Raw genomic sequence first — 43,566 nt, forward strand, 5'->3', positions numbered from 1 at the left:
GCTGGGCGAGGTTGAGAAACGACAGCACGCCGGCGACGTGGACGCAGTTGCCGATGGCGGCGCCGATGATCTTGGACATGATGGCGAATCCCTGCCAGGCCTCACGCCTGGTCGTGGGTAGGGGGCGCCCCGGAAACGGTAGGCAGCCCCTCCAGCACCAGCTCCCGGATCTGCTTCAGGCTCAGCCCGGCCAGCCCCAGCCGTTCCACCGTCCGCCCCTCGGCCCAGTAGTCACACCCGTTGAGCAGGCCTGCGAGATGGATGGCCGCGTCAATGGTCGGGGTCTCGACCCCCAGCATGTCGCCCAGGGAGGCGATCGGCACCAGGCTCATGGGGACGTCCTCGTTGAGGTAGCGGTGGTCGAGGCGGTAAGGTCCCTTGATGCCGTAGTAGCCGGGATTGGCGCGCATCGCCTGGTGCAGGGTCTTGCCCGCCGCGTCATAAGCCAGGTACAGCCACTGGCGCGCGGTGATCGCGTTGAAGCCCATGGCGGCGGCGACCCCGACCCGCTCGGCGTCAAGCGCCTCCAGCACCCGCGATACCGATTCCGTCACCCCGTCTATGTAGTACTCGAAGTCGCCGTGGGTGCTCTCGATGCGCGCGGCGTTGAGCACCGTCACCGTCGGATGAAACACGGCGCCGATATTGTCGAGGCTGGTCTTGATGACGTTGTCGCCGGGCGCGAACTGGGGAAACGCCGGGCGCAGCGCCTGGACCACCTCCGGCGTGCGATAGGCCGGGAGCGCGGCGACGGGAATGCTGTTCTTGACGCGTAAGATCTGCACCTGCGCCGGGTTGACGCAGCGGCTGGCGTAGATGAAGGTCTGCGCCTCGGCGACGACGACATCGGCGGTAACCCCGCGCCGGCGCAGGATGTGGGAGAACTCCAGCGCGCCGCCGGTGCGCCCCGGATTGAGGACGACGATGTGGCCGTTGCGCAGGTGGGAGGCGCAGGCCTCGGCCATGAAGCGATGGCCGGTGGCCGGCACCGCTACCATCAGTACGTCGCTGTCCGGCAACGCCTCGGCGATGTCGGTGGTCACGCAGTGGAGGCGAGCCGTGCCGTGGGGCACGACGTCGCCCTCGGTGCGCAGCAGCTCGATGCCGCCCATGAGCTTGATCGGCAGCAGCCGCTCTTCGCTGCGGTTGAAGAGGTTGGTCTGGAAGCCCATCAGCGCCAGGTGGGCGGCCATGGCGGTGCCGCCGTGGCCCGCGCCCAGCACGCAGAAGCGCGGGCGCGCTCCAGCTTCGTTCGTAACCGGCTCTTTCGCCATGCGTTCCTCCGGTCGCACTATTGGCCGCCTTGCGGCCAATGTCCTGCCCGCACCGCCAGCGGCGGCGTCGCCCCGGCGGGACAAACGGCGCGGAGCGGTTGGTTCGTCCGGCGGGCCCGAGCGGAAGTGCGATCCTCGACCCCGTCGGCGCTGCGGCGCGCCGTGGCCGGCGTCTGGCGCCGACGACAAACTCGGAGCCCGGGGGTGGCTTTGACAGCCGCGCCGCGGCCGTGGTTAAATGGATCGGAGGCGGCTTCAACAGTGTCCGGCGGCATCGAATCCTCCCCGCGTCTGCGCCGGCTCGCCCTGAGGGCGGGCCTGCCCGTGGCCGTCGGCCTATCGCTGTTCGCCTGCTATTGGCTCACCCTCGCCCCTACCATCACCGAAGGCGACTCCGGCGAACTCGTCACCGCCGTGCATACGATGGGGATCGCGCACCCCACGGGCTATCCTCTGTATCTGATCGTCGGCAAGCTGTTCGACCTGCTGCCGCTGGGCGAGCCGGCGCGCAGGGTCGCGTTGCTGAGCGCGGCGTCGGCCGCAGCCAGCGGCGGCCTGGTATGCTGGGTTCTGATCAGCATTACCTGCAGCGGCCCAGCGGGGCTGCTCGGCGGGCTGCTGGCGGGCTTGAACTGGTGGGTGTGGCAGCAGGCCAACCAGCCGGAGGTATACGCGTTTAACCTGCTGATGGTGTGGCTGGTGATCACGATGTTCGTCCGCTGGTCGGAAGACCCGACACCGCGCCGCCTCAACGTGTTGGCATTCTTCTGCGGCCTGGCGCTGACCCACCACCGCTCTGCGATCTTCTTTGCCGCGCCCCTGCTACTGTGGGCCGTCGTCAACGCGCGCCCGCTGCACGCGCGCGCGTTGCTGCGCGCCGCCGGCTACGGCGCCTTGCCGTTACTGCTTTACCTGTGGCTGCCCTTGCGCTCGGCGACGCACCCATTTCTAAACTGGGGCAACACCAGCGCCAGCCTGCGCTACTTCTGGGATCACATCAGCGCCAGCCTCTATTACCGCTACGTCTTCGCCGAGCCGCCGGACCAGGCGCTGACGTACACCCGCCTGCAGTTCGTGCGCATGTGGGTGCAGTTTCGCTGGGCCGGTCTCCTCCTCACCGCGGTGGGCGTGGTCGGCCTGCTGCGGTCACCGCGCCAGCGGCCATTGGCGGTCGGCCTCATCGCAGGCTTTGCCTTGATCGGCACGTGGGCGGCGTTCTACGCCGTTCCGGACAAGGACGTCTTCTACATGCCGAGCGCGGTGGTGGTGAGCGCGTGGTGCGGGGCGGGGGCGGCGTTTGTGCTGCGAGCGGCGGGCAAGCTCAAGATCAGCCCCGCGGTCCAACGCCTGGTGCCGATTGCGGGGGCGGCGGTTGCGCTTGCGTTGCCGCTCGACATACTGATGACCTGCTGGAGATCGGCGGACCGCAGCCAGCAGTACAGGGTCCTGGATGCGGCCACGATAAGCTTTGCGGGCATCCCCGGCGACGCGGTGCTGCTGCTCAGCGGCGATGAGCCCAAGAGCGGCGCTCTCTACTACTACCACGTCCTAGGTCATCGCCCGCAGCCGCAGTTGTTGGGCGCGGAGATGATCGTCTATCCGTGGTATGAGCCGCTGCTGTCCGACCCCGGCCTCCGCGCAGTGGTAGCCGACGCGCGACTCATCGCCCCCCAGCAGCGGCTGCCGTGGCTGGCTCGGAGCATCCGCAGCAGTGTGGATCCCCGTCGCTCCCTGTACACCAATATTCCGCTCGATGAAGTGCCCCCAGGCTATGTGCTGCTTACGGACGCACTGATTCAGCGCGTGGTGCTGCCTCCGGGAATCCCTCAGGCAGCGGACGGCCCCGGCGCGCGCCCGCTGCTGGAGTTCCCCGGCGGCGCCGGGAGCCTGGTGAGCGTTGCCACGCCGACGGAGGCCGCGCGCGGAGAGCCGTTCACGGTCACCGCGGCTGTGCGCTGGAAAGCAGCCGCGCGCCCGCAAGGCGACCTGCAGTTCCTATTTGTCCACTCCGACCTCGCGCAGCAGGTAGCGACAAGCGGCCCCGACGCCGCGCCTGAGCGGTCGCAGATGCGGCGAGCGGTGCCCGTGCTGTTCGCAGCGACGATGCCGCCGAGCAAGCCAGGCCGGCATTATGAGCAGAGCTTCAACGCCCTGGTCCCGCGCCGCAACGTGGCCGGGCGCTATCAGGTATTCGTCCGGTTGCAGCAGGGCAATAACCATACGCCGTTTGTATCGGCGGGAAGCATCTCCGTGCGCTGAGCTTGCGGCGGGAGTTGCGCGCTGCGCCGCCGGATACCCGCCGCCAGGGCGGGCGGATGCTACGTCGGCCAGGCGCACAGAAAGCCTCGGTTGATTGGCGCGATCCCAATTCTTCGGTCATACCCGTGGGGGGGCAGAGGGGGGCTGCGCGGTTGACAGGGGCGCAGGGCGCTGCTATAATCCGACGTGATGGAGCACGGCCCGGGCCGTGCTCTTAGTTTCCCAGCTAAGGAGTTCTCATCTTGCCGGTGACGGTTGATCTGGAGAAGCTCAAAGCGGCGTGCAATCTGCAGGAATTTCTCGCCTTCGAGCGCGAGGCCGTACAGGCCGTGGAACGCGAGGCGTATGAGCGCCGCCGCAATACAGAGGACGAGAAGCGGGCTAAGGAAAAGCGTGCGCGCAAGAAGCGGCTCAAGGCCGCCTCTCGCGCCTCGTCCTGAGGCCGGCGCGCACCCGGCCGGGCTGGAGCCTTCGTGCGGCTCGCCATCGCGCAAGCGACGTCAGCCGCACGGGCCGGCAAGGGCAGCAGTGGACGAAGAGACCTTCGAGGAGCTGCGCGCGCTGATGCGCCTGGCGCGGGAGCATCGTCTGTCCGAGCTCACCGTCGAGAGCCCGCAGGGCAAGGTGCGCGTGGGGCGCGGGCAACGGCGCCCGGCCGTCGTCCGGCGCCCGCGGGAGGCGCCCCCCGGCGGGGCTCGGGCAGCCGACATCTGCGCGCCGCTGCTGGGAGTGTTCTATCGCGCCCCCGCACCCGATGCCCCTGCCTACGTCGAGGTCGGCGACTGGATCGAGCCCGGGCAGACGGTGGGCCTGATCGAGGCGATGAAGGTCTTCAACGAGATCAACAGCGAAATCGAGGGACGGGTCGTCGCCATCACGGCCGGCGCCGGGGAGCTGGTGCAAGCGGGGCAGGTGCTGATGATGGTCGAGCTGGCGGAGTAACGTTTGGCGGGGCCAGGTCATGAGTCGGGATGTGATCAGAATCGGCATCTTGGGGTTCGGCAACGTGGGGGCCGGGGCCTACCAGGTGCTGGCGGAGAACGCCGACGCCATCGCGCTCAAGGTCGGCTCGCGCCTGGAGGTGACGGGCGTCGCCGACGTGGACTGGCAGCGGCCGCGGCCGGTAGAGGTGCCGGCGGATAAGCGCACCACCGACGCCCGCGCGCTCATCAGCGATCCCGCCATTGACATCATCGTCGAGACCATCGGCGGCACCGAGCCCGCGCGCGACTTCGTCCTGTCCGCCCTGCGCGCGGGCAAGTGCGTCGTTACCTCCAACAAGGAACTCATCGCCAAGCACGGCCGCGAGATCCTCGAGCAGGCGGATGCGCGCGGCCTCGACATCTACTTCGAGGGCGCGGTCGGCGGCGGCATCCCCATCATTCAACCCCTCAAGCAAGCCCTCGCTGCCAACCGTATCTACAGCATCATCGGCATCGTCAACGGCACCACCAATTACATCTTGACGCGCATGGCGGACGGCGATCAGGACTTCGCGCATGCCCTCGCCGAGGCGCAGCAGCGCGGCTACGCCGAGCCCGATCCCACCGACGACATCGAAGGCAACGACGCCGCCTACAAGCTCGCCATTCTCGCCTCCATCGCCTTCAACAGCCGCGCGGCGCTGGACCATATCTACCGCGAGGGCATCTCGCGCATCGCCCCCGCCGACATGCTCTATGCCCGCGAGCTCGGCTATGTGGTCAAGCTCCTGGCCATCGGCCGGGATCGCGGCGACGCGCTGGAGCTGCGTGTCCATCCCGCTTTTCTGCCGCAAACCCACCCCCTGGCGGCGGTGAGCGATGTCTTCAACGCCGTCTTCGTCGAGGGCAGCGCGGTGGGTCGCCTCATGTTCTACGGGCGCGGCGCCGGCGCCCGCCCCACGGGATCGGCGGTGGTCGGCGACATCATTGATATCGCCCGCAACCTCAACCGCGGCGCCACCGGCCGCGTCTCCTGCACCTGTTTCGAGGAGCGCCCGCTGCGGCCCATGGACGAGGTCGTGACCAAGCACTACGTGCGGATGACGGTGGCCGACCGGCCGGGGGTGCTGGCCAAGATCGCGACCGTCTTCGGCGAGGAGAGGGTCAGCCTGGCGTCGGTGGTACAGAAGGGGGCGCCGGCCGACAGCGCCGAAATCGTGTGGGTCACCCACGAGTCGGTCGAGCGCGCGGTGCGGCGCTCGCTGGAGCGCATCCGCGCCCTGCCCGAGGTCGTCGAAGTCTGCAACTGGGTGCGGGTGGAGGAGGAATAGGCGGTGGCCTACCAGGGGGTCATCGAACGGTATCGCGGGCTGCTGCCGGTCAGTCCCGCAACCCCGGTGGTGACGCTGCTCGAAGGTGACACGCCGCTCATCGAGGCCCCGCGCCTGGCGCAAGGGATCGGTCTGCGCCCACAGCTCTACCTCAAGTACGAGGGCCTCAATCCCACCGGTTCGTTCAAGGACCGGGGGATGACGGTGGCGATCTCGAAGGCGCTGGAGCAGGGATCGCGCGCCGTAATCTGCGCCTCCACCGGCAACACCGCCGCCAGCGCCGCGGCCTATGCGGCGCGGTCGGGGCTGCGGTGCGTGGTGGCGATTCCCAAGGGCGCCATCGCCATGGGCAAGCTCGCGCAGAGCATGATCCAGGGGGCGCAGGTGCTGGCCCTGGAGGGGAATTTCGACGACTGTCTGAAGGTGGTGCTGGAGATCACCGAGCGCTACCCGATAACCCTGGTCAATTCCCTCAACCCCCATCGCATCGAGGGGCAGAAGACCGGAGCCTTCGAGATCTGCGACACCCTCGGCGACGCGCCCGAGTATCACGCGCTGCCGGTGGGCAATGCCGGCAATATCACCGCCTACTGGAGGGGCTACCGGCAGTACCGCGAGCTGGATCGCGCTTCGCGTCTGCCCAAGCTGCTGGGGTTCCAGGCCGAAGGCGCCGCGCCCATCGTGCGCGGGTATCCCATCGAGCACCCCGAGACCATCGCCACCGCCATCCGCATCGGCAGCCCGGCCAGTTGGCGGGCCGCCGAGGAGGCGCGCGACCAGTCCGGCGGCGTGATAGACATGGTCAGCGACGACGAAATCCTGGACGCCTACCGGATGCTCGCCAACCTCGAAGGCATATTCGTCGAGCCCGCCTCCGCGGCGTCGGTGGCGGGGGTGCGCAAGCTGGCGGGACGGGGGTACTTTGACGACGCGCCCGCCGACGCTCGCGTCGTGTGCGTGCTGACGGGGCATGGGCTGAAGGACCCCGACCGCGCCATTGCCGTGGCCGAGGAGCCGCGGCACATATCCGCGTCGGTGGAGGCGGTGACCGAGGCCATTGGCCTGGCGGCGCCGGTGGCGGCGTGAATTGCAGGGGCAAGGCATGCCTTGCCCCTACGGGGACTACATGACAACACAGGCCCTGCTCTATACCAACCTGCCCGGCGTGCCGCTGCACAGCCGCGGCAAGGTGCGCGACATCTATGACCTGGGCGAGCACCTGCTGATCGTTGCCACCGATCGCATCTCCGCCTTCGACGTGGTGATGCCCAACGGCATCCCCGACAAGGGCAAGATCCTGACCGCGCTATCCCTGTTCTGGTTCGACCTGCTGCGCGACATCACGCCCAACCACCTGGTGGAGACCGATGTGGCGCGCTTCCCCGAGCCGCTGCCGCGTTACCGCGACCAGCTCGCCGGGCGCAGCATGTTGGTGGTCAAGGCGCAAGTGCTGCCCATCGAGTGCGTGGTGCGGGGGTACCTGGCCGGTGGCGGGTGGAAGGAATACGCAGCGAAAGGCAGCGCCAGCGGCATCGAACTGCCGCCGGGGCTGCAGGAATCCGCACCATTGCCGACGCCCATTTGCACCCCGGCGACCAAGGCTGCCTCGGGCCACGACGAGAACATCACCCCCGCCCAAGCCGCGGACGTGGTGGGCGAAGAACTGTTTCACCGGGTGCGCGAGCGCAGCCTCGCCATTTACCAGTTCGCCGCCGACTACGCGCGCGAGCGGGGCATCATCGTCGCCGACACCAAGTTCGAGTTCGGGCTGGGCGCTGGGGGCGCGCGCGCTGAGGGCCGCGCGGAATCCATCGCGACCTCTGAAGAGGTCGCGCCCAGTCTGCTGCTGATTGACGAGGCGCTCACGCCCGATTCCTCGCGCTTCTGGGACCTGGCGGACTACCGTCCCGGTCAGAGCCAGGACAGCTTCGACAAGCAGTACGTGCGCGATTACCTGGAGACCCTGGACTGGAACAAGGAGCCGCCCGCCCCCGAGCTGCCGCCGCAGGTCGTCGCGCGCACCCGCGAGAAATATCTCGAGGCGTACCGGCGATTGGTGGGGCGGGAGCTGGACCTGTCAAGGTAGGGGCCGGGTTCCATCCCGGCCTCCACGCCGGGCTCCCGTATAGAGACCATGAGATACATCCTCCTTATCCCCGACGGGGCGGCCGACGAGCCGCTGGATGACCTCGACGGTCGCACGCCGCTGGAGGCCGCAAGCACGCCGCACATGGATGCGCTCGCGGCCGCCGGGCAGGTCGGCCTGGCGCAGACCATCCCGCCCGAGGTGGAACAGCCCGGCAGCGATGTCGCGTGCCTGTCCCTGCTCGGCTATGACCCGCGCCGCTACTACACCGGGCGCGGGCCGCTGGAGGCGGTGAGCATGGGCGTGGGCCTGGAACGCGCGGACGTCGCCTTCCGCTGCAACCTGGTCACCTGCGGCGATGACATGACGATGGTGGACTACAGCGCGGGTGAGATCGCCACGCCCCTGGCGCGCCAGTTGATGGAGACGGTGTCGGAGGCCCTGGGGGAACCGCGTCTGCGTTTCTACCCCGGCATCAGCTATCGCCATCTGCTGGTATGGCGGGACGGCCCGGATGATGTCGCCACCACCCCACCTCATGACATCATCGGTCAGCCGATAGCCGAGCACTTGCCTGCGGGCGACGGCGAAGAGACGCTGCGGCGCTTGATCTACGATTCGTACGGGGTGCTGCGGGAGATGGAGATCAACCGGCGACTGCGCGATGAGGGCAAGCACCCGGCGAACATGATCTGGCCGTGGGGGCAGGGGCGCCCGCCGCGGCTGCCCAGCTTCGTAGTGCGGTGGGCGCTGCCGGGGTTCGCGGTGGCGGCGGTGGATCTGGTGCGCGGCATCGCCAAGGCGGCGGGACTGAGCGCGCCGGAGATCCTGGGGGCGACGGGCAACCTGGATACGGATTTCGCGGCCAAGGGGCGCGCCGCCGCCGAAGCCATCGGGCGCTACCGCTTCGTCCTGGTGCACGTCGAGGCCCCCGACGAGGCGAGCCACCACGGCGACCTGGAGAAGAAGGTGTGGGCGCTCGAGCAGTTCGACCGCTACGTCGTCGGCCCGGTCGTCGCCGCGCTTGAATCCCTCGGTCCATCGCGCGTGCTCATCGCCTCCGATCACCCGACGCCGATTCGCCTGCGCACCCACACCCGCGAGCCCGTGCCCTTCCTGCTCGCCGGGGAGGGCATCGCCCCCGACGCGGCGGACCGCTTCAGCGAGACGGCAGCCGCGGAGAGCGGGCTCTTCGTCGAGGAGGGCCATCGCCTGATCGAGCGCCTGCTGGGGTAGGCAATGCGGCGCCGCGAAGCGTAACAAGCCGATCGTGCGCCCTCACCCGGCTCACTAACGCTCGCCGACCTCTCCCTGGAAGGGAGAGGAGTCGGAGGGATGCACGCCCAACCCCTCCCCCTTCCAGGGGGAGGGCAGGGTGAGGGTGACAAGCCCGGATCGTGCGCCCTCACCCCCGACGAGTCGGGGCCTCTCCCCAAGAGCGAGGGGCGTCGCGGACGCGCACCACCCCTCCTCTTCTCGGAGAAAGCGGGGAGCGCGCCAGACGACCACACCACGGCGAACCAGGCGCACCGATGCTTCTCGATATTGTTGCCAGGACCGTTGAAACCTACCGCATGCTGGGGCATGGAGACCGCGTCCTGGTCGCGGTGTCGGGCGGCCCGGATTCGGTGGCGCTGCTCGACGTCCTCGTGCGCCTGCGCCCCGAGTACGACCTCGACCTCCACGTCGCGCACCTCGATCACAAGCTGCGCCCCGAGGCGGCCGAGGAGGCCGAGTTCGTAGGCGCGCTAGCCGGTGACTTGCGGCTCCCCGTAACCCTTGAGGCGGCGGAGGTGCGCGCGCTGGCGGCGAGCGAGAAGCTGTCGCTCGAGCACGCGGCCCGCAACGCCCGCCGCGAGTTCCTGCTGCGCACGGCGAAGGCGGTGGGCGCGGCGCGGGTCGCACTCGGGCACCACGCCGATGACCGCGTGGAGACGGTGCTGATGCGTATCCTGCGCGGCACCGGCATTGATGGCCTCGCGGGTATGCGCCCGGTCAGCATTCCGTTCATCCGCCCGCTGTTCGACGTCACCCGGGCGCAGATCATGGCCTATATCGAGGAGCGGGCCCTCCCCTATCGCGAGGATCCCTCAAATCGCGATCCCGCGTTCCTGCGCAATCGGGTGCGGCGGGAATTGCTGCCGCTGCTGGAGCAACTGCAGCCAGGCTGCAAGCGCGCGATCCTGCGGCTGTCGGAGCTGGCCGAGGAGCAGAGCCGGTGGCTCCAATCTCAGGCTCGCATGGCGTTCTCCCGGATGGTGGTGGAGGAAACTCCCGAATCTGTGACATTGAAGCTGGCATCGTTGTCGCGAGGGATGAGCGATGTCGTTTCCCGCAGGCGTTCTCCGGTCACTCCGAGCGCGGCGAAGAGTGTTGCCGGGGATGATGCTCATGCGCAAGATGACATGATGGCAGCCTTCGTCATTCCCCGGCGGGTAGTGCGCGAAGCCATTCGCCGGCTGCTGGGCGACATGATGGACATCGAGCAGGGGCACGTTGAGGCGGTGCTGCGATTGGCCCATCGCGGCAGGACCGGAGCCAGGGTCTATCTGCCACGCCGGATCGTGGCCGAGCGCGGGTATCGCACCCTCGTCTTGCGGGTCGGCGAGCCCGCCCGCGACGACCCGGTGGGCGAGTTCGCGCTCACCGTGCCGGGGGAGACCGACATCCCATCGCTCGGGATTGCGATCGCGGCGGAGTTGCTCGCGCGCGACCAAGCGCCGAACCCCACCGGGGAGCCGCCCAATGCGGCGCAGCTCGACTACGGAGCCATCGAGCAGCCGGTGATCCTGCGCACCTGGCGGCGGGGGGATCGGTTTCAACCCCTGGGCATGACCGGTTCGGTCAAGGTGCATGATCTCTTCGTCAACCACAAGGTGCCGCGCGCCGAGCGCGAGCGGGTGCCCATCATCACCGCGGGCGGCAACATCGCGTGGATCGTGGGGCTGCGCGTGGACGAGCGCTTCAAGGTCAGCGCCGCCACCGAAACCGTCTTGCGGCTGGAGGCGCGGCGGTTCCGCTAACGTATGGCCGAGCGCCACCTGCCCTGGTTTGTCTCAACGCTCTCACAGACAATACTTGATAACGTCCAGCGCTTCGTCGAGCCCCCGTTGGGTCAAGCGGTAACCACCCTCGCGACTCTTATCCACAAGCCTGTCCAGCCACAGACGTCGCAACCCGTCCTTGACAGACCTTGCGCTGTGTCGATCGGCTGACTTGAGGATACTCTCCATCGTCTCGGGCGAGGGATAGCAACTATGCAGCAGCACTAGTATCTCAGCCTTCGCGGCAAGGTCCTTCAGAACAAGCTTTCTGTCTCCGAAGCTTTCAACTAGTACGCCGACCGGGGCTTGCGCCTCGACCACCAGCCTGCCAGCCTCCGCTATGCCGACTGCAGCCGCAATGCGAATGAGCTCCGTAAGGATCCACTGGGCAGCATGTAGCAGGAAAGCAAGGTCATAGACATTAGCATCCACGTTGCCCTTGTGTGCGATGCTGCGGTGGTTGCGCAGGCTGTACATCGCCCGACCGACGCGAGATGCACAAATGCGTAGGCCGTCATCTAAGCCGCCTATAGAAGCCTCAGCATTTCTAAGATACTCGTCAACTTTCGGCTTTGGATCATATTGACGTTTCTCCAGATACTGCATGATCTGCACAAGCGTTTCCACGAACTTGCCGGGCGCGGAACGCTCGAGCGTTCCCGTAGCCGCATCCTGACGAATCTGCACGAACTCCTCCACAATGTCGGTTGCCAGGCAGGTAGGCAGTCTGCTACTGAGAGCGGCCACAAGACTGTCAGCGCTCACCCTGGTTCTCCAGCGCGGGCTCGCCCGTGAGCCTCTCCCGCACGGCAGTGATCCCAGCTTGACTAAGCCTGTACCTCTTACGCCCCTGCTTGGTGGTACCGCGCTTCCGCACCTGGATTACCAGGGCAGGCCTGCGCTCCATGAGGGATCCCAGGGCGTCCGTGATGTTCCTGACCCTGTGCCCGAGATTCTTCAGGGTCTTGTTGACAGATAGCGCGTCGAAACCATCCTGTTCTTGTTCTTGCTCCACCTGATGCCAGTACGCGGCCACGAGCGCCCTTTCCGCGTCTGTCTCTGGATTGACAGCGTGGTAGAGGTCTGCCATGTCGCGGACAGAACACGGCTCCTCGGCTGCACTACGGACAACGCTCTCGTTCTGAAGATCCACTCTGCACACCTCGGCCGCCCATCGCAATACGCGGGTGCGCGCGCCCTCATCCAGCTCTGACAGCGCCCCATGGACTGTCTTCATGGCAGCGAGTTCGGATTCCGCATTCATGCTATTTGCCCTCCCGAATAGTGGCGTCGTTTCTTTGTCCTTGCATGATGCTACCACGCGAGCCCCACTGTGTCAATAGGCCGCGACCGATATGCGGCAACCACGAAGGGTTGACGAGGCCGCGGGCAGCGCAAGCAGACCGCGCGCTAACGGGGGATGGGCTCTGAGCCATCCCGAAACGCCGGTTGGCAGGCGAGACCTGTCCGCCTCAGGTGGACACCTGCCCTACCGTGATTAACCTCGCGGTTCCCGCAGCCAGGCGGTGCCGGCCAGCGCCGCTGCCGCTGCCGCCGACGCGACCGCGAACACGACGTGATAGGAGGTGACGCCGATCGCCCACCCGCCGAGGATGGGAAACAGGACCGCGGGCGCGCCCAGGGTGTTGGTGAGCCCGACGTAGGACGCACGCTCCTCGTCGCCGACGCTCTCCAGCACGAAGTTGGTGTAGCCGATCCATACCCCATTGATGATCGCGCCGAGCAAGAAAAACGTGAAGGCGTAACCGTACGTAAAGGCGGCGGGGCCGTGCGCCGCCAGCAGCGGCGGCGCCAGCCATGCGAACAGCGGCACGATCAGGCTGCACAGGGCGCTGCCCTGAATCACCCGCTTGCTGCCCCAGCGGTCGGACAACAGCGCCCACCCCGCGCCGGAGGCGATACCGCCCGCCATCTGCGCGGAGATGAAGATGCCGGCCGTCGCCTCCGGCACCCCGAGCTCGACCCGGGCGTACACCGCATAGAACGGCACCGCGATCGCGCCGGTATCCGCCAGCCAGCGCACCGCCACCATGCGCGCCAACTGCGGCTTCGCTCGCAGCAGCGCCGGCGCCGCCCGCACCAACTCCCACAGGCCCCGGCGCGCCTCCCGCACCGGGCGCAGGGGCTCGCGCATCAGCGCCAGGAATCCCAGGGACGCCATCAGCAGCGCGAACTCGATGGCGAACAGCAGCGCGTAGTCGCGCGGGTAGGGCAGCCGCGGATGTCCCAGGATCTGCCGCACCGCTGCCCCCGCCCCCACCGCCAGCACCCCGCCGATCAACTGCATCGCGCCAAAGAAACGCCCCCGCATTCGCGGCGCGATGGTCTTGGCGCAGATGTCTTTCCACGGCACCCCGGTCATGCCGTCGCTGGCGAAGAACAGCAGTTGCGTCCCCAGGAAAACCGCCAGGATCAGGCCGCGGTGGAGGGGCGCCGTCAACAGCAGCACCGGCAAGAGGAGAAGCGGGAGCCGCCCCGCCGCGCACACTCTGAGGATGAACGGTTTCTTCCGGGGGCGATGCTCGACCAAGCTCGCGGTGGCCAACTGCGGCACATACCAGCCCGCCATTTGCATCGCCATCACCACCCCCACCAGCACCGTCGAGCCGGTCAACCGCTCCATGAACAGCGGCAGCACGATCGCCGGACTGACGAAGGCGACCCCGGTGATGAAGGCGCTGGCGTCGGCGACCATGACCGCGAAGTTCCACCGCGTATGCTCATGGGGCCGAGCCGGGGCGTCGGTGAGTTCAGGGGTGAGGTGTCCGGGTCCGCACGTGCCTGCCATGTCACCCGCCGACCTGGCACATGCTGGCGTGGGCGCTGGCGCCGGGCATGGAGCCTTCGCGCCCCGCCCGCTTGGCCAGCCAGCAGCGAGACAGCGCTGCAGCGACGGCCGCTGCGTCCACCCGTGGACGCAGCCACGGCCGGAGGTCAACACTGGGCGCGGCGAACAGGCACGAGCGCACCTCGCCCCGCGCCGTCAGCCGCAGCCGGTTGCAGCCGCCGCAGAACGGCTCGCTCATGGGCGCGATCAGGCCGACGGTCCCAGGCGCCCCATCAAGCCGCCAATAGCGCGCAGGGCCCGCCCCCGCGACCATGCCGTCAGCCGCCGTCGCGCCCAGGGAGGCCAGCGTGTCCGCCACCAGCGGGCCGCGGGCAGTGGTCGCTGCCGCCGCTAGCGGCATGTGCTCGATGAACCGCACGTGCACCGGCAGCCGCCGCGCCAGGGCGATGAACGGCTCCATCCAGCGCCGCAGCTCATCGTCATCGCGTTGGCCGAGCATGACCGCATTGACCTTGACGGGCAGCAAGCCTGCCGCCAGCGCCGCCTGCAGGCCCTCCAGGACCGCGCTCACATCCCCGCCGCGCGTGATGTCGGCGTACTCGGCGGGGTCGAGGCTGTCGAGGCTGATGTTGACGCGCCCCAGGCCCGCCCGCGCCAATGCGTGGGCGTGAGCGGCGAGCAGGATGCCATTGGTGGTCATGCTCAGGTCATCGAGCCCCGCGACCTCGCCCAGCAGGCGCACCAGGTCGGCGAGGCCGAGGCGCACCAGGGGCTCGCCTCCCGTGATACGCACGCTGGTGACGCCGAGGCCGACCGCGGCGCTCACCACCGCCGCGATTTCCTCGTAGCGCAGGATGTCCGCGTGCGGCAGCAGGGGGATGCCGCCGGGCGGCATGCAGTACCGGCAGCGCAGATTGCAGCGGTCGGTGACCGATACCCGCAGGTAGCGCAGCGTGCGCGCCCAGCGATCAGCGATAATCCTCGGCGACGACCTGCGCATGGACGCTTACACGCCCTCCATCGCCACTTCGTACATCGCAACCAGGTTCTCGAGCTTGACGCTGTTGTCCGATTCGGTGGTCGAGCCGATGAAGTAACCGGGGTAGGCGACGCGGATAGCCTCCCGGCAGACCTCCCGCACTTGCGCCGGTGAGGCGCGGTGCAGCAGCTGGCTCATGTCGATCGCGCCGGTGAGGAAGAGCTTGCGGCCGTAGCGGGCCTTGATCTCGGCCAGATTCATCCCGGCCACCACCTCGATGGGGTTGAGGCCGTCAATGCCCGATTCGATCAGGTCGTCCATCACCTCCATCAGGTAGCCGTCGGAATGGAACAGGCACTTGAAACCGTGCTCGTGCCAGGCGTCCTGGAGGCGCTCGAGGCGCGGGAAGAACTCGCGCCGCAGGTATGCCGGCGAATGCAGCAGCCGCCCCTTGCAGGCGATGTCGCCATAGGTAAGCACCAGCGGGGACAAGGTGAGGTCGGCGATGGCGTGGCAGACGGCGAGGTTGTACTGGGTGTACGCCTCCATGAACTCGGAAATCAGCCCCGGCTGGTCGCTCTCCAGGTAGGCGAACACCTCCATGCCCAGCCGGTGCCGCACCTCGTCGAGCCCCACACCCTGCACGGCCAGGAGATTGACGGTGTCCCCGATCCGTGCCTGGGCCTCGAGGAACCGGCGATGGTAGCGCTCCCGGTAGGCGCCGGGGTCGGCGCGAATGTCGTCGGTCTCGCCCCTGGTCTTGCTGATCCAGCGCTTGATGAACTCGGCGGCCCCGTTGTCGTCGTCGAAGGGGCGCTGAGTGATCCAGCTCGTCTTCTCGTGCGGGGCCTGGTGGATGACGAATCCCAGCTCATCGGTGAAATCCTTCTCTACCATCGGCCCGAAGCCCACGCTGCGCGTCATGTCGAGGAAGCGGTTGATCGCCTTGCCCACGATCCGCTCCAAGGACCGCTGCGTCTCCTCCGCAACCTCGCCGGCATCAGGTTCGGACCCGATCGCGCCGCCGCGCTCGCGCTGACTCGCCTGCGGGACGATGGGCGGCAGCTTCTCGCCGCTGAAGTGCTCGAAGGCGTCGTCGTTGAGCAGAATATCATAGATCGGAACGCGGTCGGTCTCCTGCAGCGCCATGGTGCGTTCCACGCGCTCGCGCTTTGTCATCACTGCCGCCATTATCTTGTGGCTCCTTTCGCCCCCCGATCCTTGACCTACGACGCTCAGTCGAAACAGCCGAGCTGGCAGCGCACGATGCGCACGCCGGCGCGGTTGGCGGCTTCGCCGACGACCTGGCGCGCCACGCCCGCGCGCCGGGCGAGGTCGAAGCACTCGGCGCAGGTGATGGTGGCGCCAGCGCGCTGTTGCATGATCGCCATGACATGGTCGGGCACGACGATGCTCGGATCCGGTTGCCCGCCACCGCGCGGCATCGCTAGCTCCTTTGGCCGGGCGCCGTCACGCGCCGAAATCTATCCGGCAGGGGTGGCTGCAGATGTTCATCCGCCGCCCGCGCAGGAAGCCGATGACCGTCAGCCCGCCGCGCACCGCCACCTCGATCCCCGCGTCGGTGGGCGCGGACATCGAGGCCAGAATCGGCACCCCCGCCCGCACCGCCTTGGCCGCGATGTCGCGGCTGACGCGGCCGGTGACGACCAGCGCCTTATCCTTGAGGTCAATCCCCGCCAGCAGGCAGTGCCCCACCGCCTTATCCGCGGCGTTGTGGCGCCCGACGTCCTCGCGCAGCACCACCAGTTCGCCGCTGACGGTGAACAGGCCTGCGCCGTGGGTGCCGCCGGTGCGCCGGTAGATGGTCTGCCCCGCCGTCATGGCGCGCGCCATGCCGCGCAGGCCCTCGGCGGCGACCACCGGCCCCTCGCCCTCGATCACCGGCAACTCGTCGTCGGCGTGGACTACCCCTCCGCAGCTCGCTTGCGCGCTGGCACGGTCCGCCAGGGCCAGCGACAGCTCAATCGGAACGACGATACGCACCGCCGGGCGACCGTCGTCGTCGCGGCGCAGGCTCACGGACAGTAGCTCGCCCCGGTGCTTGACGAGCCCCTGGGTGAGCGCGAACCCGGCCCCCAGCTCGTCCTCGTAGCCCGGCGAGGCCATGAGCGCCGCGATCTCGCGCCCGTTGAGGATCAGGCGTAGCCACCGCTCGACCGCCAGCGCATCTTGCGTCTCCGCAACGCCGTCGGCGGTGACCTTGCGCACCGGGCGCAGGGCGATGGCGTCGCCGGGCCCATTCTCCCCCGGCCCCCGGCCGGGAGCGGTGGCGGGACTCTCGTTGTCGGCTGCGGCCATAGGCGTGGCTGCCGGTGGAAACGCGATTTGCGCCCGCGGCCATGCGAGCGTAACCATTATAGCCGCGCGCGGGCGAAAGGGGTAGAGGGGCCGCGCGCTCACAACGCGCGGCGATTCTGCTATAATTGCATGCGGAGTCATGCCAGCGTAAGCGGCGGTTCCGAGAAGGACGCCGTCTTCGCATTGAGGGCGCGGGATGTTATCGGTCATCACCAAGTTCTTCGACATCACGCGGCGCGACCTGCGGCGCATGTGGCCGATGGCGCGGCGGATCACCGAGCTGGAGCCGCAGATGCAGCGGCTCGGCGACGGCGATCTACGCGCCAAGACCGACGAATTCCGCCGGCGCCTGGCGGACGGCGAGACGCCGGACGACGTGCTGATCGAGGCGTTTGCGGTGGTGCGCGAAGCGGCGGTGCGCACGCTGGGGATGCGTCACTTCGACGTCCAGCTCATCGGCGGCATGGTGCTGCACGAGGGCAAGATCGCCGAGATGAAGACGGGGGAGGGCAAGACCCTGGTGGCGACGCTGCCCATCTACCTCAACGCGCTCAGCGGAAAGGGCGTGCACCTCGCCACCCACAACGACTACCTGGCCAAGCGCGACCGTGAGTGGATGGGCCCGGTGTACGAGTTCCTGGGGCTGAGCGTGGGGCTCATCCAGCACGAGATGCCCGGCGACCTGCGCAAAGAAGCCTACCAGCGCGACGTCACCTACGGCACCAACACCGAGTTCGGTTTCGACTACCTGCGCGATAACATGCGCGACCAGATCGAGCAACTGGTTCAGCGCGGCCACCATTACGCCATCGTGGACGAGGTTGACAGCCTGCTGATTGACAACGCCCGCGTGCCGCTGATCCTGTCGGGCCCCGGGCAGCAGCCGACGGTCCTCTACAAGCGCGTTGACGGCATCGTGCGCCGCCTCGCGCGCGAGCAGGACTACATGGTGGACGAGAAGTCGAAGAGCGCCACCCTCACCGACCAGGGGATGGCGAAGGTGGAGGGGCTGCTCAATATCCGGAACTTGTCGGACCCCGAAAACCTCGAGCTCTTCCAGCACGTCAACGCCGCGCTGCGCGCCCACGCCTGCTACAAGGGGGACATTGACTATGTGGTGCGGGAGGGCCAGGTCATCCTGGTGGATGAGTTCACCGGACACCTGATGTTCGGCCGCCGCTACGCCGAGGGCCTGCACCAGGCGATCGAGGCCAAGGAAGGCGTGAAGATCGAGCGCGAGAGCCAGACGCTGGCCACCGTCAGCATCCAGAACTACTTCCGCATGTACGACAAGCTCGCGGGCATGACCGGCACCGCCAAGACCGAGGAGCAGGAGTTCGTCAAGATCTACGGCCTGCCGGTGGTGGTCATCCCCACCAACCAGCCGATGATCCGCGTTGACAACCACGACGTGGTGCACAAGACGGAGGAGGCCAAGCTCCGGGGCATCACGGGGGAGATCCTGCAGCTCCACAGCCGCCGCCAGCCGGTGTTGGTGGGCACGCGCTCGATCGAGGTGTCGGAGCGGCTGGGCGCGCGCCTGAGCCCCGAAAACCTGCAGTTGTTCGCGCGCCTGATGCTGCTCCACGACCGCCTGTTGGAGGCGCCCAAGCTGAACGAGGCGCAGAGCCGGGAGCTGCGCGGGTTCCTAAGCGAGCGGCTGCAGGGGGTGGAGCGCGAGCGCAAGCGACTCGAGGAGGCGATGACCCTGTTCGAGATCAACCCGGCGCGCCCGACGCCCCCGGAGGAGATGCGCCAGATCGAGCACCGCCTGAAGCGGGTCGCGCACGTCGAGAACGCGATCATCAGCGCCCTGGCCAAGCTCGAGGAGGAGCGGGACCTGGGCGGGGAGATGCGCCGCATCGCCGATCTCATCGCCTACGAGAAGCTGGACGAGGTACGGGTGGCGCGGCTGCCGGCGCTGTGCCAGGCGTTCGGGATCGCCCCCGATGTCTGCGAAGAAGACAACGTGCGCGCCCTGGCTGGCATCATCGGCCTCGACGGTCACACCTATGATCTGCGCGCGGTGCTCCAGCAGGGCATCCCGCACCAGGTGCTCAACGCCAAGCACCACGCATCCGAGGCGCAGATCATCGCCGAGGCTGGACGCTCCGGCACCGTCACCATCGCCACCAACATGGCCGGCCGCGGCGTGGACATTTTGCTCGGCGGCAACGCTGAGCACCTGGCGCGCGATTTGCTGCGGGAGCGCGGCTTCGACGACGACGGGGCGGAGGGTGGCGAAGAGAGCCCGATCCCCGATGATGCGCGCCGCGATGCTTCCGCGGAGGCCGCGCGCGTTTTTGCAGAGGACCGGCAGCGAGTGCTGGAGCTGGGGGGGCTGCACATCCTGGGCACCGAGCGCCACGAGAGCCGGCGCATTGACAACCAGTTGCGGGGGCGTTCCGGGCGCCAGGGTGATCCCGGTTCGTCGCGTTTCTACGTCTCGCTCGAAGACGAGCTGATGCGACTGTTCGCGCCCGAGCGCCTCGATTTTCTGCTCGGCGGCTGGGAGGAATGCCAACCCCTCGAATACGGCATCGTCAGCCGCACCATCGAGAACGCCCAGCACAAGGTGGAGCTCCATAACTTCTCCATGCGCCAGCACTTGCTGCAGTACGATGACGTCAAGAACCTCCAGCGCGAGGTCATCTATGGCCAACGGCGCAAGGTGCTGGAGGGCGCCGACCTGCGCGAGAGCATCCTCGCCTCTCTGGGCCGGGTGCTGGAGGCGCGCCTCCGCGAATACGCCAACCCGGAGGTCCATCCCGAGGAGTGGGAGCTGGATAAGCTTTACCAGGCGCTCTATGAGATCTTCCCCATTCACCTGTTCATGCGCCCCGAGGAGCTGCGCGACCTCCCTCCCGCCGACCTCCAGGAGCACCTCCAGGAACTGGCGGCCCAAGCGTACCGCAACCGCGAGCTGGAGCTCACGCCCGAGGTGATGCGGGAGCTGGAGCGCATGATCACGCAGCGCGTGATTGACGCCAAGTGGGTGGACCACCTGGACGCGATGGAGTTCCTGGAGGAGGGCATCGGGCTGCGCGGATACGCGGGGGTGGACCCGCTGGTCGCCTTTCGCAAGGAGGCCTACGACCAGTGGGAGCTGCTGCAGGCTTCGATGCAGGAAGAGATCGTCAAGCTCATGTTCCGCGTGCAGGTGGCGCGCGAGCAGCAGCGGCCGCAGCCATCACCGTTCGCGGAGGTCTATGCCAGCCACGGCGGCGACGACGAGCCGGAGCCGCAGCAGCCGGCGCGCCGCGACAGCAAGAAGGTCGGGCGCAATGACCCCTGCCCCTGCGGCAGCGGCAAGAAGTATAAGAAGTGCTGCCTCAACAGCTAGCGAAGCTAGGGATGCAGGTCGGCGAGATGACGCCGCCCGCACGAGGAGATGCGAACATGACCACGCAAGCAGTGGCTGAATCCGCCCGCGAGCTGCTGGAGCGCGTCGAGGAACTGCGAGACCGTCTTTGACTTGGCCCGGCGACGGGCCGAGCTAGCCCAGCTTGAGCAGCGCAGCGCCGCCCCCGACCTGTGGGGCGACCCGGAGCAGGCGCAGCAGTTGCTGGCGGACATCGCCCGACGCAAGCAGGAGATCGCGCCGTGGGACGACCTGGCGCGGCAGGCGCAGGACGCGCAGGCGCTAGCCGAGCTGGCCGTGGAGGAGAACGACGCCGCGACCGCGACCGAGGCCGCGCAGATGCTGGCGCAACTACGCCGGCGCCTGCGCGAGATGGAGATCACGGCGCTGCTGGCGGGGGAATATGACCGCAGCAACGCCATCCTCTCCATCAACGCCGGCGCCGGCGGCACCGAGGCGTGCGACTGGGTGGACATGCTCGTGCGCATGTACCTACGCTGGGCCGAGAATCGCGGCTACGCCACCGAGGTCATAGACCGCACGCCCGGCGAGTCCGCGGGCAGCCGCAGCATCACCGCCATCATCGCCGGCGCTTACGCTTATGGCTACCTGAAGTCGGAGCGCGGAGTACACCGCCTGGTGCGGCGCTCCCCCTTCGACGCCGCGCATCGCCGCCACACCTCGTTCGCGTCGGTGGACGTCATCCCCGAGGTCGAGCCCGAGGAGCAGGTCGAGATCAACCCCGACGACCTGCGCGTTGACACCTACCGCGCCAGCAGCGCCGGCGGGCAGCACGTCAATAAGACCGACTCCGCGGTGCGCATCACCCACTTGCCCACCGGCATCGTCGTGCAGTGCCAGAACGAGCGTTCGCAGCACAAGAATCGCGCGCTGGCGCTGAAGGTGCTCAAGGCGCGCCTGCTCGAGCGCCAGATCCAGGAGCAGGAGCGCAAGCTGGCGGAGATGCGCGGGGTGCCGGCCGATATCGCCTGGGGCAACCAGATTCGCTCCTACGTGCTGCAGCCGTATGTCATGGTTAAGGACCATCGCACCGGGTATGAAACGGGTAATGCAGAGGCGGTGCTGGAGGGTGACATTGATGACGTCATCAGTGCCTATCTGGAGTACAAGGCCGGCGGGCGCAGCCCGCAAGCGGCGCCGGACCCCGGCTAGCGCGATCGCGGCCGTCGTGCTGTGCGCGGCTCAAGCCGCCGCGCTGGCGGCGCCCGGGGGGCGCTTGGCGGTTGCGCTCGACGGTTCGCGCAACGCGCTGGCGGAGACCAATCTCGGCGACCTCGCGGCCGACGCGCTGCGCGCCGCCGCCGATGCTGATTGCGCCCTCATCCAGGCGAGCGCCCTGCAAGCGGCGGCCCTGCCGGCGGGCCCCCTGACGGATGACACGATCCGCTCCGTGTTCGTATTCCCGCAGGACACCGTCACCGTGCTGCAGCTCGACGCGGCTCGCGTCACCGGGGCGCTGGAGCGCTCGCTGAGCATCCTCCCCCTGCCCAACAAGGGCTTCCTGCAAGTCTCCGGGCTGCGCGTGCGTTTCGATCCGGGCCGCGCCCCCGGCGCGCGCGTCCTGAGCGCCAACCTCGCAGCCGCGAACGCCCCGCTCGACAGGGCTAAGGTCTATCGCGTCGCCGTGCCCGAATCCCTGGCCAAGGGTGCGCTCGGTTACTTCCGCGTGTTCAACTCCGCGCCTCGCGAGCGCAGCGACGTCACCCTCGTGCAGGCGCTGGGCCGGTATGCCGGGGCCCAGGGCAAGGTATCGCCGCGGGTCGAGGGGCGATTGCAGGCGGTGCAGTAGCCGCCGCGCGGTGGCCGCTGCCACCCGACAACCCTGCTCCGCCGAAGGAGCTCCGGCTACGAAGGCCGCAAGCGCGGGCCGAGGTCCCGGCTGGAGCAGATCCCCTCCGTTTGCTTGCGACGCGACCCCCCGCGCGCTCGCGGGTGAAGGGCCGAGACGGTCCCTCGTCGAACGTGAGCGCACACCGAGAACGCGCTTGGCCCTGCGCGCGAAAGGATGGTGGGCGATGCTCTGGGCGAAGGGCGGGTACGGCGCCTACCGGCGGCTGTGGTCGGGTGCGGTGGTCGTGCTGCTCGCGTTGATCGGCGCGGGAGCGAGCGCGGCGGCCGCCGCCGCAGAGGCCGCAGCCGGCAGCGCATCGGCGGCGGACCAGCTTGAGGCGGTGCAGGCGGCGATCGCCGCCGTGCGACCCGCGCTGGTGAAGATTGACGTCGTCGCTGCGCAATATGCGGACGGGCGGGAGAAGAAGTCCGAAGGCACGGGCAGCGGCATCATCATCACCCCCGAGGGTCACGTCGTCACCAATCACCACGTCGTCGGCAACGCCAAGCGCATCGTCTGCACCCTCGCTGACCGCCGCGAGATCGAGGCCGAGTTGGTGGGCACCGACCCCCTGTCCGATATCGCGGTCATCAAGCTCAGGCCCGACACTGCGGCCACCTTCGCGACCGCCGTGTTCGGCGACTCCTCGCGCTTGAAGCCCGGCGACCAGGTGCTGGCGATGGGCAGTCCGCTCGCGTTCTCGCAGTCGGTGACGATGGGCATTGTCGCCAACCGCCAACTGGTAATGCCGCGCGATGACTACTGGTCGCGCGTCACCCTCGAGGGGGAGGACGTCGGCTCCATCATCTGCTGGATCGCCCACGACGCCGACATCTATGGCGGCAACTCCGGGGGGCCGCTGGTCAACCTCGAGGGCGAGATCGTCGGCATCAACGAGCTGCGCATGGGGCTCGGCGCCGCTATTCCCTCCAACCTCGCCCGCGAAGTCGCGGCCGAGATCATCGCCCGCGGCGAGGTGACGCGCTCGTGGCTGGGGCTGGAGGTGCAGCCGCGGCTCAAGGGGCAGAGCGCGCAGCCGGGGGTGCTGGTGAGCGGCACCATCCCCGGCTCGCCCGCGGACCAGGGAGGCATGCGGCCCGGCGATCTGCTGGTGCGGCTCGCCGGCGATGACGTCAACGTGCAGTTCCGCGAGGAGCTGGTGGCGTTCAACCGACTGGTCTATGGGCTGCCGGTGGGCGCGCCGGCGGAGGCGGTGATCGTGCGCGACGGCCGGCAGATCACCCTGCGCCTGCGCACCGAGAAGTGGGAGCGAGTCGAGCCCCAGGAGCGCGAATTCAAGCAATGGGGCCTGTGCGCGCGCAACCTGTCGCTGATGGCGGTCAAGGAGATGGTGCTGGAGAGCCGTGACGGGGTGCTGGTGACCAGCGTGCAACCGGGCGGGCCGTGCGACGCGGCGCGCCCCGCGGTCGCGAGCAAGGACGTGGTGGTGCGTGTGGGCGACACGCCGATCAGGAACCTCGACGACCTGGAGCAAGTCACCCGCCGCATCACCGCGAACGCCGAGCGGCCGGTGGCGACGCTGGTCGCCTTCGTGCGCGGCCCGGAGCACTACCTGACGGTGGTGAAGGTGGGCGCGCGACGGCTCGAGGATCCGAGCCGGGAGGTACGCAAGGCGTGGCTGCCGGCGGCGTTCCAGGTGCTGACCCGCGACCTCGCCCAGGCGCTGGGCATTCCGGGGCGCACGGGGGTGCTGGTGACCCAGGTGTACCCCGAGACCACGGCGCAGGCGGCCGGGCTGCAGGCGGGAGACGTCATCGTGGCTCTCAACCGCGAGCGGGTCTCGGCCGCGGAGCCGCAGGATCTGGAGGTGCTGCCGGCCATGGTGCGTCAACTGCCCATCGGCAGCACTGCCGAACTGACCGTCCTGCGCGGCGGGGAGGAGCGCACCATCCCGGTGGAGCTCGTTGCCTCGCCCCCGCTTGCGCGCGAGATGAAGCGCTATCGCGACGACAACTTCGAGTTCACCGTGCGCGATCTCATCTTCTTCGATCGCGCGCAGCAGCGCTGGGCGCAGGACCAGCAGGGAGTGGTGGTGCAGGAAGTAGGGCAAGGGGGGTGGGCGTCGCTGGGGAATCTGATGTCGGGCGATCTGATTGTCGCGGTGGACGGGGCGCCGGTGGCCGACGTGGCGGCGATGGAGGAAGCGATGATCAACATCGCGCGGCGCCGTCCGGAGCACGTGGTGGCGCAGGTGCGCCGTGGCATCCACTATCTGTATGTCGAGATGCGGCCGGCGTGGGGCGGTTCCCGGCCGGCATCCGAGTAGGGCTTCCCGCAGCCAAGCGGGAGCCCCGGAGGTAACGACGATGAGCGACGAGTACCGCGGCGCCGGGCGAGTGGTCGCCTGGGTGGCGCTGCTGGCGTGGGTGCTGCTGGCGTGCCCCGTGCAGGCGGACGACGTGGCGGCACAGGGGCGCCAGGTTGTGGACCGGTGGCAAGGCGCGGTCGTCACCGTGCGCCTGGTGCTCAAGCTGACCATGTCCATGGCCGGCTCCGAGGGGGAGCAAGAGGAGAGCAAGGCCGATGCCACGGGCACGGTGATTGATCCCAGCGGGCTGACCGTGGTATCCCTGTCGGAGCTGGATCCGGCCGCCTCGTATAACCGCATGATGCGGCAGCGGGGCCCCGGGGAGCCGTCCTTCAACGTCGAGAGCCAGATCACCGACGCCAAGCTGCGCCTGGCCGACGGCACCGAGGTGGCGGCCAAGGTCGTGCTGCGAGATAACGACCTCGACCTCGCGTTCCTACGGCCGGTGGAAAAGCTGCCCCAGCCGGTGGCGGCGATTGACCTGTCGCAGTCCACGGCGCCGCGCTTGCTGGACCAGGTGGTGACCATCAACCGCTTGGGCAACGCCGCCGACTGGGCGATCGCGCCGCGCATAGATCGCATCCAGGCGCTGATTGCCAAGCCGCGCCTCACCTACGTCCCCCAGGACGCCGACAAACTCGGCGCCCCCGCTTTCTCCCTCGACGGCAAGGTCGTGGGGGTGACGGTGGTGCGCTTGTCCGCGGTCAGCGCCACCGACGACGTGGACGCGGTGGCGGTCATCATGCCCGCGGCGGACATCCTCGAGGTCGCCAAACAGGCGGGGGAGTGACGCAGAAGGCAGTTCACGGCCGGGCCCGGCGAGGACGGTAGAGCACCGACGAGCAACCGCCGATGAGGGCCGACCGTAGGGACGGTTCGCGAACCGTCCCTACGGTTTCTCCGTCCGTAATCTCCGTCAACCTCTCTGCGCTCTCCGCAGTTTCGGCGGTTGGTCCCGGTTTACAGGTCGCGGACGGAGGTGAGGTCGGCGATGTCGGCAAGGCCGGTCATCGCCTTGTTGGCGGTAGCGATGCCGGCTTCCTCGACGGCGGCGACGGGGGTGAGGCCGCCGACGACGGCGATGCCCACGCGCTCGACGCCCACCTGCACGCCGAGCAGGGGCTGTCCCGGCTTGCCCACCGCCAGCACGCCGCCGAACCCGCGCGCGGCGAAGTCCGCGAGCACCCGCTCCAGATCCGCCAGCGACACCGCCGGCACCTCGCGGAAGCTGGCCAAGAGCTTGCCCGCTCCGGTGGCCGCCGCCTGGCGGATGCTGGTGCGCTTGCTGGCGATGAAGATCTCGGCAGGGTCGAGCGTGGACTCGTGGTAGCCGACGAGGTCGGTGAAGCGGTAGGGCCGACCGTCGCGCACCTCCAGCAGCCCGCCGTAGCGGGCCTCGACCGGGATGCGGTGCCGCAGCAGGACGCCGTTCAGGGTCACGCTGCAGACGGTGGCGAAGCCGATGCTGCCCGCCGGCACCCGCAGCTCACCCAGGGCATCCCCCTCCCGCGCCACCGACACCAGGTCGCCCATGCAGTAGCCCGCCGCAAAGACCTCGCGCATGACCTCCAGGCACTCGGGAAAACGCGGGGCCGGCAAGAGGCTGGCATTGATGATGATCTGGCCGCGGCCGGTTTTCAGATCGAAGGTGGTGCGATAGGCCAGCGCGTCCACCTTGGAGATGACGAAGCCCAGCTTGTCGGAGACCATGCCGCTTTGGAGCTCGTCGAGCCCCTTGTCAGTGATGACGCGGCCGCGCTCGCCCAGGTTGCGGGTGAGCCCACGCTCGTCCATAATGCGCATGTGATAGCGCACCGCGCGCTCGCTGAGCTCGATGCCCATGCCCTTGAGCTTGTCGGCGATGATCCGCGCGCCCACCGGGGCGGGACCGTTGGCGATGACGCGCAGGATCGCCATCATCTTGCGGTCCGCGCCGGGGCGCGAAGGGGTCCGCGCCGCGGAGCCGGTTTCGCCTGTGTTCAGCACATCTTCCGTCATGATTGCGATCAGGGCGGCAAGTCTTGCCGGGTGTCTTTCGCGGGTAGTCGGTCCTCTGCCAGCGAATGCTACCCCTTCGCGTGAGGATTGTCAAGTGCCCCGATTCCGCCTCGCTCAATGCCACCAACGCGACAAGACCCGAGGTGTAGGGGGTATGACCGCTTTTCGTTGGTGGAGTTGACCGGAGAGGTGGCGCCGTGCATCCCACGTGGAGCACAGGTGCCCTCGCCTGTGTCATCTGGCGACCCGACGAAGCGGGTCGCCCACACGGCCGGGGCGGCCATGCTCCATGGGTTGATCCTCATCCCAACTTCTCGCGGTCACACCCCAGGTGTAAGATTGGCCTTGACATGGTATAACCTCCATGCTATCATGTCGGCAAGCACCTACCGTCTGCCGCATGAGCACGCGGAAGGACCAGGCCGACATCCCCACCTCGGGGGCTGGGAGGCGACATTGGCGCGATACGGATATTTCTGGGGCTGCTACGTCCAGGGGCGCATGCCCCACATCGAGAAGTCCACCCGCGCGGTGATGGCGTGCCTGGGCATCGAATGCGCCGACCTCGACGGCCTGACCTGCTGCCCCGAGAAGACCATGATCGCCAACCTGGATCATCGGGCGTGGCTGACGACGGCGGCGCGCAACCTGACGGTCGCCGAGGACGCCGGCGTGGACTTTATCACCCCTTGCCCCGGCTGCTTCGGCACCCTCAAGGGAGCGGCGGCGGAGCTCGATGGCAACCCCGCCCGCCGCGACGAGGTCAATCGTCAGCTTCAGCGCGTCGGCAGGCGCTATCGCGCCCAGGCGCGCGTGTCGCACTTTTTGGAAATCTTGCACCGCGACATCGGCCTGGCGGGGCTGCGCGCGCGCGTGACACATCCGCTCGACGGCACGCGCATCGCCGTCCATTACGGCTGCCACCTGCTCAAGCCCAGCGCCGACCTCGCCTTCGATGACCCCGACCGGCCGCGCAAGTTCGATGAGCTGGTGGAGGCGCTGGGCGCCATCTCCCTCCCCTACGAGACCAAGTTCTCGTGCTGCGGCGGCCTGTTGTCGCGCGTCGAGGACGAGGAGACGGGGCGGGCGATGGCGCGCCTCAAGTTGCGCGAGCTCACGGAGCTGGGCGCGGACGCCATCTGCCTCGCCTGCCCGTCGTGCATGATGCAGTACGACATGACGCAGTTTCTGCTCCAGCGCCGGGGCGAGGCGCTCCAGGTGCCGGTGCTCTACTACAGCGAGCTGCTGGGGCTGGCCCTGGGTCTGGAAGCGGAGGAGCTGGGGCTGTCCGCGCACCGCACCGACGTCGCGCCGTTCCTGGAGCAGTGGCGCGCTCGCCAGCGGGCGATCGAGGGGGTCAAGCGGCACTGGGACTACGGCCTCCTGCGCAAGTGCGCCGAGTGCGGGGCGTGCATGTCCGACTGCCAGGTGGCGCGCGCGGACCCCGGGTTCGACCCCAACCGCATCATCCGCGAGCTGGCCGCCGGGCATGTGGAGCAGGTGCTGCGGGACGGCGAGTTCTGGCGCTGCGTCGAGTGCTACACCTGCCGCGAGGAGTGCTTCCAGGGCTACAGCATGTTGGACATCCTGCGCGTCGCCAAGCACCTGTCGCTGGCGCAGGGACGGGCACCCGCCGGCACCGCGGAGGGGGTGGCGGCCTTTCGCCGGCAGGCGCGCCTGATCGAGGCCGGAGCGGCCTCGCGCAAGCGCCTGGGGCTGCCCCCGGTGCGCGAGTCTGGCGGCGACGAGCTGGCACACGTGCTGGGCGGCGGCGCCCAGCCCCCGCCGCCCCAGGAGGATTCGAAATGAACGGTCGCCCGACATTTGATCGCGGGGTGCGCAACATCTCCGGCTGCGGGTTGAGCGGCATGATGAGCTTGACCGGCCAACGGGTGGACGGGCGCGCCATCCGCGAGTCCATCGCCTTGCTTCACGACCGCGCCAACGGCTTGGGCGGGGGCTTCGCCGCCTACGGCATCTACCCCGAGTTCCCCGACCATTACGCCCTGCACATGATGTACTACTCGGGGGCGGCCAAGGACGCGACCGAGCGCGAGCTCGACCACGGCTTCGACGTCGCGCGTGATGAGCGCATCCCAACGCGGCTGGTGCCGACGGTCAATGACCCGCCCCTGCTGTGGCGCTATTTCGTCACCCCCCGGGGCGAAGCGGTCGCCCAGGCCCAGGCCGAATCGGAGGACGATTTCGTGCTGCGCCAGGTCATGCGCATCAACGCCGAGATCGCCGACGCCTACGTCTTTTCCAGCGGCAAGAACATGGGCGCGTTCAAGGGCGTGGGGCATGCCGAGGACCTCGCGGATTTCTACCGCATAGAGGAGTACGCGGCCTATATCTGGGTCGCCCACGGCCGCTTTCCGACCAATACGCCGGGCTGGTGGGCGGGCGCGCACCCGTTCACGCTGCTCGACTGGTCGGTGGTGCACAACGGCGAGATCTCGTCCTACGGCATCAACAAGCGCTACCTGGAGATGTTCGGCTATCGCTGCACCATGCGCACCGACACCGAGGTCATGGCCTACCTGCTCGACCTGCTGGTGCGCCGCCACGGGCTGCCGGTCGAGATCGCGTGCAAAGTCATCTCGCCGCCTTTTTGGCAGAGCATAGACCGCATGCCGCCCGCGCCCCGCAACCTCTATCGCACCCTGCGCCAGGTCTATGCCAGCGCGCTGGTCAACGGCCCCTTCGCCATCATCTTCGCCCATCGCGAGGCCATGGTGGGGGTCAACGATCGCATCAAGCTGCGTCCCATGGTGGCCGCGCGCAAGGACGATTTCCTCTACCTCGCGAGCGAGGAGGCGGCGGTGCGCGTGCTCTGCCCCCACCCCGACCTGGTGTGGTCGCCGCGGGCGGGGGAGCCGGTGATCGGTCGCCTGGGGCAGGATACGGTGGTCGGGGCGCCGGGGTCGGCGCCGCCGCAGGAGGTGGCTCATGCCTAGCCTGGATCTGGATACCCGCGAGGCGCTGGAGGGCGGCGAGGTCGAACTGACGCTCGAGCCGCCCGCGGCCAAGGCGGAGGTGCTTCCCCTCTACTCGCCGCCGGAGTTCCTGTGGCGCAATGACAACGACCGCTGCCGGCGCTGCCGGCGCTGTATCATGCAGTGCGGGTGGAAGGCGCTGACGTGGCAGGACCGGGTGGTGCCGGACCACGGCAAGTGCGTGGGCTGCCACCGCTGCGAGGCGATGTGCCCGGAGAAGTGCATCGAGGTGCGCGCCAACCCGCAGCACTTCAAGCCCCACGGCCTGTGGTCGGTGGCGCATCGCAAGCAGGTGTGGAAGCAGGCCGACACCGGCGGCGTGCTGCTGACCGGCATGGGCAACGACGCCCCCTACCAGGTCATCTTCGACCACCTGGTGCTCGACGCATGCCAGGTCACCAACCCCTCGATTGATCCGCTGCGCGAGCCGATGGAGCTGCGCACCTACCTCGGCGCCAAGCCGGAGCGGGTGGAGATCGAGGTCGGCGCCAACGGCGGGCGGTCCGCCAAGACGCGCCTCGAACCCAACCTCGAGCTGACCACGCCCATCATCTTCTCGCCCATGTCGTATGGCTCCATCAGCCTCAACGCGCAGAAGGCGCTCGCGATGGCGGCGGCGGAGTGCGGCATCGCCTGGAACACCGGCGAGGGCGGCCTGCACGAGGACCTGCGCCCCTATGCCGACCGCGCCATCGTCCAGTGCGCCTCGGGGCGCTTCGGGGTGCACGCGGGCTACCTCAACGCGGGGGCGGCGGTGGAGATCAAGATCGGCCAGGGCGCCAAGCCCGGCATCGGCGGCCACTTGCCGGGGGAGAAGGTGTCGCTGGAGGTGTCGGAGACGCGCATGATCCCGGTTGGCTCCGACGCGCTCTCGCCCGCCCCCCAGCACGACATCTACTCCATCGAGGACCTGCGCCAGCTTATCTACGCGATCAAGGAGGCGACGCGCTACGCCAAGCCGGTGTGCGTCAAGATCGCGGCGGTGCACAACGTGGCGGCCATTGCCAGCGGCATCGTCCGGGCGGGTGCGGACCTGGTCTATCTCGACGGCTTCCGCGGCGGCACCGGCGCCGCGCCGACGGTCATCCGCGACCACCTGGGCATCCCCATCGAGATCGCGGTCGCGGTGGTGGACCAGCGGCTGCGCGAGGAAGGCATTCGCCACCAGGCCTCGATCATCGCCGCCGGCGGCATCCGCTCCAGCGCCGACCTGGCCAAGGCCATCGCCCTGGGCGCGGACGCGGTCGCCATTGGCACCGCCGCCCTGCTGTCGCTGGGCTGCACCCTGTGCCAGAAGTGCTACACCGGCCGCTGCTCGTGGGGCATCTGCACCCAGGACCCGGAGCTGACGCGACGCCTTGATCCCCTGGTCGGATCGCGCCGCGTCGCCAACCTCATCCGCGCCTGGAGCGCCGAGCTGGAGGAGATCCTGGGCGCGCTCGGCCTCAACGCGGTGGAGAGCCTGCGCGGCAGCAAAGAGCGGCTGCGCGGCCTCGACCTCGACCAGACGACCCTCGACGTGCTCGGGGTCAAGCCGGCTGGCGTGGGCGCGTAAAGGGGCAGGTGAGCGGTGAGGGGCGAGAGGCGACGCAGGGAGCATCACCAACCCATGACCATTGACGCACAGGGTTTGCACTACCGCGAGCTCAACCAGCGAATCCGCGAGGCGCTGGCGGGCGGCGAGACCGAGATCGAGTTGACCAACGTCAACGGCCAGCGCTACATCGCCGACGGTGTCACCGGCCAGGCGCGCATCAGCATCCGTGGGGTGCCGGGCAATGACCTCGGGGCCTTCATGGACGGGCCGACGGTGATCGTGCACGGCAACGCGCAGGACGCGGTGGGCAACACCATGAACGCGGGCAAGATCGTCGTCCACGGCGACGCGGGGGACGTGCTGGGCTATGGCATGCGCGGGGGCAAGATCTTCGTTCGCGGGGACGTCGGCTATCGCGTCGGCATCCACATGAAGGCCTACCGCAACCAGGCGCCGGTGCTCATCGCCGGCGGCTCCGCGGCCGATTTCCTGGGGGAATACATGGCCGGCGGCATGCTGGTGGTGCTGGGGCTCAACGGGGGCGGGGGGCAGTCGCCGGTGGGCGACTATTGCGCTACCGGGTTGCACGGAGGTATCCTATACGTGAGTGGCGAAGTGGACCCGTCGAGGGTCGCCACCAATCACGTCACCATCCGTGCGGCCGGCGAGGACGACCTGTGGGCGCTGCGCCCGCACCTGGAGGAGTTCTGCGCCGAGTTTGGGTTCGACGCGGAGCAGGTCGCAGGGCGGCCGTTGGTCAAGCTCGTGCCGTTCTCGCATCGGCCCTACGGGGGGAAATACGCGGCCTGATCGGGAGGCCTTATGCGCGTGAGCCCTTTGGCTGGGCGCCGGCGAAGACTATCCTGCCCCTGGCGAATGCGCTCCACGGCAGGGGCGGGGCATGGCGCGCTGCTGCGGTCCGACGGCGCAGGGCGCCTGGGCGAATGCCGTGAGGAATGCGCGGTCTTCGGCATTCACGCGCCGGGCGAGGACGTCGCCCGGCTCACTTATTTCGGACTGTTCGCGCTCCAGCACCGCGGCCAGGAGAGCGCCGGCATCGCCATCGCCGACGGCGAGCGCATTCAGGCCCATAGCGACATGGGGCTGGTGCAGCAGGTCTTCGACGAGGAGCTGCTGCAGTCGCTCCAGGGCGACACCGCCATCGGCCACACCCGCTACTCCACCACCGGCTCCAGCCACCACCGCAACGCGCAGCCCGTGGTCATTCCCACCGGCGCCGGTACCATCGCCCTCGCCCACAACGGCAATCTGGTTAACTCCGCGCAGCTCCGCCACGACCTCTTCGATGATGGACCGACATCGGCGTCCACCACCGACAGCAGCATCATGGCGCGCCTGGTGGCACAGCGCCTGGAGCAGCGCGGCGATCTCGAGGCCGCCATCGCCGACGCCAGCCGCCGCTGGCAGGGCGCCTACTCCGTCGCCTGTATGACCGCGAACCGCCTGGTCGCCACGCGCGACCCGAGCGGCATCCGCCCACTGTGCATTGGCACCCTCAACAGCCGCGGCCATGTCGTGGCCTCCGAGACCTGCGGCCTCAACGTCGTGGGGGCGGAGTTCCTGCGCGAGATCGAGCCGGGGGAGATGGTGGTGATGGACGCCCACGGGCTGCGGTCGGTGCGTCTGGCGCCGGCGACCCGACCCGCGATGTGCGTCTTCGAGTTCATCTACTTCGCGCGCCCCGACAGCCACATCTACGGCATGCTGCTGCACGAGGCGCGGCGCCGCATGGGGCACCGCTTGGCCGCGGAGCACCCGGTGGAGGCGGACCTGGTGATCCCGGTGCCGGACACCGGCTGGCCGGCGGCGATCGGGTTCGCCGAGGCCTCGGGCATCCCCTTCGGGCAGGCGCTGATCAAGAACCGTTACATCGCGCGCACCTTCATCCAGCCCGACCAGCGTCAGCGCGAGCTGGGGGTGCGGCTCAAGCTCACCGTCATGCGCGAGGTGGTGGCGGGCAAGCGGGTGGTGGTGGTGGACGATTCCATCGTCCGCGGCACCACCAAGCGCGAGCTGGTGTCCCTCATCCGCCGCGCGGGGGCGAGCGAGATTCACGTCCGCATCGCCGCCCCGCCCTACCGCTACCCCTGTTTCTACGGGGTTGACACCAGCGACCGCAGCGAGCTGCTCGCCGCGCGCCTGGAGGCGGTTGACGACATCCGCCGGGTGATCGGGGCCGACACCCTCGGCTACCAGACCGTGGAGGGGCTGTTGGATGCGATCGGCCTGCCGCGCGAGCGGTTCTGCCTGGCGTGCTTCAACGGGGATTACCCCATCGCGGTGCCGGACGAGGTCCGGGCCCGCAAGTTTGCGCTGGAGACCGAGCCGGCGACCGAACCCGTGCCGCGGAGTTAAGCCATGGCGCCCCCGTCCCCTCGCGTGCTGGTGATAAGCGCGGATCCGGCGCCCGCGGGGCAACTCCATGACCAGGTGGTCCGCCTCGGCGGCGAGGTCAGCCACCTGCACCCCGGCGAATTCGAGAGCCGGGTGTCGGAGCTGCGCCCACCCCACGTGGTGATCCTGGATGCGCGCGAGGCGACGGTTGATCTCAAGCGGTTGTGCGCGCTGATTCGGGGCCGCCCGCGGCTGCGGGAGGCGGCGGTGCTGGCGGTGGTGCCGGAGCCGCAGCTCGCGGGCCTCGACACGAGCGCGCTCGATGATTTCGTCGCCGCGCCCTACCCCGAGGGGGAGCTGCGGGCGCGTCTGAGCCGTCTGTTCGCGCGGGTTGACGAGGCGCCGTCCGCCAGCGCCGTGCGCATGGGTGAGCTGGTGCTCGATCCTGAGACCTACGACGTCACGGTCGGCGGCGCGCGGGTTGATCTAACCCTCAAGGAGTACCATCTGCTCAAGCATCTGGTGACCCACTCGGGGCGCGTTTTCACCCGCGACCAATTGCTCGACCGCGTCTGGGGTTACGATTACGTCGGCGGCACGCGCACGGTGGATGTGCATATCCGCCGCCTCCGCGCCAAGCTCGGCGATGTGGGCGAGACCAGCATTGACACCGTGCGGGGTGTGGGATATGCTTTCCGTCCCCCGCGGGGGGAGGGAGTCTAACCAGAGACCACAGGGGACACACAGAGAACGGATGAATCAACCACCCTTCGGCTTCGCTCAGGGCAGGCTCCGACACGAAGACACCAGGGGAACATGGTGGGGCCCCGACCTTCGGGGCCAAGCCGATGTATGTGTTGGCCGGCGAGACGCCGGCCCTACCCGGCTGTTCTTCCTTGTGTCTTTGTGCGGCTAGGCCAGGGGCCGCCGTGGCGGTCAGCATTGCTGACCTAGCCATCTTGGTGGTTCAATGTTCCCTTCTCTGTGTCCTCTGTGACCTCTGTGGTTGAAGGACGCAAGTGACCTGCGATCATGACGAGTTGGTGGTAGTACTGGACTTCGGGGCGCAGTATGCGCAGCTCATCGCGCGGCGCATCCGCGAGTGCCGCGTTTACAGCGAGATCGTCCCCTGCGACCGGTCGGCGGCGGACATTCTCGCCCTGCGGCCCGCGGGCATCGTGCTCTCGGGCGGACCGGCGAGCGTCTATGCGGAGGGCTCGCCGCGCTGCGACCCCGCGTTGTGGCACGCCGGCATCCCCATGCTCGGCATCTGCTACGGCATGCAGTTGATGGCCAAGGAGCTCGGCGGCGAGGTCGCGCCCACCCAGATCCGCGAGTACGGTCGCACCGAGCTGCGCGTCGAGTCCGACGCCGATCTCCTGCGCGGCCTCGGCGACAGCATCACCGCTTGGATGAGCCACGGCGACGCCGTGCTGCGGCCGCCCGCGGGCTTCCACGTCGCCGCCCGCACGTCGCAGACCGCAGTCGGCGCAGCGACCGCAGTCGGCGCACCGACCATCGCCGCCATCGCCGACCCGGCGCGCCGCCTGTTCGGGGTGCAGTTTCACCCCGAGGTCGTGCACACGCCGCGCGGCATGGATATCTTTCGCAACTTCCTCTACCAGCAGTGCGGCTGTCACGGCCGCTGGACCCCCGCCTCGATCATCGAGGAGTCGTGCCGCGCCATCCGCGAGCAAGCGGGCGAGAGCCGCGTGCTGTGTGGGCTGAGCGGGGGGGTAGATTCATCGGTGCTCGCCGCGCTGGGATATCGGGCTATCGGCGACCGACTGGTATGCGTGTTCGTGGATCACGGTTTGCTGCGCGCAGGGGAAGGCGAACAGGTGCGCGAGACGTTTACGCGGCACTTCCCGGTGGACCTGCATTACGTCGAGGCCCAGGAGCGCTTCCTCACCGCGCTCGCCGGCGTCACTGACCCGGAGCAAAAGCGCATCATCATCGGGCGCGAGTTCATCGCCGTGTTCGAGGAGGAGGCGCGCAAGCACGGCGACATCCGCTTGCTGGCCCAAGGGACGCTCTACCCCGATGTCATCGAAAGCGGCACCGGATCGGCGGCCGTCATCAAGTCCCACCATAATGTCGGGGGCTTGCCGGAGAAGATGGGCATGAAGCTGGTGGAGCCGCTGCGCAATCTGTTCAAGGACGAGGTGCGCGCGGTCGGCCACGAGCTGGGCCTGCCCGATGAGATCGTCTGGCGCCAGCCCTTTCCCGGCCCGGGGCTGGCGGTGCGCATCCTGGGCGAGATCACCCGGGAACGCCTGGAGACCTCGCGCCAGGTGGACAAGATCATCATTGACGAGATCACCCGCGCCGGGCTCTACCGCAAGCTGTTTCAAGCATTCGGCGTGCTGGCGCCCATTCGCAGCGTCGGGGTCATGGGCGACCAGCGCACCTACGGCGAGACCGCCATCGTGCGCGCGGTTGCCGGCGACGACGCGATGACCGCCGACTGGGCCGACCTGCCGCACGAGGTGCTGGCCGCCATCGCCAACCGCATCGTCAACGAAGTCGCGGGCATCACCCGCGTGGTTTACGACATCACCTCCAAACCCCCCGCGACGATCGAGTGGGAGTAGGGCGGAACTCACCGCGGAAAACGCTGAGGGCGCAGAGGAATCGTAGGGGCGGTTCGTGAACCGCCCGTTTTATTTACCTTCCTCTCCGCGTTCTCCGCGTCCCGCCAGTTGCAGCACCTGCGCGATGATAAGGTCTTCCGCTTCCGGCCGCAGCGGTGCGGGCATGAGCGTGTAGAAGTAGTTCCCGTTCACCTCGTAGCCGCCCTCGGGGAAACGGTGCCTGGGCATCACGTAGTCCGTCAGCACCGACGGGCCGGCGTAGGCCGCGACCATCAGCGGGCGCCCCGCCAGCAGGTGCTTGATGCGCAGGCCGATCTCCACCCCGATCTCGCCGCTGAGCGCCACCAGGGCGAAGTCGCCGATGCCCAGCACCTGCGCCATCGCCCGACAGGTGCGCGGGAATTCGCCGCTGCCATCCATCGTCTCCAGCATTCGCCGCGCCCATGCCGCGCGCCAGGGATTGGGGTCGCGCATGCCGGCCTCGGCCTGCGCTCGTGTCGGCGGATCCGCCAGCGGCAGCTCGAAATCCGAGCGCCGGGTCCACACGGGGCCGGCGACGGGGCGCATGGGGGACTCCATAACCGCGCCCACCGCATCGGCCAGAGCGCGGCCGAATCCCTGCGCCCGCTCCACCGGGCCGTATTCGAAGCGCCCGTCCGCCCCGATACTGCGCGGCTTGACGTCCGCGGCACAGCCCTGCACGAACATGGCCTGGAGGGCGGGATGCCGCTGCTCGATCAGGGCCTGTGCGAAGCCGGCGTAGTCGCCGCCGATGAGATTACCGGCATAGGTGCTCGGGTGACAGGCATAATCGAAGACCACAGCGTCGCCGGCGCGGAGCACGTCTACGGTGGGATCGGTGGGGCCGTGCGGGTTGGGGGCGGTGATGGCGCCGGCGAGCGTCGGCAGGCGACGGTTGATGCCGATGTCCGCGCGGCCGATCCCAAATGAAGCCTCGGCCTGCTGCATATCGGCAGCGGCGCGCGCGCCCGCGGAAACGATGCGGCTCACCACCGCGGCCGCATATTCCCGATCGAAATCGGGGTACAGCGGCCACTCGCGCTCATTGATGGCGGGGCCGGAATGGGTATGCGACGCCGTGAGCACGATCTGGTGCGGCTCCAGCCCGACGGCCTCGCACAGACCCCGTTCGATGCGTCCCTGGTTGACGTCATCGAAAAACAGCAGATCGCTCGTAATCAGCACCGCGCGCGGCGCGCCGTCGCCGAGGGCGAGCGCCTTGACGAAAATATCCTGATAAGCACCCTCGCAGGGGCGGTCGCGCGCGGCGAATCCCGCCATCCACAGCCGGCGGTCGGGGGTGATGCATTCGCGCGCGAAGCCCACTCTCATCTGGCGAAGCGCTCCTCCCGCATCAGGTTTACGGCCAGCCAGCTCTTCCCTTTGACCTCCCGCTGCGGATAACTGGTGATGCGGGTGAGGTCCTGGGCCGCATCATACTCGAATCCACTGTACGCCACGCAGAGCTTGATCCGGCGCGGCCCCACCCGCTCGGCGCGCGCGATGCGATAGGCCTGACTCGTGCGGTCACTATGATGGACGATGGCCCAGTGTCCCGCCAGCCGCTCCACCGGGAAGGCCTCGTATTCAACCTCGATGGATTCGGGCGAAGCAGCCACCACCGTCGCCTCCAAGAGCCCGTGGTCATCGGTAGGGGCAAGGCATGCCTTGCCCCTACGCTCGCCCCAGGAGAACGCGCCCGCCCCTGCCGTCTGGGCCGCCACTTCGTCGCGCGAGCGGCGCATGACGCCATATCGCCCGGCGAAGGTCACCCGGCCCTCAGGCGTATTGCAGGTTAACGCCCGCTCCGCCCTCGTGCAAGTGGCGATGAGATAGACCTGGTCGCCGCACTCCACCCGGACAAGCGCGGTCTCGTCATCGTGGGTCACCAGCTCGACCTGCGACACCAGGGCTTGCTGCTTCGCGCCAAGCGCCGGATCGTATACCGCCACGAACAGCGATCGCCCGTCGCGCGGCTGGCGACGGACCATCAGGAAGGGACGCGTGTACCTGTTGAGCTCGGCCTCGTTCTCACGCGCCTGCCGGACTGACGGATTCCGGCCGTGGAATACCTCCGTGCCGGGCGCGCCCACGACGATGACGCGGCAGCCGGCGCCATCGGGGTACGCGAAGTCGGCTTGCCAGGTTTCGGACGTTTGCCCGCAGCGCAGGTTGGTCAGGAAGCCGTAGAGCAACTCGGGCTTCGCCAGCAGGCCGAAGTCGGTCCCGCCCTTAGGCCAGGCAAATGCCTCCCCTCGCGTCAGGCTTTCCGCCGGCTCGGTGGGTACGCTGATGCGCAGCGACTGCTCCTCATCCGCGCTGCCGTGGAGGAACCAGTCGTGAGTCGCGCCCCCCGTGACGCGGAAGATGTCCACCACGAAGGGCAGTCCGCCCGGGCGATTCACCAGCGCCACCAGCCGCCGATAGACGGAAGAGCCCGGGTAAGCCGCCGCGGCCTCCGCCTCCACCACCGATGACAGGCTGCCCGCCGCGAACAGCCGCAGGTTGCCTTCAACGCCCCGGTATTCCTGGTTGCGCTGGTCCACCACCAGCGTGTTGTGGCTGGCGGTCGCCGTGGTCCAGACGCGGGCGCGGGTCCACGTGTAGCCGAGGTCGGACAGCATCTCCCGGCCCCGCGCCCACAGCAGCAGCGACAGGCTATCGGCGTGCGAATGCCCGTGGCCGGTCGAGTACTGCAAATGCGCCTGCACCTGGGCGGTTCCCTCGCCGGTGCCGAGGATGGCATGTCCGGCAGCGGGCAGCAGCTCCGGCTGGGAGTGTGCCAGCGGCTCGCCCTTGTCATACCACCAACTGTCGTGAATCGGCGCGTAGCGGCCATCCGGCAGCCGGGTGATCTGCAGCGCCGCCTGCGCCCGGGCGAACTGCGGGAACCACTGGTCCGGATCCAGCGCATCGAAACGCCGCCCATCGGTGGGCCATAGGTATCCCGGCGGATCGGAGTAGCCTCGCGCAGCCGCCATCACCTGCTCGAGCAGTTGAACAGTCTGAATGTGATAGGAGGGCGTGCCCTCTTTCCAGAAGCCGTCGTAGAGGAATCGCTCGTGCAGCAGCCGCTCGGCGCGCGCCATGGCGTCGTGAACGTAGTCCGGCTCGCCGACGACCCGTCCCGCCTGGATCATCCCCGTCCACACTAGGGGCGACATGTTGTCCAGCAGCTCCGGGTTTTGGCGCACCCATTCCACCGACCCGCGGAAGAGGTCGCGCTCGATGCGCGCGCGCATGTCGTCGGTGATCGCCGGGCTGTCGGCGATGAGGTCGTAAGCCAGGATCAGCTTGCCCGGGATGTCGCCGTAAGCCCACCAGTAGTAGCGCGCCGCGCGGTAGGGCTCCACCGGATATGGCGGCTTCACCTCCCGCCCGAAGAAGCGCTTGTTAGCGAACGGATAGTCGAACTTGGGTACATAGCCGGGAACGACCACGGCGTACTGGTCAACCAAGGCCGCCGCCGCGCGCGCGAAGCGCTCGTCGTGGGTCGTGTCATAGACCTGGGCCAGCTTCAGCGCAATGCCGTCGTAGTAGTGGATCTGCTCGTACCACTTGCGCGCCTCGAAGTAGAAGTGCCGGCCGTCGCTGCTCCGGTGGTATGGGTAAACGTGGGTCTCGCCCCGCGAGTTCTCGACGCGCACCTCCCCCGTCGCTGGGTAATCGGGCGAGGGGTACACGTGGCCGCAGAACTGGCAGCGCACGCGGTCGGGATCCTGCGGCGACCATACGATGTTGTTCTCTTCCGCACCGGCGGCGCAGTTGGGGCAGCCGCAGAAACGGACGCCCGACTGGCGCGGCACCAGCGACCGCAGCTCCTCCGGCGGCATCTGCACATACCGCTCAAGCTGTGCCGCCATGACGGCGGCCGGCTGCGCTGCGATTCCGGCGGGATATACCGGATGCCGCACCTCGTGGGCGCCCGCCGTGTTTGCGCTCAACAGCAGCGCCCCGGCAAGGAGCAAGCCGGCATCGAGACTGATAGTCAAGCGTGTCCTCCCGGCAGCGCTCCCGGCGAGGCCACATCGCGCTTGCGCGGCCGCCTCAACCCACGCTGCCGGGTATCCGGATTCGGTGGGCGAGGCCTCCGCCCCTGCGCCGCCGTCGCGTGGGAATGGTAGGGTGTTGCCCCGGTCCCGTTTCTTCTCTGCGTCCCCCGCACCTCCGCGGTGAATCCCCTCCCCGAACTTCACGCCGATTTCACGGTCACGAAACATGCCTGAAACAAAGAACCGGTATGATTGCGAGGTCGGCTCGGCGATTCCGCGCCGGAGATCGAAGGGAGGTGATCGGGGTGACGGGCCAGGTCAGCGCCGGGGATACGGCGTTCGTGCTTGCCGGCGCGGGGCTGGTGATGTTCATGACGCCGGGGCTGGCGCTGTTCTACGGCGGCATGGTGCGCACCAAGAACGTCCTGGGCACCATCATGCAGAGCTTCTTCATCGTGGCGCTGGTGTCGGTGCTGTGGGCGGTGGTGGGTTACAGCCTGGCGTTCGGCCCCGATCGCGGCCACCTTATCGGCAGCCTCGCCTGGGCCGGCCTGCGCGGCGTCGGGCAGGAGCCCAATCCCGACTACGCCGCCACCATTCCGCATCTCGCGTTCATGATCTTCCAGGGCATGTTCGCGGTGATCACGCCCGCGCTGATCACCGGGGCCTTCGCCGAGCGCGTGCGCTTCCCGTCGTTCGTGGTTTTCACCGCGCTGTGGAGCCTGGTGGTATATGCGCCGGTCGCCCACTGGGTGTGGGGCGTCGGCGGGTGGATTCGCAATCTCGGCGGGCTCGATTTCGCGGGGGGCACGGTGGTGCACATCAGCTCGGGGGCGGCGGCGCTGGCGGCGGTACTGGTGGTCGGCCGGCGCCGCGGCTACGGCGAGGCCGTGTTCACCTCGCACAACCTGCCGCTGACCATTCTCGGCGCGGGCATTCTGTGGTTCGGGTGGTTCGGGTTCAACGCGGCGAGCGCGCTGGCCGCCAACGGCCTGGCGTGCAGCGCCTTCGTGGTGACGAACCTGGCGGCGTCGGCGGCGGCGATCTCGTGGGCGGCGGCGGAGTGGGCGCATCACGGCAAGCCGAGCACCCTGGGCGCAGCGTCGGGGGCGGTGGCAGGACTGGTGGCCATTACTCCGGCGTCGGGGTTCGTGGCGCCCATGGCGGCGCTGGCCATCGGGGCGCTGGCAGGGCTGGCGTGCTATGGAGCGGTGCAGGCGAAATGGCGCGCGGGCTATGACGATTCGCTTGACGTCGTGGGCATCCACGGCGCGGGCGGCATCCTCGGCGCGCTGGCCACGGGCATCTTCGCCTCCAAGCTGATCAACCCGGCAGGCGCCAACGGTGTCGTCTTCGGCAACCCCAAGCTGCTTGCCACGCAGGCGCTGGCGGTTGCCGCAACGGTGGGCTACTCGTTCATGGTGAGCCTGATTCTGCTGAAGGCGGTGGAGGCGACCTTGGGGCTGCGGGTGCGCGAGGAGCACGAAGAGGCCGGCCTCGACCTGTCCCAGCACAGCGAAGCCGCCTACGGATTCTAGCCAGGCGGGAGGGGCCAGGGGCGATGAAGAAGATTGAGGCGATCATCCGCCCGGAGTGCGTCGAGCGCGTGCGGCGGGCATTGGAGGAATTGAGCTATCCCGGGCTCACCCTGAGCGAGGTAAAGGGCCACGGCAAGCAGAAAGGACTACGCCAGCAGTGGCGCGGCAAGGAGTACGTGGTCGAGCTGCCGCCCAAGGTCAAGCTCGAGATTGCAGCCTCGGAGGAAGATGTGCCGGGCCTGGTGCGGGCGATTGTAGCCAACGCTCGCACCGGCGAGGCGGGCGACGGGAAGGTATTCGTCATTCCCCTGGATGACGCCGTGCGCGTGCGCACCGGTGAGGGCGGGGGTGACGCGGTGTAGGCGCTTACCCCTCTCCCTTCCAGAGCTTGCCCTGAGCCCAGTCGAAGGGGAGAGGGTCTGGGTGAGGGTGACATTCGAGGTCATGCACCCTCTCCTTGGTCCTCTCCCTCAGAGGGAGAGGAGTTAGCCCGGATTTCATGAGCCCAACCAATAGGAGGTGTGCAAGGGTGGAGAAGAAAGACAAAGAGTACGTGTTGAAGATGGCCAAGGAGCACGATGTCAAGTTCGTCCGGCTGTGGTTCACGGATATCCTGGGGTTCCTCAAGAGCTTCGCGATCACGGTGGAGGAGCTGGAGACCGCGCTCGAGGAGGGCATGGGGTTCGACGGCTCCTCGATCGAGGGCTTCGCCCGCATTGATGAGAGCGACATGGTGGCGAAACCCGATCCCACCACCTTTACCCTGCTGCCGTGGCGGCCCAAGGAGCACCGCGCGGTGGCGAAGATGTTCTGCGACATCATCGAGCCCGATGGCTCGCCCCATCAGGGCGACCCGCGCTGGGCGCTCAAGCGCGTGCTCAAGCGAGCGCAGGAGATGGGCTACACCTATTACGTCGGGCCCGAGCTGGAGTACTTCTACTTCCGCTCGGCCAAGGGGCGGCCCGAGGTCTTGGACGAGGGCGGCTACTTCGACCTGACGCCGCTGGATGTGGCGCACGACCTGCGCCGCGACACGGTGCTGACGCTGGAGGACATGGGCATCGGCGTCGAGTACAGCCACCACGAGGTTGCCCCCAGCCAGCACGAGATTGACATGCGCTATACCGACGCGTTGACGATGGCCGACAGCGTCATGACCTACCGGCTGGTGGTGAAGGAGATCGCGCTGCAGAACGGCATCTACGCGACCTTCATGCCCAAGCCCATCTACGGCGAGAACGGCAGCGGTATGCATACCCACATGTCGCTGTTCAAGGGCGACAAGAACGCCTTCTTCGATGCCAACGCCCAGTACCACCTGTCTCCGCTCGGCAAGCAGTTCATCGCGGGACTGCTGCGGCATTCGCGGGAGATCTGCTCGGTGGTGGCGCAGTGGGTGAACTCGTACAAGCGGCTGGTGCCGGGGTACGAGGCGCCGGTCTACGTCTCGTGGGGTCGACGGAACCGCTCGGCGCTGGTCCGGGTGCCGATGTACAAGCCCGGCAAGGAGAAGGCGACGAGGGCGGAGTTCCGCTGTCCCGACCCGGCGTGCAACCCCTACCTGGCGTTCACGGTGATGCTCGCCGCCGGGCTCAGGGGCATCGCGGAGGAATATGAGCTCCCCGACGCCGTCGAGGAGGACATCTTCCACATGAGTGCGGAGGAGCGTGAGCGACGCGGGATCGCATCGCTTCCGGGAAGCCTGGACGAGGCGATCGCGGAGACGGAGAAGAGCATGCTCGTGCGGGAGGCGCTCGGGGACCACATCTTCGAGAAGTTCATCGCGAACAAGAAGATCGAGTGGGAGGCCTACCGCTCGCACGTGAGCGGGTTCGAGCTGGATCGGTATCTTGCGATCCTGTGAGGACGTATGGGTCTCAAGGGAGTTCCGGAGACGCCCGTCGGGCGTCTCCGGCGGTTTCGGGGCGGGCGGGAGGCAGGGAGACGAGGGTGAGAGGGTCGGGAAGGA

At 68.4% G+C, this 43,566-nt stretch carries 34 protein-coding genes; 23 read left to right on the forward strand and 11 right to left on the reverse strand.

All coding sequences use genetic code 11. From position 1 onward, the window contains the following. Positions 1–101: 101 nt before the first annotated feature. A complete protein-coding gene (locus VM221_12810; protein HUT75701.1) occupies positions 102–1,274 on the reverse strand; it encodes an NAD/NADP octopine/nopaline dehydrogenase family protein in 1,173 nt (390 codons plus the stop codon). A 261-nt stretch (positions 1,275–1,535) separates the two neighbouring features. Here VM221_12810 and VM221_12815 point away from each other — a divergent pair, with 261 nt between their 5' ends. The 8 genes from VM221_12815 (at position 1,536) to tilS (ending at position 10,896) form a co-directional block, all read left to right on the forward strand. Beyond that, a complete protein-coding gene (locus tag VM221_12815) occupies positions 1,536–3,533 on the forward strand; it encodes a DUF2723 domain-containing protein (GenBank protein HUT75702.1) in 1,998 nt (665 codons plus the stop codon). A 242-nt stretch (positions 3,534–3,775) separates the two neighbouring features. Next, on the forward strand, positions 3,776–3,973 hold the full coding sequence (locus VM221_12820; protein ID HUT75703.1) for a hypothetical protein: 198 nt from the start codon (positions 3,776–3,778) through the stop codon (positions 3,971–3,973). 88 nt (positions 3,974–4,061) lie between these two features. Beyond that, positions 4,062–4,475: an acetyl-CoA carboxylase gene (locus VM221_12825; GenBank protein HUT75704.1), complete on the forward strand. Its 414-nt coding sequence runs from the start codon at positions 4,062–4,064 to the stop codon at positions 4,473–4,475. 31 nt (positions 4,476–4,506) lie between these two features. Beyond that, positions 4,507–5,787 carry a homoserine dehydrogenase gene (locus VM221_12830; GenBank protein ID HUT75705.1) on the forward strand — a complete coding sequence of 427 codons (1,281 nt, stop codon included), beginning with the start codon at positions 4,507–4,509 and terminating at the stop codon, positions 5,785–5,787. 3 nt (positions 5,788–5,790) lie between these two features. After that, positions 5,791–6,873 carry a threonine synthase gene (gene thrC, locus VM221_12835; protein HUT75706.1) on the forward strand — a complete coding sequence of 361 codons (1,083 nt, stop codon included), beginning with the start codon at positions 5,791–5,793 and terminating at the stop codon, positions 6,871–6,873. A gap of 16 nt (positions 6,874–6,889) precedes the next feature. Next, the gene (locus VM221_12840; GenBank protein ID HUT75707.1) at positions 6,890–7,873 is read left to right on the forward strand and encodes a phosphoribosylaminoimidazolesuccinocarboxamide synthase; all 984 of its coding nucleotides are present in this window, start codon (positions 6,890–6,892) and stop codon (positions 7,871–7,873) included. Between the two features lie 48 nt (positions 7,874–7,921). Beyond that, positions 7,922–9,109, forward strand: a complete 1,188-nt coding sequence (locus VM221_12845; GenBank protein HUT75708.1) for a cofactor-independent phosphoglycerate mutase — start codon at positions 7,922–7,924, stop codon at positions 9,107–9,109. Between the two features lie 296 nt (positions 9,110–9,405). Next, positions 9,406–10,896, forward strand: a complete 1,491-nt coding sequence (gene tilS / locus VM221_12850; GenBank protein HUT75709.1) for a tRNA lysidine(34) synthetase TilS — start codon at positions 9,406–9,408, stop codon at positions 10,894–10,896. A gap of 42 nt (positions 10,897–10,938) precedes the next feature. Here tilS and VM221_12855 read toward each other — a convergent pair whose 3' ends face one another. The 7 genes from VM221_12855 to fdhD form a co-directional block, all read right to left on the reverse strand. After that, positions 10,939–11,604 carry a hypothetical protein gene (locus VM221_12855; protein ID HUT75710.1) on the reverse strand — a complete coding sequence of 222 codons (666 nt, stop codon included), beginning with the start codon at positions 11,602–11,604 and terminating at the stop codon, positions 10,939–10,941. Positions 11,605–11,671: 67 nt separating this feature from the next. Then, positions 11,672–12,181 (reverse strand): hypothetical protein, encoded by a 510-nt coding sequence (locus VM221_12860; protein HUT75711.1) that lies wholly within the window; start codon positions 12,179–12,181, stop codon positions 11,672–11,674. Between the two features lie 234 nt (positions 12,182–12,415). Next, positions 12,416–13,726, reverse strand: coding sequence for an MFS transporter (locus tag VM221_12865; protein ID HUT75712.1), 1,311 nt, complete (start codon positions 13,724–13,726; stop codon positions 12,416–12,418). 1 nt (position 13,727) lies between these two features. Continuing rightward, positions 13,728–14,726: a GTP 3',8-cyclase MoaA gene (gene moaA, locus VM221_12870; protein ID HUT75713.1), complete on the reverse strand. Its 999-nt coding sequence runs from the start codon at positions 14,724–14,726 to the stop codon at positions 13,728–13,730. Between the two features lie 6 nt (positions 14,727–14,732). After that, positions 14,733–15,884, reverse strand: coding sequence for a uroporphyrinogen decarboxylase family protein (locus tag VM221_12875; protein ID HUT75714.1), 1,152 nt, complete (start codon positions 15,882–15,884; stop codon positions 14,733–14,735). Positions 15,885–15,940: 56 nt separating this feature from the next. Next, the gene (locus VM221_12880; GenBank protein HUT75715.1) at positions 15,941–16,150 is read right to left on the reverse strand and encodes a hypothetical protein; all 210 of its coding nucleotides are present in this window, start codon (positions 16,148–16,150) and stop codon (positions 15,941–15,943) included. 25 nt (positions 16,151–16,175) lie between these two features. Continuing rightward, complete coding sequence (fdhD, locus tag VM221_12885) at positions 16,176–17,024, reverse strand: formate dehydrogenase accessory sulfurtransferase FdhD (GenBank protein ID HUT75716.1); 849 nt, start codon at positions 17,022–17,024, stop codon at positions 16,176–16,178. A 196-nt stretch (positions 17,025–17,220) separates the two neighbouring features. Here fdhD and VM221_12890 point away from each other — a divergent pair, with 196 nt between their 5' ends. From VM221_12890 to VM221_12910, 5 genes are all read left to right on the forward strand, one after another. After that, positions 17,221–20,367 (forward strand): SEC-C metal-binding domain-containing protein, encoded by a 3,147-nt coding sequence (locus VM221_12890; protein HUT75717.1) that lies wholly within the window; start codon positions 17,221–17,223, stop codon positions 20,365–20,367. A 56-nt stretch (positions 20,368–20,423) separates the two neighbouring features. Further along, positions 20,424–21,558 (forward strand): peptide chain release factor 2 gene (gene prfB, locus VM221_12895; protein ID HUT75718.1). Its coding sequence is split into 2 segments (ribosomal slippage): positions 20,424–20,495 and positions 20,497–21,558, totalling 1,134 coding nucleotides; the frame shifts between segments, so codons are not numbered across the junction. A gap of 16 nt (positions 21,559–21,574) precedes the next feature. Beyond that, positions 21,575–22,195 carry a 5'-nucleotidase gene (locus VM221_12900; protein ID HUT75719.1) on the forward strand — a complete coding sequence of 207 codons (621 nt, stop codon included), beginning with the start codon at positions 21,575–21,577 and terminating at the stop codon, positions 22,193–22,195. A gap of 226 nt (positions 22,196–22,421) precedes the next feature. Next, positions 22,422–24,524, forward strand: coding sequence for a PDZ domain-containing protein (locus VM221_12905; protein ID HUT75720.1), 2,103 nt, complete (start codon positions 22,422–22,424; stop codon positions 24,522–24,524). Between the two features lie 40 nt (positions 24,525–24,564). Then, positions 24,565–25,356 (forward strand): serine protease, encoded by a 792-nt coding sequence (locus tag VM221_12910; protein HUT75721.1) that lies wholly within the window; start codon positions 24,565–24,567, stop codon positions 25,354–25,356. A 170-nt stretch (positions 25,357–25,526) separates the two neighbouring features. Here the strand turns inward: VM221_12910 and VM221_12915 are convergent, their stop codons facing one another. Next, entirely contained in the window at positions 25,527–26,564 is a 1,038-nt protein-coding gene (locus VM221_12915) for an NrpR regulatory domain-containing protein (GenBank protein HUT75722.1), read from the reverse strand. A gap of 456 nt (positions 26,565–27,020) precedes the next feature. On the opposite strand from VM221_12915, the gene VM221_12920 reads away from it, so the two are divergent. The 7 genes from VM221_12920 (at position 27,021) to guaA (ending at position 36,046) form a co-directional block, all read left to right on the forward strand. Continuing rightward, on the forward strand, positions 27,021–28,373 hold the full coding sequence (locus VM221_12920; GenBank protein HUT75723.1) for a heterodisulfide reductase-related iron-sulfur binding cluster: 1,353 nt from the start codon (positions 27,021–27,023) through the stop codon (positions 28,371–28,373). After that, on the forward strand, positions 28,370–29,521 hold the full coding sequence (locus VM221_12925) for a glutamine amidotransferase family protein (protein HUT75724.1): 1,152 nt from the start codon (positions 28,370–28,372) through the stop codon (positions 29,519–29,521). The genes VM221_12920 and VM221_12925 overlap by 4 nt, the downstream gene beginning before the upstream one ends. Continuing rightward, positions 29,514–31,115 (forward strand): glutamate synthase-related protein, encoded by a 1,602-nt coding sequence (locus tag VM221_12930; protein ID HUT75725.1) that lies wholly within the window; start codon positions 29,514–29,516, stop codon positions 31,113–31,115. Before VM221_12925 ends, VM221_12930 begins: the two co-directional genes overlap by 8 nt. Before the next feature lie 54 nt (positions 31,116–31,169). After that, complete coding sequence (locus tag VM221_12935) at positions 31,170–31,907, forward strand: hypothetical protein (protein ID HUT75726.1); 738 nt, start codon at positions 31,170–31,172, stop codon at positions 31,905–31,907. A 66-nt stretch (positions 31,908–31,973) separates the two neighbouring features. Then, complete coding sequence (gene purF / locus VM221_12940) at positions 31,974–33,473, forward strand: amidophosphoribosyltransferase (protein ID HUT75727.1); 1,500 nt, start codon at positions 31,974–31,976, stop codon at positions 33,471–33,473. Between the two features lie 3 nt (positions 33,474–33,476). Continuing rightward, complete coding sequence (locus VM221_12945; GenBank protein ID HUT75728.1) at positions 33,477–34,175, forward strand: response regulator transcription factor; 699 nt, start codon at positions 33,477–33,479, stop codon at positions 34,173–34,175. A 296-nt stretch (positions 34,176–34,471) separates the two neighbouring features. Continuing rightward, the gene (gene guaA, locus VM221_12950; GenBank protein ID HUT75729.1) at positions 34,472–36,046 is read left to right on the forward strand and encodes a glutamine-hydrolyzing GMP synthase; all 1,575 of its coding nucleotides are present in this window, start codon (positions 34,472–34,474) and stop codon (positions 36,044–36,046) included. A 69-nt stretch (positions 36,047–36,115) separates the two neighbouring features. Here the strand turns inward: guaA and VM221_12955 are convergent, their stop codons facing one another. After that, complete coding sequence (locus tag VM221_12955) at positions 36,116–37,399, reverse strand: neutral/alkaline non-lysosomal ceramidase N-terminal domain-containing protein (GenBank protein HUT75730.1); 1,284 nt, start codon at positions 37,397–37,399, stop codon at positions 36,116–36,118. After that, complete coding sequence (locus tag VM221_12960) at positions 37,396–40,059, reverse strand: heparinase II/III family protein (protein HUT75731.1); 2,664 nt, start codon at positions 40,057–40,059, stop codon at positions 37,396–37,398. The genes VM221_12955 and VM221_12960 overlap by 4 nt, the downstream gene beginning before the upstream one ends. Before the next feature lie 305 nt (positions 40,060–40,364). On the opposite strand from VM221_12960, the gene VM221_12965 reads away from it, so the two are divergent. The 3 genes from VM221_12965 (at position 40,365) to VM221_12975 (ending at position 43,461) form a co-directional block, all read left to right on the forward strand. Next, positions 40,365–41,597, forward strand: a complete 1,233-nt coding sequence (locus VM221_12965; GenBank protein HUT75732.1) for an ammonium transporter — start codon at positions 40,365–40,367, stop codon at positions 41,595–41,597. Between the two features lie 23 nt (positions 41,598–41,620). After that, positions 41,621–41,959 carry a P-II family nitrogen regulator gene (locus VM221_12970; GenBank protein ID HUT75733.1) on the forward strand — a complete coding sequence of 113 codons (339 nt, stop codon included), beginning with the start codon at positions 41,621–41,623 and terminating at the stop codon, positions 41,957–41,959. 200 nt (positions 41,960–42,159) lie between these two features. Continuing rightward, entirely contained in the window at positions 42,160–43,461 is a 1,302-nt protein-coding gene (locus VM221_12975; protein HUT75734.1) for a glutamine synthetase family protein, read from the forward strand. The last annotated feature ends 105 nt before the right edge of the window (positions 43,462–43,566 follow it).

This window comes from Armatimonadota bacterium, from assembly GCA_035527535.1.
In the GTDB taxonomy this organism is placed as follows: Bacteria; Armatimonadota; Hebobacteria.

Bases quoted from the DNA above. Each gene is read 5' to 3' on its own strand.
- VM221_12875 (HUT75714.1), bottom strand. From the start codon at position 15,884: ATGACAAAGCGCGAGCGCGTGGAACGCACCATGGCGCTGCAGGAGACC.
- VM221_12955 (HUT75730.1), bottom strand. From the start codon at position 37,399: ATGAGAGTGGGCTTCGCGCGCGAATGCATCACCCCCGACCGCCGGCTG.
- VM221_12930 (HUT75725.1), top strand. From the start codon at position 29,514: ATGCCTAGCCTGGATCTGGATACCCGCGAGGCGCTGGAGGGCGGCGAG.
- VM221_12840 (HUT75707.1), top strand. From the start codon at position 6,890: ATGCCTTGCCCCTACGGGGACTACATGACAACACAGGCCCTGCTCTAT.
- VM221_12905 (HUT75720.1), top strand. From the start codon at position 22,422: ATGCTCTGGGCGAAGGGCGGGTACGGCGCCTACCGGCGGCTGTGGTCG.
- VM221_12845 (HUT75708.1), top strand. From the start codon at position 7,922: ATGAGATACATCCTCCTTATCCCCGACGGGGCGGCCGACGAGCCGCTG.
- VM221_12910 (HUT75721.1), top strand. From the start codon at position 24,565: ATGAGCGACGAGTACCGCGGCGCCGGGCGAGTGGTCGCCTGGGTGGCG.
- VM221_12865 (HUT75712.1), bottom strand. From the start codon at position 13,726: ATGGCAGGCACGTGCGGACCCGGACACCTCACCCCTGAACTCACCGAC.
- VM221_12880 (HUT75715.1), bottom strand. From the start codon at position 16,150: ATGCCGCGCGGTGGCGGGCAACCGGATCCGAGCATCGTCGTGCCCGAC.
- VM221_12935 (HUT75726.1), top strand. From the start codon at position 31,170: ATGACCATTGACGCACAGGGTTTGCACTACCGCGAGCTCAACCAGCGA.
- VM221_12975 (HUT75734.1), top strand. From the start codon at position 42,160: ATGGCCAAGGAGCACGATGTCAAGTTCGTCCGGCTGTGGTTCACGGAT.
- VM221_12915 (HUT75722.1), bottom strand. From the start codon at position 26,564: ATGACGGAAGATGTGCTGAACACAGGCGAAACCGGCTCCGCGGCGCGG.
- fdhD (HUT75716.1), bottom strand. From the start codon at position 17,024: ATGGCCGCAGCCGACAACGAGAGTCCCGCCACCGCTCCCGGCCGGGGG.
- purF (HUT75727.1), top strand. From the start codon at position 31,974: ATGCGCTCCACGGCAGGGGCGGGGCATGGCGCGCTGCTGCGGTCCGAC.
- VM221_12890 (HUT75717.1), top strand. From the start codon at position 17,221: ATGTTATCGGTCATCACCAAGTTCTTCGACATCACGCGGCGCGACCTG.
- VM221_12810 (HUT75701.1), bottom strand. From the start codon at position 1,274: ATGGCGAAAGAGCCGGTTACGAACGAAGCTGGAGCGCGCCCGCGCTTC.
- VM221_12925 (HUT75724.1), top strand. From the start codon at position 28,370: ATGAACGGTCGCCCGACATTTGATCGCGGGGTGCGCAACATCTCCGGC.
- VM221_12860 (HUT75711.1), bottom strand. From the start codon at position 12,181: ATGAATGCGGAATCCGAACTCGCTGCCATGAAGACAGTCCATGGGGCG.
- tilS (HUT75709.1), top strand. From the start codon at position 9,406: ATGCTTCTCGATATTGTTGCCAGGACCGTTGAAACCTACCGCATGCTG.
- VM221_12945 (HUT75728.1), top strand. From the start codon at position 33,477: ATGGCGCCCCCGTCCCCTCGCGTGCTGGTGATAAGCGCGGATCCGGCG.
- moaA (HUT75713.1), bottom strand. From the start codon at position 14,726: ATGCGCAGGTCGTCGCCGAGGATTATCGCTGATCGCTGGGCGCGCACG.
- VM221_12970 (HUT75733.1), top strand. From the start codon at position 41,621: ATGAAGAAGATTGAGGCGATCATCCGCCCGGAGTGCGTCGAGCGCGTG.